Annotated in this window: 51 protein-coding genes and 4 tRNA genes (2 of these 55 only partly in view); 36 read left to right on the plus strand and 19 right to left on the minus strand. The window is 43.6% G+C overall.

Annotated elements, in window-relative coordinates; all coding sequences use genetic code 11:
• The 10 genes from ONT08_RS06470 to ONT08_RS06515 all read left to right on the plus strand — a co-directional run.
• On the plus strand, positions 1–730 hold the 3' portion of the coding sequence (locus ONT08_RS06470) for a DUF6242 domain-containing protein (protein ID WP_264959521.1). The gene continues 638 nt to the left of window position 1, outside the view; 730 of the gene's 1,368 nt are visible here — the last part of the coding sequence; the start codon falls outside the window, past its left edge; the stop codon is at positions 728–730.
• Positions 685–1,401: a porin family protein gene (locus ONT08_RS06475; RefSeq protein ID WP_264959522.1), complete on the plus strand. Its 717-nt coding sequence runs from the start codon at positions 685–687 to the stop codon at positions 1,399–1,401. The genes ONT08_RS06470 and ONT08_RS06475 overlap by 46 nt, the downstream gene beginning before the upstream one ends.
• Positions 1,398–2,150 carry an isoprenyl transferase gene (locus ONT08_RS06480; RefSeq protein WP_264959523.1) on the plus strand — a complete coding sequence of 251 codons (753 nt, stop codon included), beginning with the start codon at positions 1,398–1,400 and terminating at the stop codon, positions 2,148–2,150. Before ONT08_RS06475 ends, ONT08_RS06480 begins: the two co-directional genes overlap by 4 nt.
• 51 nt (positions 2,151–2,201) lie before the next feature.
• The gene (locus tag ONT08_RS06485; protein WP_117587224.1) at positions 2,202–4,838 is read left to right on the plus strand and encodes a BamA/OMP85 family outer membrane protein; all 2,637 of its coding nucleotides are present in this window, start codon (positions 2,202–2,204) and stop codon (positions 4,836–4,838) included.
• A gap of 11 nt (positions 4,839–4,849) precedes the next feature.
• Positions 4,850–5,362 carry an OmpH family outer membrane protein gene (locus ONT08_RS06490; RefSeq protein WP_022121518.1) on the plus strand — a complete coding sequence of 171 codons (513 nt, stop codon included), beginning with the start codon at positions 4,850–4,852 and terminating at the stop codon, positions 5,360–5,362.
• Between the two features lie 92 nt (positions 5,363–5,454).
• Positions 5,455–5,940, plus strand: coding sequence for an OmpH family outer membrane protein (locus tag ONT08_RS06495; RefSeq protein ID WP_006848100.1), 486 nt, complete (start codon positions 5,455–5,457; stop codon positions 5,938–5,940).
• A 114-nt stretch (positions 5,941–6,054) separates the two neighbouring features.
• Positions 6,055–6,609: an OmpH family outer membrane protein gene (locus tag ONT08_RS06500; RefSeq protein ID WP_006848099.1), complete on the plus strand. Its 555-nt coding sequence runs from the start codon at positions 6,055–6,057 to the stop codon at positions 6,607–6,609.
• Positions 6,606–7,442 (plus strand): glutamate racemase, encoded by an 837-nt coding sequence (gene murI / locus ONT08_RS06505; protein ID WP_006848098.1) that lies wholly within the window; start codon positions 6,606–6,608, stop codon positions 7,440–7,442. The genes ONT08_RS06500 and murI overlap by 4 nt, the downstream gene beginning before the upstream one ends.
• A gap of 29 nt (positions 7,443–7,471) precedes the next feature.
• On the plus strand, positions 7,472–7,807 hold the full coding sequence (gene rbfA, locus ONT08_RS06510) for a 30S ribosome-binding factor RbfA (RefSeq protein WP_006848097.1): 336 nt from the start codon (positions 7,472–7,474) through the stop codon (positions 7,805–7,807).
• A gap of 86 nt (positions 7,808–7,893) precedes the next feature.
• On the plus strand, positions 7,894–9,123 hold the full coding sequence (locus tag ONT08_RS06515; RefSeq protein WP_006848096.1) for an FtsX-like permease family protein: 1,230 nt from the start codon (positions 7,894–7,896) through the stop codon (positions 9,121–9,123).
• 97 nt (positions 9,124–9,220) lie between these two features.
• Here ONT08_RS06515 and ONT08_RS06520 read toward each other — a convergent pair whose 3' ends face one another.
• Together ONT08_RS06520 and aroQ are read right to left on the minus strand one after the other, a co-directional pair.
• The gene (locus ONT08_RS06520; protein ID WP_117587225.1) at positions 9,221–9,859 is read right to left on the minus strand and encodes an O-methyltransferase; all 639 of its coding nucleotides are present in this window, start codon (positions 9,857–9,859) and stop codon (positions 9,221–9,223) included.
• A 29-nt stretch (positions 9,860–9,888) separates the two neighbouring features.
• Positions 9,889–10,323: a type II 3-dehydroquinate dehydratase gene (gene aroQ, locus ONT08_RS06525; protein ID WP_006848094.1), complete on the minus strand. Its 435-nt coding sequence runs from the start codon at positions 10,321–10,323 to the stop codon at positions 9,889–9,891.
• 124 nt (positions 10,324–10,447) lie between these two features.
• Here aroQ and xerA point away from each other — a divergent pair, with 124 nt between their 5' ends.
• From xerA to ONT08_RS06570, 9 genes are all read left to right on the plus strand, one after another.
• On the plus strand, positions 10,448–11,404 hold the full coding sequence (xerA, locus tag ONT08_RS06530) for a site-specific tyrosine recombinase/integron integrase (RefSeq protein WP_022121521.1): 957 nt from the start codon (positions 10,448–10,450) through the stop codon (positions 11,402–11,404).
• Between the two features lie 117 nt (positions 11,405–11,521).
• A complete protein-coding gene (metK, locus tag ONT08_RS06535) occupies positions 11,522–12,796 on the plus strand; it encodes a methionine adenosyltransferase (protein WP_117587226.1) in 1,275 nt (424 codons plus the stop codon).
• A gap of 3 nt (positions 12,797–12,799) precedes the next feature.
• Positions 12,800–13,825: a DUF4271 domain-containing protein gene (locus ONT08_RS06540; RefSeq protein WP_119227354.1), complete on the plus strand. Its 1,026-nt coding sequence runs from the start codon at positions 12,800–12,802 to the stop codon at positions 13,823–13,825.
• 6 nt (positions 13,826–13,831) lie between these two features.
• Entirely contained in the window at positions 13,832–14,581 is a 750-nt protein-coding gene (locus ONT08_RS06545; protein ID WP_117587228.1) for a uroporphyrinogen-III synthase, read from the plus strand.
• Between the two features lie 21 nt (positions 14,582–14,602).
• Complete coding sequence (gene rnpA / locus ONT08_RS06550; RefSeq protein WP_264959524.1) at positions 14,603–15,046, plus strand: ribonuclease P protein component; 444 nt, start codon at positions 14,603–14,605, stop codon at positions 15,044–15,046.
• On the plus strand, positions 15,046–15,297 hold the full coding sequence (gene yidD / locus ONT08_RS06555) for a membrane protein insertion efficiency factor YidD (protein ID WP_040553354.1): 252 nt from the start codon (positions 15,046–15,048) through the stop codon (positions 15,295–15,297). The genes rnpA and yidD overlap by 1 nt, the downstream gene beginning before the upstream one ends.
• Before the next feature lie 63 nt (positions 15,298–15,360).
• On the plus strand, positions 15,361–16,662 hold the full coding sequence (tyrS, locus tag ONT08_RS06560; protein WP_089545324.1) for a tyrosine--tRNA ligase: 1,302 nt from the start codon (positions 15,361–15,363) through the stop codon (positions 16,660–16,662).
• Between the two features lie 66 nt (positions 16,663–16,728).
• Positions 16,729–16,799 (plus strand) — tRNA-Gln (locus tag ONT08_RS06565).
• A 238-nt stretch (positions 16,800–17,037) separates the two neighbouring features.
• Complete coding sequence (locus ONT08_RS06570; protein WP_117587230.1) at positions 17,038–17,841, plus strand: gluconate 5-dehydrogenase; 804 nt, start codon at positions 17,038–17,040, stop codon at positions 17,839–17,841.
• 107 nt (positions 17,842–17,948) lie between these two features.
• Here ONT08_RS06570 and ONT08_RS06575 read toward each other — a convergent pair whose 3' ends face one another.
• On the minus strand, positions 17,949–18,224 hold the full coding sequence (locus tag ONT08_RS06575; protein WP_006848085.1) for an HU family DNA-binding protein: 276 nt from the start codon (positions 18,222–18,224) through the stop codon (positions 17,949–17,951).
• Positions 18,225–18,452: 228 nt separating this feature from the next.
• On the opposite strand from ONT08_RS06575, the gene ONT08_RS06580 reads away from it, so the two are divergent.
• The 3 genes from ONT08_RS06580 (at position 18,453) to secDF (ending at position 23,632) form a co-directional block, all read left to right on the plus strand.
• Positions 18,453–19,391 carry a rhomboid family intramembrane serine protease gene (locus ONT08_RS06580; protein WP_022121528.1) on the plus strand — a complete coding sequence of 313 codons (939 nt, stop codon included), beginning with the start codon at positions 18,453–18,455 and terminating at the stop codon, positions 19,389–19,391.
• Positions 19,392–19,397: 6 nt separating this feature from the next.
• A complete protein-coding gene (locus tag ONT08_RS06585; RefSeq protein WP_117727392.1) occupies positions 19,398–20,495 on the plus strand; it encodes an endonuclease/exonuclease/phosphatase family protein in 1,098 nt (365 codons plus the stop codon).
• Between the two features lie 119 nt (positions 20,496–20,614).
• A complete protein-coding gene (gene secDF / locus ONT08_RS06590) occupies positions 20,615–23,632 on the plus strand; it encodes a protein translocase subunit SecDF (RefSeq protein WP_264959525.1) in 3,018 nt (1,005 codons plus the stop codon).
• 146 nt (positions 23,633–23,778) lie between these two features.
• On the opposite strand, the gene ONT08_RS06595 is transcribed toward secDF, so the two are convergent.
• Positions 23,779–23,850, minus strand: a tRNA-Arg gene (locus ONT08_RS06595).
• Between the two features lie 56 nt (positions 23,851–23,906).
• Between ONT08_RS06595 and ONT08_RS06600 the strand changes: the two genes are divergently transcribed.
• Complete coding sequence (locus tag ONT08_RS06600; RefSeq protein ID WP_264959526.1) at positions 23,907–24,998, plus strand: endonuclease/exonuclease/phosphatase family protein; 1,092 nt, start codon at positions 23,907–23,909, stop codon at positions 24,996–24,998.
• Here ONT08_RS06600 and ONT08_RS06605 read toward each other — a convergent pair.
• Positions 24,989–25,846, minus strand: coding sequence for an enoyl-ACP reductase FabI (locus tag ONT08_RS06605; protein ID WP_153114376.1), 858 nt, complete (start codon positions 25,844–25,846; stop codon positions 24,989–24,991). The two genes, ONT08_RS06600 and ONT08_RS06605, sit on opposite strands and share 10 nt — an antisense overlap.
• A gap of 783 nt (positions 25,847–26,629) precedes the next feature.
• Here ONT08_RS06605 and ONT08_RS06610 point away from each other — a divergent pair.
• The 4 genes from ONT08_RS06610 (at position 26,630) to ONT08_RS06625 (ending at position 33,835) form a co-directional block, all read left to right on the plus strand.
• Positions 26,630–29,698 carry a SusC/RagA family TonB-linked outer membrane protein gene (locus tag ONT08_RS06610; RefSeq protein WP_264959527.1) on the plus strand — a complete coding sequence of 1,023 codons (3,069 nt, stop codon included), beginning with the start codon at positions 26,630–26,632 and terminating at the stop codon, positions 29,696–29,698.
• Positions 29,699–29,719: 21 nt separating this feature from the next.
• Entirely contained in the window at positions 29,720–31,243 is a 1,524-nt protein-coding gene (locus ONT08_RS06615; RefSeq protein ID WP_264959528.1) for a RagB/SusD family nutrient uptake outer membrane protein, read from the plus strand.
• 185 nt (positions 31,244–31,428) lie between these two features.
• Complete coding sequence (locus ONT08_RS06620) at positions 31,429–32,991, plus strand: ATP-binding protein (RefSeq protein ID WP_264959529.1); 1,563 nt, start codon at positions 31,429–31,431, stop codon at positions 32,989–32,991.
• 139 nt (positions 32,992–33,130) lie between these two features.
• Complete coding sequence (locus ONT08_RS06625) at positions 33,131–33,835, plus strand: porin family protein (protein WP_264959530.1); 705 nt, start codon at positions 33,131–33,133, stop codon at positions 33,833–33,835.
• 92 nt (positions 33,836–33,927) lie between these two features.
• Here the strand turns inward: ONT08_RS06625 and metG are convergent, their stop codons facing one another.
• From metG to prmC, 12 genes are all read right to left on the minus strand, one after another.
• Positions 33,928–35,994, minus strand: a complete 2,067-nt coding sequence (gene metG, locus ONT08_RS06630; protein WP_117727386.1) for a methionine--tRNA ligase — start codon at positions 35,992–35,994, stop codon at positions 33,928–33,930.
• An 882-nt stretch (positions 35,995–36,876) separates the two neighbouring features.
• Entirely contained in the window at positions 36,877–38,427 is a 1,551-nt protein-coding gene (locus tag ONT08_RS06635; RefSeq protein WP_117727385.1) for a YifB family Mg chelatase-like AAA ATPase, read from the minus strand.
• Positions 38,428–38,469: 42 nt separating this feature from the next.
• Positions 38,470–39,477, minus strand: a complete 1,008-nt coding sequence (locus ONT08_RS06640) for a DUF4369 domain-containing protein (protein ID WP_117587248.1) — start codon at positions 39,475–39,477, stop codon at positions 38,470–38,472.
• 17 nt (positions 39,478–39,494) lie between these two features.
• A tRNA-Leu gene (locus ONT08_RS06645) sits at positions 39,495–39,580 on the minus strand.
• 20 nt (positions 39,581–39,600) lie between these two features.
• Positions 39,601–39,673, minus strand: a tRNA-Gly gene (locus tag ONT08_RS06650).
• Between the two features lie 103 nt (positions 39,674–39,776).
• Complete coding sequence (locus ONT08_RS06655) at positions 39,777–40,403, minus strand: hypothetical protein (protein ID WP_118140989.1); 627 nt, start codon at positions 40,401–40,403, stop codon at positions 39,777–39,779.
• An 18-nt stretch (positions 40,404–40,421) separates the two neighbouring features.
• Positions 40,422–41,759 (minus strand): argininosuccinate lyase, encoded by a 1,338-nt coding sequence (gene argH / locus ONT08_RS06660; protein ID WP_264959531.1) that lies wholly within the window; start codon positions 41,757–41,759, stop codon positions 40,422–40,424.
• 14 nt (positions 41,760–41,773) lie between these two features.
• Positions 41,774–42,235: an SRPBCC family protein gene (locus tag ONT08_RS06665; RefSeq protein ID WP_117587246.1), complete on the minus strand. Its 462-nt coding sequence runs from the start codon at positions 42,233–42,235 to the stop codon at positions 41,774–41,776.
• A 19-nt stretch (positions 42,236–42,254) separates the two neighbouring features.
• Positions 42,255–42,887 (minus strand): orotate phosphoribosyltransferase, encoded by a 633-nt coding sequence (pyrE, locus tag ONT08_RS06670; protein ID WP_006848066.1) that lies wholly within the window; start codon positions 42,885–42,887, stop codon positions 42,255–42,257.
• 111 nt (positions 42,888–42,998) lie between these two features.
• The gene (locus ONT08_RS06675) at positions 42,999–43,640 is read right to left on the minus strand and encodes a ComF family protein (RefSeq protein ID WP_264959532.1); all 642 of its coding nucleotides are present in this window, start codon (positions 43,638–43,640) and stop codon (positions 42,999–43,001) included.
• Between the two features lie 139 nt (positions 43,641–43,779).
• On the minus strand, positions 43,780–44,307 hold the full coding sequence (locus ONT08_RS06680; RefSeq protein WP_181975270.1) for a regulatory protein RecX: 528 nt from the start codon (positions 44,305–44,307) through the stop codon (positions 43,780–43,782).
• A 40-nt stretch (positions 44,308–44,347) separates the two neighbouring features.
• Positions 44,348–45,226, minus strand: a complete 879-nt coding sequence (gene prmC, locus ONT08_RS06685) for a peptide chain release factor N(5)-glutamine methyltransferase (protein ID WP_264959533.1) — start codon at positions 45,224–45,226, stop codon at positions 44,348–44,350.
• Positions 45,227–45,309: 83 nt separating this feature from the next.
• Between prmC and ribD the strand changes: the two genes are divergently transcribed.
• From ribD to ONT08_RS06715, 6 genes are all read left to right on the plus strand, one after another.
• On the plus strand, positions 45,310–46,347 hold the full coding sequence (ribD, locus tag ONT08_RS06690) for a bifunctional diaminohydroxyphosphoribosylaminopyrimidine deaminase/5-amino-6-(5-phosphoribosylamino)uracil reductase RibD (protein ID WP_264959534.1): 1,038 nt from the start codon (positions 45,310–45,312) through the stop codon (positions 46,345–46,347).
• 116 nt (positions 46,348–46,463) lie between these two features.
• Positions 46,464–46,622 (plus strand): hypothetical protein, encoded by a 159-nt coding sequence (locus ONT08_RS06695; protein WP_022121547.1) that lies wholly within the window; start codon positions 46,464–46,466, stop codon positions 46,620–46,622.
• Between the two features lie 209 nt (positions 46,623–46,831).
• The gene (locus tag ONT08_RS06700; RefSeq protein WP_264959535.1) at positions 46,832–48,175 is read left to right on the plus strand and encodes a TolC family protein; all 1,344 of its coding nucleotides are present in this window, start codon (positions 46,832–46,834) and stop codon (positions 48,173–48,175) included.
• Between the two features lie 56 nt (positions 48,176–48,231).
• The gene (locus ONT08_RS06705) at positions 48,232–49,485 is read left to right on the plus strand and encodes an efflux RND transporter periplasmic adaptor subunit (protein ID WP_118311190.1); all 1,254 of its coding nucleotides are present in this window, start codon (positions 48,232–48,234) and stop codon (positions 49,483–49,485) included.
• A 64-nt stretch (positions 49,486–49,549) separates the two neighbouring features.
• Positions 49,550–51,931, plus strand: a complete 2,382-nt coding sequence (locus ONT08_RS06710; protein ID WP_264959536.1) for an ABC transporter permease — start codon at positions 49,550–49,552, stop codon at positions 51,929–51,931.
• Positions 51,932–51,963: 32 nt separating this feature from the next.
• Complete coding sequence (locus tag ONT08_RS06715; protein WP_264959537.1) at positions 51,964–52,644, plus strand: ABC transporter ATP-binding protein; 681 nt, start codon at positions 51,964–51,966, stop codon at positions 52,642–52,644.
• A gap of 35 nt (positions 52,645–52,679) precedes the next feature.
• On the opposite strand, the gene ONT08_RS06720 is transcribed toward ONT08_RS06715, so the two are convergent.
• Positions 52,680–53,471 (minus strand): Fic family protein, encoded by a 792-nt coding sequence (locus ONT08_RS06720; protein ID WP_264959538.1) that lies wholly within the window; start codon positions 53,469–53,471, stop codon positions 52,680–52,682.
• A 464-nt stretch (positions 53,472–53,935) separates the two neighbouring features.
• Between ONT08_RS06720 and ONT08_RS06725 the strand changes: the two genes are divergently transcribed.
• Genes ONT08_RS06725 through ONT08_RS06735 form a run of 3 tightly spaced genes read left to right on the plus strand, consistent with a single transcriptional unit; the run spans position 53,936 to position 57,486 of the window.
• Complete coding sequence (locus ONT08_RS06725; protein ID WP_118214373.1) at positions 53,936–54,124, plus strand: hypothetical protein; 189 nt, start codon at positions 53,936–53,938, stop codon at positions 54,122–54,124.
• A gap of 35 nt (positions 54,125–54,159) precedes the next feature.
• Positions 54,160–54,855 carry a GLPGLI family protein gene (locus tag ONT08_RS06730; protein WP_118214372.1) on the plus strand — a complete coding sequence of 232 codons (696 nt, stop codon included), beginning with the start codon at positions 54,160–54,162 and terminating at the stop codon, positions 54,853–54,855.
• Positions 54,856–54,873: 18 nt separating this feature from the next.
• On the plus strand, positions 54,874–57,486 hold the full coding sequence (locus tag ONT08_RS06735) for a TonB-dependent receptor (RefSeq protein WP_264959539.1): 2,613 nt from the start codon (positions 54,874–54,876) through the stop codon (positions 57,484–57,486).
• Between the two features lie 68 nt (positions 57,487–57,554).
• Here ONT08_RS06735 and mobV read toward each other — a convergent pair whose 3' ends face one another.
• Positions 57,555–57,671: the 3' end of a MobV family relaxase gene (gene mobV / locus ONT08_RS06740; protein ID WP_118214398.1), read on the minus strand. The gene runs 1,230 nt beyond the window's last position; 117 of the gene's 1,347 nt are visible here — the last part of the coding sequence; its start codon lies beyond the right edge, outside the window; it ends in the stop codon at positions 57,555–57,557.

The raw sequence follows: 57,671 nt of genomic DNA on the forward strand, positions 1-57,671 counted from the left end.
ATCTATTATGATGAACGTAAGCTTAAGTAGTGACGCTTACCAGAGTGCAGTAGCGCTGGAAGGCAAACTCTATATCTCAGATGGCGGCAAGGTTTATGCTTCTGCCGATGCAGCAACATGGGCATTGGTTTCTTCTGAAAATGCAGATGTCAAGCAGCTCATTGGTGCAAGCAGCAAGAATCTCTATGCTTATAATACTGCTGCAGGTATCTCTGTTTCAAAAGACAAGGGTGTCAGCTGGGAGCAGGAGAAACTTGATACAGATAAAGCCTATTTGCCAACACAGAATATCTCAATGAATGTGGCTGGCGTACTCTCTGCTAAGGATGTAGAGAACGTAATGCTGCTGGGTACTCGCGACAAGGCTTTGAATGATACGGTTGCTACCACATGGTTGCGCACGGTTGACTATGATGCAAATGAAGACGGACAGTGGAACTATCTGGAAATCGAAAAAAATAAAAGTGGAAAGATGCCTTGGCTGGATCAGGTAATTACCTGTGCTGCCGATACAGGCTTCGTTGCTTTAGGCTGCAACGGCAAATGGTATAAGAGCCAGGATGCCGGATTGACTTGGAAGCAGGATGCGATGGTTGTTCTGCCTGCTAAGTTTGCTACTGAAGGTCGTTTCGCTTTCTGCCGTGACAAGCAACATTATTATTGGATTATCAGAAACGGATACGTATGGAGAGGACGTTTCAATATAGATGGCTGGAGCAAGGAAGATTAATCATCCTGCTTGCCTTCTTAACTCTGGGCTGTATGGCGGTTCGTGCACAGGACGATCCGCAATATCGCATGGAGATAGGCGCCGGTGTTGGAGTAATGACCTATGAAGGCGACTTTAACGGAAATGTGCTTGGCGACATGCAACCTGCCGGTTTCCTGGTGGGAAGATACAATTTCGACCCCTACAAGGACTTGAAACTGAGCGTGGGCTTTGGAAAAATAAAAGGTTCTTCGGCAAATGTGGATACTTTCTATCCTGATTATGCGGAGAATCCCTATAGTTTCAATCATACGCTGGTGGATATGAATCTGGTGTTTGAGTACAACTTCTGGCCTTACGGAACAGGCAGAGACTATCGCGGAGCCCAGCGCCTGGTTCCTTATATACTGGGAGGCCTGGGAGCAACCTATATAAAAGGTAACGAAAAAAATGTATTTACAGCCAACGTGCCTTTAGGCATCGGCGCAAAATATAAAGTAAATGAAAGGTTGAACTTGGGACTGGCCTGGACTTTCCATTTCTCGCTCAGCGATGAACTGGATGGTGTGAAAGACCCTTACTGGGTAAAGAGCAGTGGCATTTTCAAGAATACCGACTGCTATTCTACCATAGCCGTTTCGGTGACCTATAGTTTCAGTGCAAAATGTAAAACTTGTAATAAAGAAGAATGATGGACAACTTAGATATGAGCAGGATTCCTGAGCACATCGCTATCATTATGGATGGCAATGGTCGCTGGGCAACAGAACGGGGCAAGGAGCGTAGCTACGGCCATCAGGCTGGAGTAGATACCGTGCGCCGAATTACATCGGAGTGTACCAGGTTGGGGGTAAAATATCTCACCCTCTATACTTTCTCTACAGAGAATTGGAACCGTCCGGCCGATGAGGTTGCTGCCTTGATGGGACTGGTACTGACTTCGCTCGAAGATGAAATCTTCATGAAGAATAATGTCCGCTTCCGTGTGATAGGCGATTTGAAACGCCTGCCACAACAGGTGCAGGACAAGCTTCAGGAGACCATGGACCATACTGCGAAGAACGATTCGATGACTATGGTAGTGGCATTGAGCTATTCTTCACGTTGGGAAATCCTGAATGCTACAAAGAAAATGATAAAAGAAGCGCTCGATTCTGGTTCAACCTATGAGCAGGTAGAGGACAAACTGACAGAGGAGAACTTCGAGAAGCATCTTGAGACCAGTTTCATGCCAGATCCTGAACTCCTGATACGTACAGGAGGTGAACTCCGTATCAGCAACTATCTTCTTTGGCAGATAGCTTATTCAGAGTTGTATTTCTGTGATACCTTCTGGCCAGACTTCAATGAAGAAGATCTGCACAAGGCAATAGCAAGTTATCAGAACCGCCAACGTCGATTTGGAAAAACCGAGGCACAGGTGGAAGAGGAGGAGAAATAGGCAAACCTCATACAAGCATAGAAAAATCATATTATATATAATAAGGTATAAATGAATAGATTTAAAAAGATTTTCATCCTGCTGTTCGGCGTAATGGCATGCATGCAGATTCAGGCACAAGATAAAATCGTAAACCCTGACATCTCGTATGCTGGTACACCTCGTACCCTTAAGATTGGTGGTATCAATGTTTCGGGTGTTGAGGGCTATGAAGACTATGTACTCACAGGTATCTCAGGCCTCAGTGTGGGCGATGAGATTACTGTGCCTGGCGACGAGATTACCAATGCCGTAAAGCGCTACTGGAAACATGGACTCTTCTCGAAGGTGGCTATCGCTGCCGACTCTATCGTAGGTGAGAAACTTTATCTCCATATCTATCTTGCGGTTCGTCCACGTATCTCTAATATCAACTATGTTGGTTTGAAAAAGAGCGAGCGTGAAGATATGGAGCAGAAGTTGGGTATGGTAAAGGGCACTCAGGTAACTCCGAATATGCTCGACCGTGCCAAGATTCTTGCCAAGAAGTATTTCGATGATAAGGGCTTCAAGAACGCTGATATCCAGATAAACCAGCGCGATGATATTGCCAACAAGGGACAGGTAATCCTGGATGTTGTTGTTGACAAGAAAGAAAAAATCAAGGTACATCAGATAACAATCGATGGAAACGAACAGCTTTCTGACCGCAAGATTAAGGGTGGACTCTTCTCGAAGGGTGCTTTTGCCAAGACGCATGAGGCTGGTAAGTTCGCCTCTTTCTTCAAGTCGAAGAAGTTTACCCCTGAGAGATGGAAGGAAGATAAGCAGAAACTCATCGACAAATATAATGAGTATGGTTTCCGTGATGCTCAGATTCTGGAAGATAGCGTGAGCAACTTCGATGAGAAGCACGTTAATATCTACATCAAGGTAGATGAAGGTAAGAAATACTATATCCGCAACATCTCTTGGGCAGGTAATACCGTTTACTCTTCAGCTTATCTCGAAGCATTGCTCGGCATGAAGAAGGGCGATGTATATAACCAGAAGATATTGGGTAAGCGCCTGAATGAAGATGATGACGCAGTTTCTAACCTCTACTATAATAATGGTTATGTGTTCTCTCGTATCGAACCGACTGAAATCAATATTGATGGCGATTCTATCGATTTGGAGATGCGCGTAACAGAGGGACCTCAGGCTTATCTGAGCCATGTACGTATCAATGGTAATACCCGTCTTTACGAAAACGTAGTGCGTCGTGAACTTCGTACCAAGCCAGGCGACCTTTTCTCTAAGGATGCTCTGATGCGTTCGGCTCGTGAACTTGCTTCTATGGGACACTTTGATCCAGAGAAGGTTAGCCCGGATGTAAAGCCTAATCCTGAAGATGGTACGGTTGATGTAAACTGGAACCTGGAGCAGAAGAGTAACGACCAGATTGAGTTCTCGCTCGGTTGGGGTCAGACGGGTGTCATCGGACGTGTGGGCTTGAAGCTCAACAACTTCTCTATGGCAAACCTCTTCAACAAAAACAAGGAGCATCGTGGTATCATGCCTATCGGTGATGGTGAGGTGCTGAGTATCGGTGCACAGACCAATGGTACCTACTACCAGAGCTATAACGTAAGCTACTCTACCAACTGGTTTGGCGGCAAGCGCCCTATCCAGTTCAGCGTAGGTGCATACTACAGTAAGAGTACCGACGTGTCAAGCAACTATTACAATAGTGCTTACATGAACAACTATTACAGTTATATGTATGGTTATGGTTCTAGTTACTATAACAACTACGAGAATTATTACGATCCAGACAAGTATATCCAGATGGTGGGTGTAAGCCTCGGTTGGGGTAAGCGCCTCCGTTGGCCGGATGATTACTTCACCTTGTCTGTACAGTTGGCTTACCAGCGCTACATGATGAAGAACTGGAGCTATATGTTGATGACCAACGGTAATGCGAACAACTTGAACTTGACCATCGCATTGAACCGAACATCAACCGATAACCAACTCTTCCCACGTCGTGGTTCTGAGGTTGAGGCAAGTGTCAACCTTACTCCACCATGGAGTGCGTTCGACAACAAGGACTACAAGAATCTTGCCAACGATTCTAAGTCGCCAACCTATTCTGCTGAGCAGCAGGAGAAGTACAGATGGATTGAATACCATAAGTGGAAGTTCAAGGCAAAGACTTATACTGCACTCACAGAGGGTCAGAAGTGCTTCGTATTGATGACCCGTGTAGAACTCGGTTTGCTCGGTTCTTATAGCAAGTATAAGAAGAGTCCGTTCGAGACCTACTATGTGGGTGGTGACGGTATGAGTGGATACTCATCATATTATGGTGAGGAAACAATCGGACTCCGCGGTTATGAGAATGGTTCTGTATCTTACAGTCCTACAACCGGTTACTATGCTTATGCATACGACCGCTTCTCATTGGAGCTTCGCTATCCATTCCTCTTAGGTAACACAACCATTTACGGTTTGACCTTCGTAGAGGCTGGTAACGCCTGGTATGAAACCAAGAAGTTCAACCCATTCAGCATGAAACGTAGTGCCGGTGTCGGTGTACGTATCTTCTTGCCTATGGTTGGTCTGATGGGTATTGACTGGGCCTACGGTTTCGATACAGTATGGAATGGTAGCTCATATAAGAAGGGTGGAAGCCAGTTCCACTTCATCTTAGGTCAGGAATTCTAAAAATGGGTTTTATGAAGAAAATAGTATTGATGCTGATGATGGCTGTAGCAGCCATCTCAGCACATGCACAGAAATATGCATTGATAGATATGGAGTACATCTTGAAGAATGTACCCGCTTATGAGCGTGCCAACGAGCAGCTGAATCAGGTAAGCCGCAAATGGCAGGCTGAGGTAGAAGCTCTTAACACAGAGGCAAGCACCATGTATAAGAACTATCAGAACGAGGTAGTGTTCCTTTCCCAGGAGCAGAAGAAGGCTAAGCAGGATGCCATCATGCAGAAAGAGAAGGAGGCTAGTGATTTGAAGAAAAAATATTTTGGTGCAGAAGGCGACCTCTATAAGATGCGTGAGGCGTTGATGGGACCTATTCAGGAAGAGATTTATACAGCCGTAAAAGAGATTTCAGACCTGCGCGGATATTCGCTTGTTCTCGATAGAGCTAGCAACAGCGGCATCATCTTTGGCTCTCCTAAGATAGATATTAGCAACGAAGTGCTCCAAAAATTAGGTTATTCCAAATAATAATTGTATATTTGCAGCCGGTAAGTACATGTGCCAATGGTTGGCGGCATGAAAACTTCATTTAGAAATTAATAATTAAAAAGAATAGAACAATGAAAAAGCTTATTTTAATGTTGATGCTCTGTGCACCAATGACTATGATGGCTCAGAAGTTTGGTAAAGTAAATACTCAGCAGATTATGCAGTCTTTGCCAGATGTAGCTAAGGCTAATGGCGAGATGGAAGCTCTCCAGAAGCAGAAGGAGAATGACTTGAAGTCTATGCAGGATGAGTTCCAGCGTAAGGCTGACGAGTATCAGAAGGGGTCCAGCACAATGAACGCTACAGCAAAGCAGCAGAAGGAAACTGAGTTGCAGACTCTCCAGCAGAAAATTCAGCAGGCTTACCAGGATGGTCAGCAGGAGTTGCAGAAGAAGAGCAGCGAACTCATGCAGCCTATCGTAGCAAAGGTACGTACAGCTATCGAGGCTGTAGGCAAGGCTGGCAACTACACCTTCATCTTCGAGGATGGTGCAGCTGTATATACAGGTACTAACGTAGTAGACGTTACTAAGGAAGTACAGGCTAAGATTAAGTAATCAAGGCAAATAAAAAGAATATAGATTGAGGGCAGGCAGAAGTGCTTGCCCTTATTTCTCATTTTCAATAACGAGGTATTTATAAGGTATTCATCATAAACGGTATCACTCATCATGAAAAAGAATCTCTTATTTCTGGCTTTTGCTCTCATCTCTTTGACTGTTTCAGCCCAGCATACAACGCCTGCAGCAAAGGTTCAGCAACAACAGATTGCTGTATCTGCTCCTTTGCATTTTGGCTACTTTAGTTTTGATAAGGTTTTTCATACTATGCCTGGTTACGCTATAGCCAAGCATAATATGGATGAACTCCGTGAGAAATACGATGCAGAAACGAAACGTGTAGAAACTGAGTTTAATGCTAAGTATGAGGAATTTCTTGATGGACAGCGCACTTATGCCAAGACAATTCTGGAGAAACGTCAGGCTGAATTGCGTGAATTGATGGAGAAAAATATTGCCTTCAAGGCTGAGGCTACCCGCCTGTTGCAGCAAGCAGAGAATGATGCTTATGCTCCGCTCAAAGCAAAAATAAACGAGGAAGCTAAAAAGATTGGCAAGCAGAAGGGGTTTGCCTTTATCATCAATACAGACAATAATGCAGCTCCTTATCTCAACGAAGAGATGGGGGAGGATATTACAGCTTTGCTGGAGGAGACTTTGAAATGATGCTGCCTTCTAATCCCGGACCAATCGGTGTCTTTGATTCTGGTTATGGCGGACTGACCATCCTGCATGGGTTGCGCCAGACGATGCCTCAGTATGATTATATGTACTTGGGTGATAACGCTCGTGCTCCTTATGGCTCGCGTTCGTTTGAGGTGGTTTATAAGTTCACACGCCAGGCTGTGCTTAAACTTTTCTCTATGGGGTGTCATCTCGTTATCCTGGGATGTAATACTGCTTCGGCTAAGGCACTACGTTCTTTGCAGCAGCGCGATATTCCTGAGTTGGATCCCAGCAGAAGAGTTCTGGGTATTATCCGCCCTACTGCCGAAGTAATTGGTACTATTACCAAGAGTAATCACGTGGGACTTTTGGCTACAGAAGGTACTATTAAAAGCCAAAGTTATAATATGGAAATTTCGAAACTTTGGCCAGAGATTCAGGTGAGTGGCGTGGCTTGTCCGCTTTGGGCTGCCATCGTGGAAGCCAATGAAGCAGATAGTCCGGGAGCTGATTATTTCGTAAAGAAACGCATCGACCAGCTGATGCTGAAGGACGCTGATATTGATACCATTATTTTGGGTTGCACGCATTATCCGCTTCTTATGAGCAGCATTGTGAAGAATCTTCCTGATGGCGTAAGAGTGGTTCCGCAAGGACAATATGTAGCAAACAGTCTGAAAGATTATCTGAACCGCCATCCGCAGATGGAACAGATGATAACCAAAACAGGCTCTTGCCGATATCTCACAACAGAGAGTGAGGATAAATTCAAGGAATCTGCACAGATTTTCCTTCATGAACAGGTGGAGGTTACACATGTAGACCTTGAATAGTTTATAGTTAATAATTATAGTTAATAGTTATGCAAGAAACAAGACAAAACCGTATATCAAGACTTCTCCAGAAGGAGTTGAGTCTTATCTTCCAGTCACAAACCCGCATGATGCATGGTGTGATGGTAAGTGTTACTAAGGTTAGAGTAAGTCCAGATCTCAGTATCTGTACTGCTTACTTGAGTGTGTTCCCTTCTGAAAAAGGAGAGGAGATTTTGAAGAACATCAATGCAAATGAGAAGACGATTCGTTTCGATTTGGGTAAAAAAGTGAGAAACCAGTTACGTATTATTCCAGAACTCCGTTTCTTCCTTGATGATAGTCTCGATTATTTGGAGCACATTGATGAACTCTTGAAAAAGTAAAAGAGTAAAGAAGTAAAAAGACAAGGGAGTTAAGACGGCAATTCTTGACTCCCTATACTGTTATATAAATAAGGTAAGATAGAATTATGAATTTCCCATTCTTTATAGCTCGCAGGTATCTTTTCTCAAAGAAGAGTACGCACGTCATCAACGTCATCAGTTCTATTTCTGTAATAGGAGTGGCGGTAGCTACGATGGCTCTGGTCATCGTTCTGAGTGTTTTTAATGGCTTCCATGACCTGGTAGCTTCACTCTTTACGAGTTTTGACCCACAACTCAAGGTTGTGCCTGTTGAGGGAAAGACTGCACCTGCAGATGATCCTATTCTTACTAAGATTCGTCTTTTGCCGCAGGTGGATGTTGCAACAGAAACCGTAGAAGATCAAGCTCTTGCAATCTATAATGATCATCAGGCTATGGTGAAAATCAAGGGTGTAGATGATAATTTTGCAGAACTTTCTCATATTACAGATATTTTATATGGTGATGGTTCCTTCTCCTTGCATGCTGCCAATCTGGAATATGGAACAGTAGGTATCCGTCTTGCCCAGAATTTAGGCATAGGAGCACAATGGGATGGTTTCCTGAAAATCTATGCTCCTAAAAAGGAAGGACAGCTGGATATGACTAACCCTGGTGATGGCTTTGTTGTTGACTCGCTCAACTCTCCTGGCGTACTTTTTGCCGTTAAACAGGCTAAGTATGATAAAAACTACATCATCACTTCTATTTCATTTGCCCGTAATCTCTTTGGTCAGCAAGGTATGCTCTCTGATTTGGAATTACGCTTGAAACCGGGTAGCAATCTGGATGCTGTAAAGGCTGAGATGCAGCAGATAGCTGGTAATAAATATAAAGTGCTTGACAGATTTGAACAACAGGAAGATACCTTTAAAATTATGTCGATAGAGAAGATGATTGCTTATATCTTCCTGACCTTTATCTTAGTTGTTGCATGTTTCAATATCATCGGGTCGCTTTCTATGCTTATTATTGATAAGAAAAATGATGTAGTGACTCTTCGTAATCTTGGAGCTAACGATAAGCAGATTACCAGAGTATTTCTTTTTGAAGGTAGAATGATAGCTGTGATAGGTGCTGTTATCGGTATTGGATTGGGCTTGCTCCTCTGCTTTTTGCAGCAGCAATATGGATTTGTACGTCTGGGAGATTCTGAAGGCTCCTTTATTGTTGATGCTTATCCGGTAAGTGTCCATTACTCAGATGTTGCCATTATCTTCGTTACTGTAATTGCTGTAGGTTGGCTTGCTGTATGGTATCCTGTAAGAGCGCTGAGTAAAAGGCTGTTGAGTTAAAACCTACAGAATTTCTTATACTTGGGTGCATATACTAAAAGAAATGGCATGAATCTTTTATGGGGGATTCATGCCATTTCTTGTTCTAATTGATTTTTTATTTTTTCCTGATGAGTGTAAGACCATCGCGTAGTGGTAAGATAACAACCTCTACCCTAGGATCTTTTGCTATTAAATCATTGAAAGCCCGAATGCCTTGAGTCTGGTGGTCTCGGTCGTAGGCAGGATCGATGACGTGACCATCCCAAAGAGTATTGTCTGCAAGGATGTAGCCTCCAGGGTTCAGGATGCTCATAACCATTTCATACGTTTCTATATAGGTACGCTTATCGCCATCAACAAAAGCCATATCGAATTTTACGCCTAGTTGGGGCGCTTCTATGTTGGCATCACCGATGTGGAAGTCAATCTTGTCGGCAACATTCGAACCTTCTATCCAGGGACGGGTAAAATCTTCCATCTCATCATTGATTTCGAAAGTGTAGAGTTTTCCACCTTCCTGCAATCCCTGGGCCAGGCAGATAGCACTATAGCCACTAAATGTGCCTACTTCCAGAATATTCTTCGGGCGAATCATCTCTACAAGCATCTTGAGAAGTCTGCCCTGAATATGGCCGCTAGCCATACGTCCATGGATAGTATGTATATTGGTGGCGCGGTAAAGACGATACAGATAATCGCCTTCAGGCTCTATATGCTGGCAGATATATTTGTCTATGAGTTCAGTCTCTGTCATAATCTGATGGATTTAGAGTAACGGAAATCTTACTCTTCTGTTTCTTTCTGTGCTAAGATTCCTGAAATGGCAAGTTCGTAAGAAGCCAGACCGAAACCGCAGATTACGCCCAGGCAAGCACAGGAAATATATGAATGATGGCGGAACTCTTCACGTTTATGCACATTAGAGATGTGTACTTCAACGCAAGGGCATTTCAAACTGCGAATACAATCCTGCAAGGCGATGCTGGTATGAGTATAGGCGCCAGCATTGAGTACTACACCATCATAGGAAAAACCTACTTCCTGCAGCTTGTTGATTAACTCGCCTTCAATGTTGCTCTGAAAGTACTCTATCTCAATATCAGGGAATTTCGCTTTCAGCTTAGGCAGATAACTCTCGAAAGAATTGCTACCATAAATACCCGGTTCTCTTACACCAAGAAGGTTCAAGTTTGGACCATTAATAATTTGTATCTTCATATTTACTTGATTTTTAATCGTAATCCATATTTTTTTCGTATCTTTGCGGCTGAGATCTTTTGTACTCTCCTGTCTTATGCAAAGACGATGCAAAGATACAATAAATTAAGGAAACTGACAAAAAATGAGGAATGAAATTATAAAGAACTATATGAGATACCTCAAGTTGGGGCGTAATTTCTCCAAAAATACGTTGGATGCCTATTACCATGACTTGAATTTTCTCTTGGAGTATGCTGATAAGAACAATTTGGTGCTGACGGAAATGAAATTGGAAGACTTGGAGAATTTTTCTGCAAGTTTGCATGATCGTGGTGTTTCTGCTCGTTCGCAAGCTCGGATTTTGAGCGGAATCCGTTCATTTTACCGTTATCTGGTGCTTGATGATTATATAAAAGACGATCCGACCGAATTACTGGTTTCTCCCCAAATAGGAAAGCATTTGCCGGAGTATTTATCTGTAGAAGAGGTTGACATGCTTGAAGCGGCTATCGATTTGGAAAAATGGGAGGGACAGCGTAATAAGGCGATTATAGAAACCCTGTTCTCCTGTGGCCTTCGCGTTTCGGAACTTGTGAATCTAAAGAAAAGCGATGTGTTTGAAGAAGAAAAGTTTATTAGGGTCATAGGTAAAGGTAACAAGGAACGCATCGTTCCTATTTCTGGTAAGGCTCTGAAAGAAATCAATCTTTGGTATATAGACCGGAATCTGATGACAATCAAGCCAGGCGAGGAAGACTATGTCTTCTTGAATCGTAGAGGTGCTCATCTCACACGCAATATGATACTTATCATGATAAAAAATGCGGCTTATGATGCAGGAATCAAGAAAACCATTTCTCCTCATACTTTACGCCATAGTTTTGCTACAGCCTTGTTGAAAGGTGGAGCCGATCTGAGGGTAATTCAGGCCTTGCTGGGGCATGAAGATATTGGAACCACAGAGATTTATACTCATCTTGAAACTTCAGATTTGCGCAGAGCTATCTTGGAACATCATCCTCGAAATATCAAATATAGTGAAGAAAACCAAGTGCTTGATTCTGATAAAACAGACAAAAGATGCCCGAATAACAGATAAAGCACAAGGAATTGACGTTTTTTATATAGGAATATGACAAAATCTGAAAAAATATGAGTAACTTTGCAGCCGCAAAATAATGAATATCAATAATTAATAGAAATAAAGTAAGAAAATATGGCATATTTGTTTTCATCAGAATCAGTTTCTGAAGGACATCCAGATAAAGTGGCTGATCAGATTTCAGATGCATTGCTTGACCAGTTTTTGGCTTACGATGACCACGCTCATTGCGCCATCGAAACCTTTTGTACTACTGGTCAGGTAGTAATCATGGGTGAGGTTCGCTCTAACGTTTATGTTGATTTGCAGACCATTGCCCGCAAGACTATCAAGAAAATCGGTTATACCAAGAGCGAATATCAGTTTGACGGCGACTCTTGTGGTGTGCTTACTGCTATCCATGAGCAGAGCGATGATATTAACCGCGGTGTAAGTCGTGAGGAGGATGAGAATCAGGGTGCAGGCGACCAGGGTATGATGTTCGGTTATGCTACAACGGAAACCGAAAATTATATGCCGGTATCACTCGACTTGGCTCAGCTCATCATGCGTGTCCTTGCAGATATCCGCAAGGAGGGCAAGGTGATGACTTATCTCCGTCCGGACTCTAAGAGCCAGGTAACTATCGAATACTCAGACGATAATATCCCACAGCGCATCGATACCATCGTAGTTTCTACCCAGCATGATGATTTTATCAAGAAGGCAAATGGTGAGGACGATGATGATGCTATGCTGGCAAAGATTCGTGAGGATGTAATCAATATCCTGATTCCAAGAGTAAAGACTCACCTGAGTGATAAGGTGTTGGCTCTCTTCAATGATGACATCAAGTACTTCGTAAACCCTACAGGTAAGTTCGTGATTGGTGGTCCTCATGGAGATACAGGTCTTACCGGTCGTAAGATCATTGTAGATACTTATGGAGGTAAGGGTGCTCATGGTGGTGGTGCCTTCTCAGGTAAGGATAGCAGTAAGGTTGACCGTTCTGCAGCTTATGCTGCCCGTTATATTGCAAAGAATATGGTTGCTGCCGGCGTTGCAGATGAAATGTTGGTTCAGGTAAGTTATGCTATCGGCGTGGCAGAACCGGTTAGTATCTATGTAAATACTTACGGCAGAAGCCATGTGAATATGACTGACGGCGAGATTGCAAAGAAAATTGCAGAAATGTTTGATCTTCGTCCTAAAGCAATCGAGCGCCAGTTGAAGTTGCGCCAGCCAATGTTCCAGGAAACTGCGGCATATGGACACATGGGACGTAAGAATGAGATAGTAGAGAAAACCTTCACCAGCCGATATCATGAGGCTAAAACTGTGAAGGTAGAACTCTTTACATGGGAAAAATTAGATAAGGTAGACGAAATCAAGAAAGTTTTCGGACTTTAAGGAATGGTGCAACAGGCAGATTCGATACAGACAGATGCCGCACTTGAGGCTGAATCGCAACAGCAAGTGCTCAGGCAACATAGCAGCCAGCTCACACCCAAAGAGGTGTTGAGCTGGCTGCCTAAGAATGCAACGCCAGCTCAGCAGGACTCCATGATTAGGGCACATATCAAGCCCAGTGAGATTCATTGGAGCAAGATGCCGGATACATTACACTTGCCGGGACATAAGGCAGGTAAGAGTTTTAGGGATGTAAGTTTGCCACAATATTATCGTGAGTCATTCTTTTCAAAAGATTCTCTGTTTCATCCGGAATTAAAGGGTGGACGCTTAGGGGTGGCAGGTGATCCTGTTCCCTATACGGTAGCTGGTGATAACTTTATTACTTCATTGCTGTTGGTCTGTTTTCTCTTGGCTTGTATAGCATTCTCTAAATCTAAGCATTTTGTTATACGCCAGGCAAAAACCTTCTTCCGTACTCCACGCATCGGTACAACAGAGGTGACGGAGACCAGTTCTGAAGTAAGATACCAGTTCTTCTTCGTGTTGCAGACCTGTCTTTTGCTGGCAATCGGGTATTTCATTTATTCGAAAGCATCTATCAGCGATACGTTTATCGTAGACCAATATCAGGTAATCAGTATATATGCTGGTTGTATGGGGGGCTATTTCTTGTTGAAGGCGTTCCTCTATGTGATTTCTGGTTGGGTATTCTTTGAAAAGAAAAAAAATGTACAATGGCTCAAGGCATATTTGTTCCTTATATCATGTCAAGGAGTGGCCTTGTTCCCAATGGTGATGCTTTTGTCGTATTTCGATTTCCCATTGCAAATTGCAGTGATATACACGTTGACTATCCTTGGATTAGTTAAATTGTTGGCTTTTTTGAAGGCTTACATTATCTTTTTTAGAAGAAATGGCGTGTTTCTGCAAATATTTTTGTACTTTTGTGCCCTTGAAGTGATACCCTTGTTCGCTCTTTGGGGTGGACTTGTGTTAATCAGTCATTATTTGAAAATAAACTTTTAAGACAAAATGATAAAGAAAATTTTAGTTTCTCAGCCAAAACCTGCAAGTGAGAAGTCTCCTTACTTCGATATCCAGGCTCAATATGGAGTAGAATGCGTGTTCCGTCCATTCTTTAAGGTAGAGGGGCTCTCTTCTAAAGAATTCCGTCAGCAGAAAATAAATTTGCTTGACTATACTGCAGTCGTATTTACATCTCGTCATGCAGTAGACAACTACTTTAAATTAGCTAAGGAGATGCGTATCACAATTCCTGAAGATATGAAATATTTCTGTGTGATAGAGACTATCGCTCTCTACATCCAAAAGTATGTTCAGTATCGCAAGCGTAAGGTGTTCTTTGGTGATACAGGTAAAATTGATGGGTTGATGGGACAGATGGCTCGCCATAAAACCGAGAAATATCTGGTACCATTAAGCAGTGTTCATAATGATGATATTGCCAACTTGCTTGATGAGAAAAAACTCAATCATACAGAATGTGTAATGTATCGTACTGTAAGCAATGATTTCTCAGAAGAGGAAATCAAGAACTTCGATTATGATATGATGCTTTTCTTTAGCCCAACAGGTGTAAAGGCTCTGAAGAAGAATTTCCCTAATTTTGAACAAGGGAATATCGCTGTTGGCGCTTTTGGTCCTGCTACAGCAAAAACGGTTGAAGATGAGGGCTTACGCCTTGATCTGGAGGCTCCTAATAAAGCTTTTCCATCTATGACAGGTGCCTTGGCTGATTATCTGAAACGTCATAATAAATAGGAAATATTTAATAGAATAGATATGTCAACAGACAGAAATAAAACATTCGGAAAGAAAGAGCATCTATGTAAACTGACACTTATAGAACAGCTCTTTGGAGGTGGTGCTAAAGCAATGACGGCATGGCCTATGAGAATGGTGTTTCTTCTTGTTGACAAGAAAGATGAGCAAGCCCCTTCTGTTCAAGTTCTTATCAGTGTATCAAAGCGTTATTTTAAGCACGCAGTAAAGCGCAATCGGGTAAAGCGACAGATACGTGAAGCTTTTCGTTATCAAAAACAAGAGCTGGAGACTTGTATGCAGAATTATGTTGGAGAACAATTGCTTGTGGCTTTTGTTTGGCAAACAGAACAATTGCAGCCTTCAAAGCTGGTTTCAACCAAAATGACTAAACTTTTGGATAGATTGGTTGTTAATATCAAGGAGATGCAATCTGAAACAGTCATGAAAGAGAGCAGTTTATGATGAAGATTCTCTTTATGATAGCACATGGCATGAGAAAGGTGTTGGTATGGATTCTTATACTGCCGATATTGTTTTATCAGAAGTGTATTACTCCTTATACGCCACCTTCTTGTCGCTTTCAGCCCACTTGCTCAGAGTATGCGAGACAAGCCATCCTGAAGCATGGTCCCTTTAAGGGACTGGCTTTGGCTGTTTGGCGCATCTTAAGATGCAATCCTTGGGGTGGTTCGGGTTATGATCCCGTACCGTAAGTTTCCGACTGTGTTGTTGGGCCCCTTATACATATTATATAATATAATAAAAAATCATATTCTATGGCAAAAAATTTTGTTGAAGAATTGAAATGGCGTGGTATGCTGGCGCAGATAATGCCAGGTACTGAGGAATATCTCAACACCCACATGGTGTCTGCCTATCTCGGAACCGACCCTACTGCAGACTCTCTGCACATCGGTCACCTTTGTGGTATCATGATGTTGCGCCACTTGCAGCGTTGTGGCCATAAGCCTTATCTCCTCGTCGGCGGTGCCACGGGTATGATTGGCGACCCTTCTGGCAAGAGCCAGGAGCGCAATCTTCTCGATTCAGAGACTCTCTATCATAACCAGGAAGCTATCAAGAAGCAGGTATCTAAGTTCCTCGACTTCGATGGCAATGAGCCTAACAAGGCGGAGTTGGTGAACAACTACGACTGGATGAAGGACTTCACCTTCCTCGATTTCGCTCGTGTGGTTGGTAAGCATATCACTGTAAACTACATGATGGCGAAGGATAGCGTGCAGAAGCGCTTGAATGGTGAGGCTCGCGACGGCTTGTCTTTCACTGAGTTCACCTATCAGTTGCTCCAGGGCTACGACTTCCTCTATCAGTATGAGAAGTATGGTGTTCGTCTCCAGTTGGGTGGTAATGACCAGTGGGGTAACATGACTACCGGTACTGAGCTGATTCACCGTACATTGGGTAACGATGCAGAGTGCTTCTGCCTCACTTGCCCATTGATTACCAAGGCAGACGGTAAGAAGTTCGGTAAGACAGAGAGTGGTAACATCTGGTTGGACCGTAATCGCACTACTCCTTACGCTTTCTACCAGTTCTGGTTGAACGTAAGCGATGATGATGCCGAGAAGTACATCAAGATCTTCACTGACCTTGACAAGGAGACTATCGATGCTCTCGTAGAGGAGCACAAGCAGGATCCAGGTCGCCGTGTACTCCAGAAGCGTCTGGCTGAGGAGGTTACCGTAATGGTTCACTCTCAGGAGGATTTGGATATGGCTATCGCAGCCAGCAACATCCTCTTCGGTAAGGCAACCAAGGAGAATCTGGCACAGCTCGATGAGGCTACATTGAACGATGTATTCGCCAATGTTCCTCACTACGACCTCGACAAGAACCTGCTCGGTGGTACAGCCGTAGATCTCTTCAATCAGGAGGGTATGCAGATCTTCCCAAGTAAGAGCGAGATGCGTAAGCTCGTTAAGGGTGGTGGCGTTTCACTCAACAAGGAGAAACTCGCTGCTTTCGATCAGGTTGTAACTGCTGATGACCTGATTGACGGTAAGTATCTTTTGGTTCAGAAAGGTAAGAAGAACTACTTCTTGATTACCGTTAAGTAATCGTTAAAAGTATTGAAAATATTTGGTAGTGGAGAAAAAATCCACTATCTTTGTAGCCGATTTGCTTGTCCTATGGTGTAATGGTAGCACTACAGTTTTTGGTTCTGTCAGTGGTGGTTCGAATCCGCCTGGGACAACAGGTCATAAATAACCCTTCAAGTCTTTGCGGATTTGGAGGGTTATTTTGTTTATAATAAAGTTCGGATACAACAAGCTCTTTGCATCTATTATAGGTCAATTTTGATGAAAAGTAGTCAATAAAATGAGAAAATAAGTAAAAAGGGTGCATCTTTCGTATTGATTTAGGGTGATATTCAAAATTATTTTGTATCTTTGCCCTCGTAACAAATCAAACAATTTATAAAAAATAAAATTATGGACTTTAATAAACTATTCTCATTAGAGGGTAAAGTAGCCCTCGTTACAGGTGCCGCTTATGGTATCGGTTTTGCTATGGCTGAGGCTTATGCCAAAGCTGGTGCTAAGATTGCTTTCAATTGCCGTAGCCAGCACCACATGGATCAGGCTCTTGCAGATTACAAAGCAAAGGGTATTGAGGCAAAGGGTTATATCTGTGATGTAACAGACGAGGAACAGGTGAAAAACATGGTAGCTGACATCGAGAAGGAACTTGGTGTTATTGATATTTTGGTAAACAACGCAGGTATTATCAAGCGTATTCCTATGACAGAGATGTCTGTAGATGACTTCAAGCAGGTTATTGACATTGACCTCACAGCACCTTTCATCGTATCTAAGGCAGTTATCCCAGGTATGATCAAGAAGGGTCATGGTAAGATTATCAACATCTGTTCTATGATGAGCGAGTTGGGCCGTGAGACAGTTTCTGCATATGCAGCTGCCAAGGGTGGCTTGAAGATGTTGACACGTAACATCTGCTCAGAGTATGGTGAGTACAACATCCAGTGCAATGGCTTGGGCCCTGGTTACATTGCAACTCCTCAGACTGCACCTCTCCGTGAGCGTCAGGCAGATGGTAGCCGTCATCCATTCGACAGCTTCATTTGTGCAAAGACTCCTGCAGGTCGCTGGTTGGAACCAGAAGAGTTGGCAGGTCCTGCTGTTTTCTTGGCTTCAGATGCTTCTAATGCAGTGAATGGTCACATTCTCTACGTAGATGGTGGTATCTTGGCATATATCGGAAAGCAGCCAAAATAAAGGATCAAACATGAAGATTTAAATTTGAATAAACTTGAATAGAATAAAAAAATATAGGGCAGCCATAAAGGACTGCCCTATATTTGTAATTAAAATAATCTTTACAATTATTTATTGATTGCATCTGCAAGCTCAGCGCCAGCCTTGAACTTAGCAACCTTTTTAGCTGCAATCTGGATCTTCTCCTTAGTAGCTGGATTGATACCCTCACGAGCAGGACGCTCGTTAATGCTGAATGTACCGAAACCTACCAACTGGATCTTGTCACCTGCAATGAGGGCTTCCTTCAATGCGTTTGTTGTAGCTTCAAGAGCGGCCTTAGCCTGTGCCTTTGTAATCTCAGCACCTGCTGCAATCTTGTCAATCAATTCTGTCTTGTTCATAATTTTTCTTTATTAAATGAATAATATTGTTGTTTCTTAGTTGAATTCGTTTACAAATATAGCTTTTTCTTGTGAAAGTTCAAATAAAAAAAGCAGAAAAGTGATGAAATTATTGAAATTTAAGTGTAATAAGTCTATTTTTTGGTGTTTTCACGGATATTTTTCGTAATTTTGTCGCCAAAATACAAATATTATTCAGATTATTAAACTGTTTATAGAAATAAAGTTATGCGCAATATTCCAATTGTAACAAAGAATTTGCTGATAGTGAATGTAGTAGCATTCCTGGCATGCATGCTGATGGACAAGAGTATGGGTGGCGGTTCTGGCCTGACAGATATGTTTGGGCTTCATTTCTTCCTGGCATCCGATTTCCATATTTATCAGTTAGTTACCTACATGTTTATGCATGGTGGTTTCCAGCATATTCTCTTTAATATGTTTGCCTTATGGATGTTTGGCTGTGTGGTTGAAAGAGTTTGGGGACCAAAGAAATTCCTTTTTTATTACATAGTGTGTGGAGTGGGAGCAGGTTTGTTCCAGGAAGCTGCACAGTATATTACCTATGTGGCAAAGGATATGGCAGCTTATGATTATGTTAGTGTTAATGGAGCCAGAATAACAATGGAGCAATATCTGAACCTATGGACTACCGTGGGTGCTTCAGGAGCTATTTATGCCATATTGCTTGCCTTTGGTATGATTTATCCAAACGAGCGTCTCTTCATTTTCCCGTTGCCAGTTCCTATTAAAGCTAAATTCTTCGTGATAGGCTATGCTGTCATAGAATTGGTTTCAACATTCTCTCTCTCTGATGACGGTGTGGCTCATATTGCCCATTTGGGAGGTATGGTCTTTGGATTCTTCCTGATCCGTTATTGGCGTAAGCAGATTGGTAATGGTTACTATCAGTCTAATTCTGCAGACGCTTTTGATAAGTTGAAAGGTATGTTCGGCGGAAAGCGTCGGGCAGGTAGAACGCATTTTACTTATACCAAGAATGAATCTTATAATCCGACTTATGAACAGGATGCAGAATGTAAGACCAATGAAAAGGTCGTATCTCAGGAAGAGATAGATAGGATCTTGGATAAGATAAGGAAAAGCGGTTATGATAGCTTGACTCAGAGTGAAAAGCAGATGCTCTTTGATCAGAGTAATAAGTAGGAAACTATGTTTAAAGGATTTAAGGAATTTACATATAAGATGGTAGCTGGTGCTAATGTGGCAACTATCATCATCATGTTGCTGGTGGGCTTTTCTGACTTCTTTCAGCCGGAAAAGTTCGCCGCATTGGCTAATCTTGGCTTACTTTTCCCGGTTTTTCTTATAGTTAACTTAGGCTTTTTGCTTTTCTGGTTGCTCTTCCGGTCTAAGTATGCCATTATTCCATTCTTAGGCTTCTTGATCTGTTTTGTGCCTGTCCGCAAGTATATGCCAATCAACTTTTCTGGCGAAACTCCAAAAGGTTGTATCAAAGTTCTATCATATAATACCTGGAATTTTGGTGCACAGACAGAGGATGCCGAAGGTACTAATGTCTGTATTGCTTATCTGCAAGAGCAGGATGCTGACATAGTTTGTCTGCAGGAAGCATGTCCTACAGCCCGGAATATTGAGCAGATAGATAGTATGCTCAAGCCGATGTATGCTTATCAGGATACAACGATGCACATAAATGGCGGAAATTGTCTTATGTTGCTCAGTAAATACCCCATTCTTTCAAAAGAGCGAATTCCTTATGAATCGAAAGGAAATATGAGTGTAGCGTATCGTCTGAAAGTGAAAGATAGAGAGGTCCTTCTCATCAATAATCATTTGGAAACTACCGGCTTAAGTTTAGAGGACAGACGCCAGTTCAAGAATCTGGTTATCGGAAAATTGCAGGTTGATACTGCAGAAGAAACGTCCAAACTGCTCGTTGTAAAACTTGCCGAGGCAACAAAGAAACGGGCTCCTGAGGCTGAAGCTGTAGCAAAATACATTCAGCAGCATAAAGAACAGAGTATTATTTTGTGCGGTGACTTTAATGATGGTCCTATCTCTTATGCTCATCGTACGATAGCTAAAGATTTGACGGATTGCTACATTGCAAGTGGTAACGGACCGGGTATCAGCTATCATCATGGAGGCTTTTTTGTTCGCATTGACAATATCATGTGTTCAGACGATTGGGAGCCTTATGAATGTAAAGTTGATGATAAAATCGCCGTTTCAGACCACTATCCTATCATTTGTAAGCTAAAAATGCGCCCTAAAAAGCAAAAATAGAGCAAATTATTCTTATATAAGAAAAAAAATGCTTATTTTTGCACAACTTTATGGAGGTTTTTGAAAGAATCCCTAAAAGCAATTGAAAAGAAACAAATAATTAATAACAATAAATAGAAATGCAAAACAAAGGAATTGTAATTTGTGTAGCCGTCTTACTGACACTCGCAAGTATCTTCTATTTGTCATTCTCGTTTGCCACACGTTACTATGACAGCGAGGCTGCAAAGATTAAAGATCCTATTGCTCAGCAGGATTATAAGGATTCTGTTAAGTACTTAGGTGTTTATTCTTACCAGAACTGCTTGGAGACTCAGATTGGTCTTGGACTTGACCTTAAGGGCGGTATGAATGTAATTCTTGAGATTTCTGTACCTGATGTACTTGAAAACCTTGCCGATCATAAGACCGACGCTGGTTTTACCAATGCCATGAAGGAAGCTAGAGCTCAGGAAGAAGCTAACGGTGGTGACTTCGTGTCACTTTTCATTAACGCTTATCATAAGAGCGCACCAGGTCATAAACTCGCAGAAGTATTCGCTACCCAGCAGTTGCAGGGCAAGGTTTCTCCTCAGAGCAGCGACGCAGAGGTAGAGAAGGCTATCCGCGCTTCTGTACAGGATGCTATTGACAACTCTTTCAATGTTGTCCGCACCCGTATCGATAAGTTTGGTGTTGTACAGCCTAACATCCAGAAGTTGGAAGGTCAGCAGGGCCGTATCATGGTAGAAATGCCAGGTATCAGCCAGCCAGAGCGTATGCGTAAGATGCTCCAGGGTAGTGCAAACCTTGAGTTCTGGGAGACATACAACTCAGAGGAAATCGCTCCTTATCTCCAGCAGCTTGATACCCGTATCGCAAATGGTGATAATGGTGAGGAGAAGAACGATACGGTTGCAGCAGATTCTGCAGCAGCTAAGAAAGAAGTTGCTAAGGCTGAACCTAAGAAGGCTGAGGCTAAGTTCTCTATCAAGAAGAAGGACGATGCTGCAAGCAAGGTAGGCGAGGATGCTCAGAATGCTGCTGCTATCAAGGCTCACCCATTGTTGGCTCGTTTGCAGCTCGGTGGTGGTTTGAGCACTGTTGGTTATGCTAGCGTTCGCGATACTGCTGCTATCAACAAGATTATCTACTCTGCTGTGGCTAAGCGCGTTTTGCCATCAGACTTGCGTCTGCTTTGGAGTGCTAAGCCAGCTGATAACCTGAAGGCTAAGAATATCTTCGAGCTTCACGCCTTGAAGGTGACTACCACTACAGGTCGTGCTCCTTTGGAGGGTGATGTAATTACCGATGCTAAGGACGAGTTCGACCAGATGGGTTCACCTGTTGTTAGCATGAAGATGAATACTGAGGGCGCACGTAAGTGGGCTCAGATGACCAAGGCTAACGTAGGTAAGGCTATTGCTATCGTTCTGGATGGCGTAGTTTACTCTGCTCCTCGTGTAAACGGCGAGATTGATGGTGGTAGCTCTCAGATTTCCGGTAACTTCACTATCGAGGATACCAAGGACTTGGCTAACACATTGAAGTCTGGTCGTATGCCAGCTCCTGCACGTATCGTTCAGGAGGAGGTTGTAGGTCCTACACTCGGTGCACAGTCTATCCAGATGGGTATTGTATCATTCGTTGTAGCTTTCGTACTCCTGATGGTCTACATGGTGATGATGTACAACATCATTCCTGGTATGATGGCTAACCTGGCTTTGCTCGTCAACGTATTCTTCACGCTGGGTATTCTGACGTCCTTCCAGGCGGCTCTGACGTTACCAGGTCTTGCCGGTATGGTCTTGTCTCTGGGTACTGCCGTGGATGCCAACGTGCTTATCTTTGAGCGTATCAAGGAGGAGCTCCGCTCCGGTAAGGGTATGAAGCAGGCTGTAGCTGCCGGTTATGGCAACGCTTTCTCTGCTATCTTCGACTCTAACTTGACATCTTTGATTACTGGTGTTATCCTGTTGACTACCGGTACAGGTCCTATCCGTGGTTTCGCTACTACATGGATCATCGGTATCGTAGTTTCATTCTTCACTGCTGTGTTCCTGACTCGTCTGGTTTACGATTATAAGTTGAACCACGATAAGTGGATGCACTGCAAGTTTGATACTCCAGTTTCTCACAACCTGATGCAGGGCAAGAAGTATAAGTTCATGTCTATGTACAAGACTACCTTCACCGTTGCCATCGTAGCAGCTGTCGTATTCATCGGTAGTTTCTTTGTTCGTGGCTTGAGTAAGAGTATCGACTTCACAGGTGGTCGTAACTATGTAGTACAGTTCGAGAACCCTGTAGAGCCAGAGCAGATCCGTACGGTTCTTGGCGATGCATTCGTCAATGCAGACGGTACTAAGGCAACTACTGGCGCTATTGCTATCGGTACAGACGGTAAGACTATCCGTGTATCTACCAATTATATGATTGAGAGCAACAGTCCAACTGTTGACGATGAGGCTGAGACTATCCTTTACAATGCCTTGAAGAAGGCTAACCTGGTTTCTCAGAAGAGTGTTGAGGCATTCAAGAATCCAGATGTTCGTCAGGGTGGTTCTATCATCAGTAGTACAAAGGTAGGTCCTTCTGTGGCTAAGGATATCACTATGGGTGCTATCTATAGTGTGCTCTTCGCATTGATTGCTATCTTCCTCTACATCCTGATACGTTTCCGCAACGTGGCCTTCTCTGTAGGTTCTACTGTAGCGTTGGCATTCGATGCCTTGACCGTTATCGGTTTCTACTCACTCCTATGGGGTCTCGTTCCATTCTCATTGGAGATCGACCAGACCTTCATCGGTGCTATCCTGACCGTGGTAGGTTACTCTATCAACGATAAGGTGGTTGTGTTCGACCGTATCCGTGAGAACTTGAAGTTGCATCCTAAGGGCGACCGTCAGCAGCTCTTCAATGCATCTATCAATGAGACATTGGCTCGTACCATCAATACATCTACATCTACATTGCTCGTGTTGCTCTGTATCTTCATCCTCGGTGGTGACAGCATCCGCAGCTTCTCATTCGCAATGATCCTGGGTGTTGTATTCGGTACATTGTCATCTATCTTCATTGCATCTCCAATGGCTTACATCGTTCTTGGTCGTAAGATTAAGGAAGAGACAGCTGAGGAGGTTGCAGAAGTTAAGTAATCAGAAACTCTTCATTCTTTCTCTGTCCGATGTATGTCGGATAGAGAAAGATACTGGAAAGAATATAAAAATAATAAAGGTCGCTTCCTGATTGTCAGGAGCGACCTTTATTGTTTTATCATCTCTGGAATGATAAGGAAAGTACGTGGTCCCACCGAGAATCGAACTCGGATCAAAGGTTTAGGAAACCTCCGTTCTATCCGTTAAACTATAGGACCATTGTAAACCGACTGCAAAGATACATCAAATCGTTGACAATACAAAATAAAATGTTATGTTTTTCACTCTCATCTTATCAAGTTTCCTCACTTTTGTGGAGTTGAACTGCGAAAACCTCTTCAATACGAGGCATGATTCGCTGAAGAATGACTATGAATTCCTGCCACAGAGCAGTTACAAGTGGACACCTTATCGCTATTGGCGCAAGCTGGCAAATCTTTCCAAGACTATAGTAGCTTTGGGTTATGAAGATTTGTCGCTTGTTGGTACCGCCTCCCCAGATAATCTTTCAAGACCCTCGGAGAAGTCCTGGCATGTTCCCGATTTTGTGGCGCTTTGCGAAGTGGAGAACGATAGTGTGCTGTTTGATTTAACCCGGCGTTCAGCTCTTCGCGGTGTGAATTATGATTATGTGATGACCGATTCGCCTGATGAACGAGGCATAGATGTGGCTTTGCTTTATCAGCCATCTTCTTTTGCGCTTATACAGTTCCGGTCCATCCGCATCAAGCCGCTGCCTGATACTCGTCCTACGAGAGATATTCTCTACGCTTCGGGGCGGATTATGAATGATGATACGCTCCATGTCTTTGTATTGCATGCGCCTAGCCGGCGTGGCGGCGAACAGGTTTCGCGTCCCTACCGGCTGCAGGTAGCCAGCCAGCTGGTTTCTGCCGTAGATTCTATCTATGCGCTCAATGATAGTGCAAGGATTATCGTAGCCGGCGATTTCAACGATTATTCCGATTCTCCGGCTCTTCGTTATCTTTATCAGCATCACCTTATTAATATATCTGTTGGCGCCAAAGGCTCTCATGGTGCCAAGGCTACTTATCGCTGGCATGGAGATTGGCGAAGTCTTGACCAGATTCTCTTCAGTCCTTCGCTTTCCCGGCTTAAGATGAGTTGTCAGATAGGAGATTTGCCATTCCTCTTAGAAGATGATGAGAAATATGGCGGAAAGAAACCTTTCCGCACCTATCTCGGTCCCCGATATTTGGGTGGATACAGCGATCATCTTCCGCTTGTTGCCAAGTTTAAGATAGAGGGTGGATATGAAAAAAAAAACAGGTATGCTCAGATTTTTACTGAACATACCTGTTTGTATATTAGTGAGATTTTTTCTCTTCTGCCTGATTATCCGTAGATAACCTTACCATTCTCATCCTCATAAGGAGTCATATCCTTAGCATACTGGTTCATGGCACGGAGGCTCATACCCATTGATGAGAAACCACCATCGTGGAAGAGGTTCTGCATGGTCACCTTGCGGGTGAAGTCAGAGAACATCATCACGCAGTAGTTAGCGCAATCCTCAGCTACGGCGTTTCCGAGTGGAGACATCTTGTCGGCGAAGTCCATCATGTTCTCGATGTCCTTGATACCCTTACCTGCTGTTGTAGCTGTAGGGCTCTGAGAGATGGTGTTGATGCGCACGTGCTTCTCACGACCATAGATGTAACCGAAGCTGCGGGCGATACTTTCGAGCATGCTCTTGGCATCAGCCATATCGTTGTAACCGAAGAATGTACGCTGAGAAGCTACGTATGTGAGAGCTACTACAGAACCCCACTCGTTGATAGCATCCAACTTCTTGGCTACCTGCAACATCTTGTGGAAAGAGATAGCAGAGATATCCAATGTCTTGTTCAGGAAGTTGTAGTCGAGGTCATCGTATGTACGATGCTTGCGAACGTTAGGGCTCATAGCTACAGAGTGGAGCACGAAGTCGATTTTGCCACCGAGTTTCTCCTGAGCCTCTGTGAATACCTTTTCCAAGTCTTCTACGCTAGTCGCATCAGCTGCGATGATAGGAGCGTTAATCTGTTCAGCGAGCTTATCCAGCGTACCCATACGCAAAGCCATAGCTGTATTACTAAGTGCGATAGTAGCACCCTCTTCAGCAGCCTTTACAGCTACTTTCCAAGCGATTGATTCCTCATTGAGTGCACCGAAGATGATGCCACGCTTGCCTTTTAACAAATTGTGAGTCATTGTTATCTTAATACTTTTGTTTATACTAACGACAATCCCCTACATATATCATTCTCTATATATATAATAAGGTGTAAAACCACTTTGTTTTGTTCTAGTCGTTGAAATCGTGCGCAAAATTACGAAAAATGTGCAATATACCCAAATTTTTTAACTAAAAAGTGCCGTAAACGTTTTCTTTTTTGTGGTATGTCAAGTATTTCGCTCCCTGCAGTCAGTATGATATTCTATTTATTCTTTGCAGATAATAAGCCTGAAACAAATATATCTTATGCTTATAGATAACGTATCTGTTGGTCAGCGGAATTAGATTTGTAGGGTTGCTGCCATATGCCAGCAGAGTTGTCGACATATGCCAACAAGGTTCCTGACATATGCCAACAAGGTTCCTGACATATGCCAACAGAGTTATCGACATATGTCAGCAACCTTGTTGGCAACTGCCGGCAACCGTACGGAACTAATTGTTAGAACCGATGAATCGTAGAACTGTGACTATTTAATCTATTTGTTCTACGTATTTAAACAATACTCCTTACCCAGCAGATGCCGGTATAGATAACTTAAGAAACTTCTTATTTCTGTTCTTACAAATTATAGCCTTATTGCAGCAAAAATATCCTTTTTGTTGCAATATGACAAGGTAGAAGTGTTAAAAATAGACTTTTTTATGTACGTTATTAAATTTTTCTTTCAAAATATTTGCAAATATCCGAAAAAAAATCTAATTTTGCAGCCGATTATTATAAATTTATAAATTATTATCTAATAAAGAGAGAGATTATGTTTAAAAGAATCGCTTTATTTGTGGGGGGGGCAATTCTCAGTTGTGGAGTAGCCTTTGCCCAAACATCTGTTACCGGTAAGGTAGTAGCTTCAGAGGATGGTGAGCCTGTTATTGGCGCATCAATCAAAGTAGCTGGTACTAATACGGGTACTGTTACGGACGTCGATGGAAACTTCAGTTTGAATGTTCCAGCCGGCTCCAAGTTGGAGATTACCTATATAGGTATGAATCCACAAACTGTCAAAGCAAGTTCTAATATGAAGATTGTTTTGACTTCTGATAACAAATCCTTGGATGAGGTGATTGTTACAGGTTATGGTAACTTCAAGAAATCCTCATTTACAGGTGCTGCTGCTTCCATGTCAACAGCTAAGTTGAGTGATGTTCCTTCACTTTCTGTTGAAGATAAGCTTTCTGGTAATATCCCAGGAGTTTCTATTTCTTCTTTCTCTGGCCAGCCAGGTGCAATGAACTATATCCGTATTCGTGGTATGGGTTCTATCAATGCAGGTAACGATCCATTGATTGTGATTGATGGTACTCCTGTGAACTCTGGTAACTTGAGTGGTTTCAATGATGGTTCCACACAAGCTGGTTACAATGGTTCTGGTACCAATGCACTTTCTACATTGAACAGCAACGATATCGAATCTATCACTGTTATCAAGGATGCTGCCGCAGCCTCTTTGTATGGTTCTCGTGCAGCCAATGGTGTGCTTGTCATTACAACCAAGAGTGGTAGTGCAGGTAAGACCCAGGTTGATTTCCGTAGCGACTGGGGATTCTCTAACATGGCTATCAACTATCGTCCAACGTTGGATGGTGATTCTCGTCGTGCCTTGATTTATCAAGGCTTGAAGAACTATGCTTTTGATAATATTGATGGTACTACTGATGCCTCTGCTGCAGCTTTTGCCGATCAAAATATTGATGATTATGCAGCAAAACCAGAGAATGGTTGGGCAAACTGGCGTGATGCGCTTTTCAAAAATGGTTCAAATCAGAACTATCAGGCAAGTGTAACTGGCGGTAATGATAAGACCAAGTTCTATGCATCTTTGTCATATGCAAATCAGAATGGTATTGTTGACCGTTCAGGCTTGGAACGTATGACAGGTAATGTAAACGTTTCCCATCGTTTTGGTAAGTTCAAGTTGGATGCTAGCACAATGATTTCATCTATGCATCAGAACTCTGCCATGGATGGTGGCGCTTCTTTTGCTGGTGCCATCTCAAGTGCAGTATGGTTCCTCGGCCCTTCTAATGCTATCTATGACAAGAATGGTAATTTGCTGACAGAGACAGATGGTGCTTATAACAATGGTTATAACCCTATTTATGAGAACCAGCACATGTCTGATAGAACTAACACGACACGTTCTTACAGCACCTTGGCTCTCGAATGGAACATTTGGGACAACTTGAAGTTGCGTGAGAAGGTAGCTTACGACTACATCAACTCTACAGAGGATGTGCTTTGGGATAAGTACTGTGGCAATGGCTCTGGCTCAAATGGTGTGATGCAGCGTACTTACAATGAGTGGACAACCATGAACACTCAGACACAGTTGACATACAATAAGTCTTTTGGTGCCCACAATGTGGATGCTTTGCTTGGTTTCGAGACAGAGGCATGGCATAACAACAACTCATACGCTTCTGGTACAGACTACCCTGGCAACTTGTATGAGTTCGCTAACTCTGGCGATACCTCTATGCAGAGTTACAAGTATGACTCAAAGATGACTTCTTTCTTGGGTCGTGTCAACTACAACTATAACGATTTGTATTATGCTGGTGTAAGCTATCGTCGTGATGGTAGTTCTCGTATGGCACGTGAGAATCGTTGGGGTTCGTTCTGGTCTGTATCTGGTGCTTGGCGCTTTGGTGCAGAAAAGTTCATGGATTCTATCAAGGATATATTGAGCGATGGTAAGATTCGTGTATCTTATGGTGTGAACGGAACTCTTCCATCTGGCTTGTATAGTTACATGAACCTTTATAGGTATGGTGAGTACTACAATGGTAGCAATGGTATGGGTATCATTGGTGTAGCCAACAAGGACTTGAAGTGGGAGCAGAACAAGGCTTGGAACTTTGGTCTTGACTTGACATTCCTCAACCGTATCTCTGTAACATTGGATTACTACGTTCGTAATACATCCAATTTGATTATGAACCGTCCTATCTCAATGATTCCAGGTTACTATGATGATTCTTCTCTGTTGGCTACCATGGCTCAGAATGTAGGTTCTATGCGTAACCAAGGTATTGAGGTGACCATTTCTTCTACCAACATTCAGAAGAAGGACTTCCTTTGGACTACTTCTCTGAACTTTGGTCATAACTCCAACAAGGTAACAGAGTTGACAGGTGATGATGACAAGATTATCAGCGGTGCCATGATTCATCAGGTAGGTAAGCCTTACTATTCTTACTATATGTATGAGTATGCAGGTGTTGACCCTGAGACAGGTTTGGAGAGCTATTACATCAATGATGGAACCGAGAATGCTCGCAAGACCACTACTAATGTAGCTGAGGCAAACAAGACTATTGTTGGTCATCATGAGCCAGCACTTGAGGGCGGTTTGTCTAACTTCATCAAGTGGAAGTTTATCGACTTCAACTTTACTTTGACCTATAAGTTGGGCGGTGACTCTTACGATTATGCTACTTGGTTGCACGATAATGGTGGTAGTTACGCCCTCCGTGGAGCAATCCCTTCTTACTATAAGTTGGAGGATATGTGGCAGAAGCCAGGCGATAATGCTAAGTTGCCTAAGTTCCAGGCTGGTTATGGTAAGGGTGTGTTGTCTTCTCGCTGGTTGATGCCTAACGATTATCTTCGTTTGAAGAACCTTACCTTAGGTTTCTCAGCACCAAAGGAGTGGATCAGCAACCTTGGCTTGAGCAAGGCTCGTGTATATTTCTCTGCCAACAACTTGTTGACCTGGAAGTCTAAGGATCTTTTTGTTGATCCAGAGACACCAGTGGATGGCTTGTGTACATTCGAAATGCCAGCTTTGAGAACTTATACATTTGGTATCGAACTTAGTTTCTAATTTATAAAAGAACGAAATACAATGAAAGTATTAAAATCAATATATAAGGTAATGGGCTGCGCTATTTTGGCAGCCAGCCTGTCATCTTGCGTCAATGATTGGTTGGACGTAGCTCCTTCTGATGGTACAGATACAGATGCAGCCTTGACCAGCAGTTCAGACTTGGATGCTGCGAGAACGGGTATGTACAAGGCTTTGAAGGGAAACAGCAGCTTGGTAGATTACTATGGTATGCAGTTCTTCGTTTATGGTGATGTTCATGCAGGTGATGATTATCAGTATAATAATATTGGTGGTTCTAACCGTGCAAGTTTCTACTATGATATGAACTATCAGACAGCATCTGAGTTTACATCAAGTACCGTAACTTGGAAATCACCATATATTGTTATTGGCCGTGCTAATCGTATCATAGCTGCTGCAGAAGGTGGTGCTTTGAGCGATGCAGCAGAGGCTAAGGCTACTATCGACCAGTATGCGGCAGAGGCAAAGGTACTCCGTGCCCTTGCTCATTTTGACCTTGTTCGTATCTATGGTAAGCCATATACAGAGGATCAGGGTGCATCTCTTGGTGTACCATTGGTAACAGGAGTGCTGGAGTCTAATGCAAAACCTGCTCGTAGCACTGTTGCTGAGGTTTACACCCAAGTAGTGAAGGATTTGACTGAGGCTATCAGCTCTAATGCTCTTGCTACAGAGACAGAACCAGGTTATGTAAGCGTTTGGGGAGCAAAGGCAATCCTTTCTCGTGTTTATTTGAATATGGGTGATTATGCTAACGCCTTGTCTGTTGCTGAGGATATTATCAAGAATTCTGGCGCAGCGTTGTGGACTCGTGACCAATACTTCAAAGCATGGGATGCTTCAACTCCTAATGAGAGTGAGTTCTTGTTCCGTCTCAATGTGGCAGGTTCTACAGACAACAATGACTTGAATGGTATCGGTAACCTTCAGCAGCGTGATGGCTACAAGGAAATGGTTGCTACTAAGAAGTTTGTTGACATGCTTACTTCAGACCCAGAAGATGTTCGTAACGATATGTTCTTGCCTGCAACTGCAGCCAAAGAGGTGGAAACTTATGGTACCAACAAGGTATTTCTGAACAAGTTGCGTGGTCAAGGTGGTAATCTTCGTAATGTTACTATCGTTCCAATTATCCGTCTTTCTGAGGTTTACTTGACAGCTGCAGAGTGTGCATTTAGAAATAATGACAAGACTAAGGCTGTAGAGTATCTGAATGATTTGGTAAAGAACCGTACCACAACAGAGGCTTCTTTGGCAACTGTTGATAACATCACTCTCGACCGCATCTTGATTGAGCGTCGTAAGGAGTTGATTGGCGAGGGACAGCGTTACTTTGATGCTTTGCGTAATAACGAGACTATCACCCGTTATACAAGTGAAGCTGATAAGGGTTGGCACAAGACATTGAGCAAGGAAGCTCAGTCTTTCAACCGTGATTTCTATAAGGCTATCGCAGCCATTCCTCAGGCAGAAATCAATGCAAACCCTAACATCAAGCAGAATGATGGTTACGGCGAGTAATCGCTGTGATGGAATATTTTAATAAGATAATATTTTTAATCAAGATATAGGAATGCCATGAGTGGCATTTTCTATAAATCTCTCGGGAGAGGCTGGCAGTGAAGCTCGCCTCTCTTTTTTTTGTCTTTTTATTTGCGTATCTGATATTTTATTCGTAACTTCGCACCGTCTAAAGTAATATGGCTATGGAAGAGATAAGAAAATACCCAGTAGGAATGCAAACTTTCTCTGATATACGAGAGGGTAATTATGTGTACGTAGATAAGACAAGGTATATTGTCGATTTCTTGCGTAATGGTTCTAAATATGTGTTTCTGAGTCGTCCTAGACGATTCGGCAAGTCGCTTTTTGTCTCTACACTCCAGGCATATTATGAGGGCAGGAAGGAACTGTTTGATGGTTTGGCACTTGGCGAATATGAGAAAGAATGGGTGAAACGTCCTGTTCTTCACTTCGACATGAGTACTGCCAAAAATCAGACACCCGAAGGGTTAGAAGAGATGCTGGGCTACATGCTTTCAGAATACGAGCAGGTCTATGGACGTGACGAATTGGCGGTGCAGCCGAGCCAGCGTTTGCAGTCTTTGGTAAAGCGTGCCTATAAGAAGATGGGGCAAAAGGTGGTCGTTTTGATAGACGAATATGATGCTCCTCTCTTGGATGTCGTGCATGAGAAGGAAAGTTTGATGCCATTGCGCTTGGTTATGAGGAAGTTCTATAGCCCATTGAAATATCTCGACCCTTGGCTGGAATTTACCTTTATCACGGGTATCACCAAGTTCTCTCAGTTGAGTATCTTTAGCGAGATCAATAATTTGGATAATATCAGCATGTTCGATCAGTATTCTGCTATCTGTGGTATCAGCAAGACAGAACTACTGACGGCGATGAAGCCTGATGTTGAGTTGCTAGCCAAGTCTTTGGGAAAAACTTTTGATGAAACGGTTGCCGAGTTGGGTTCATATTATGATGGTTATCATTTCAGTAAAAAATCAGAAGATGTGTTTAACCCGTTTAGTCTGGTTAAAGCGTTGAGAAGTAAGGAAATAGCAGCTTATTGGTTTAGTTCAGGTACTCCTGCATACATTATCAACACTTTACGCAAACATCATGTGGGGGTGATGGATATAGAACAGAAATCCGTAGGGGTGGATGATTTCGATGTCTCTCCTGAGCAGATGACTTCTGCTTTACCATTGCTTTATCAGAGTGGGTATCTCACCATCAAGAAGTATAACCCTATCTTGCAGAGCTATCAGCTGGATTATCCAAACAAGGAAGTGCGTGTAGGGATGGTTCGTTCCTTGGCTCCTAACTATCTCTCTCCAATATCGTTGAACAATAATAGTTTCATCTTCGACTTTTTGGAGCAACTATATAACAATAATATGGATGGTGCTTTGCAGAAAATGCAGGCTTATCTCGCCAGTATCTCCAATCGACTTGCCAACAAGAACGAGAAGGACTTCCAAACGGTCTTTTATCTCATTTTTAATTTGATGGGTGCTTACATCTTGGTGGAGGAGGATAGTGCAATAGGCAGAGCAGATGCCGTTCTTCACATGCCGGATACAATCTATGTGATGGAATTGAAGTTTGATAAGACGGCTGAGGAAGCTTTGAAACAGATTGATGACAAAGGCTATCTCATTCCTTATTCAGCTGACGGCAAACGAATGGTAAAAGTTGGAATCAACTACGACAGCCAGAAGCGAACCATTGGTCAATGGAAGATAGCAGAAGGATAAATATTGCTTTTTGTTACTGTTTAAACGAGTGACATTGTATAACACTTTGCGAGAACAGGTCTTTCATGGAGAAAAATGGCTGTAGGATGCAATATTATCCCTTGTTTCTTGTTATTATGATATACAAACTGTTGTGGAAATGAAAAAGAAAATAGTTATAATGCTGGTGCTGCTGCTTGCTGTTGTGGGAGCAAAGGCACAAGAAGTGGAGAATCCGGTAGGCAGATTCTCGGTAATTCCCCGTATTGGTGTATCTCTGGCTAACTGGAGCGGATTGGTTCTCGAACCTGAGAAGGGAATCTCGCTAAAGCCTAAGTATCAGGCTGGATTCATGGGCGGCGCAGATGTGGAATATCGCATAAATAAGAGCCTGGGTATTACGCTGGGTGCTTATTATGCCCGACAGGGTATGCGTTTCCCTGACTGCGAGTTGACTGAGAATGCTGAAAAAGGGGAATATACAGGTATTAAGAATCATCATGTGAACCTCGATTATATCCAGGTACCGCTCATGCTGAAGGTCTATCTTGTTGAAGGCTTGTCGTTGAACACAGGCGTTCAGCTGGGATTCCTTTGTGGCGACGGCAAGGTTAAAAGAGAGGAAACCGACCTTCAGAAGGATAAAAACGGGTCTATTACATACAAGGATATGCAGGAAACCGAAGCTCTTTGGCCTGCCAAGAAGGTGGATGTAGCCATTCCTCTGGGCTTGAGCTATGAATATATGAACGTGATTCTGGATGCCCGATACAACGTGAGCCTGACGAAGGCTGGCAAGGGCGATTGGGATAACTGCAAGAACAAGGCTCTGACCTTTACCGTGGGTTATCGTTTTACATTATAAAAGAATATTTGGATAGAAATAAGAAAAGCCTCAAATCCGCAAAGGATTTGAGGCTTTTACCTTATCTGATAATCAGATGATTCTATGATTCTTTATCCTACCTGGCTTCCTGGCTTAACCTTGCCAAGGAGAGAAGTTACGTTCAATGAGCCGTCGAAGTTGACAGCACTCAGAATCATACCCTGACTCTCGATGCCCATCATCTTGCGAGGAGCAAAGTTGGCTACGAACAATACGTCCTTGCCGATCAGCTGTTCTGGTTCGTAGTAGGCTGCGATACCTGAGCAGATGGTGCGCTCTACGCCAGAACCATCGTCGATGGTGAACTTCAGGAGTTTCTTAGACTTCTTTACCTTCTCGCAGTTCAGAATGTGACCTACGCGGATATCGAGTTTCTCGAAATCATCGAAGCTAACCTCTGGCTTGATAGGAGCAGCCTGATAAGAAGCCTCCTCGTTAGCCTTCTTGGTGTCAGCGAGCTTCTGGAGCTGTCTTTCGATAACCTCATCCTCAATTTTCTCGAAGAGCAATTCAGGCTCACCGAGCTGGGTACCAGCCTTGAGCAAATCTGTGCTGCCGAGCTGAGTCCACTCGAAGTTAGGCATATTGATCATCTTGCGGAGTTTCTCAGAAGAGAATGGCAAGAATGGCTCGAAGGCGATGGCGAGGTTGGCAACCAACTGCAGGGAGATGTTCAGGATGGTCTCCACACGCTTAGGATCGGTCTTCCAAACCTTCCAAGGCTCACACTCTGTGATGTATCGGTTACCGATACGTGCCAGGTTCATTGCCTCTTTCTGAGCCTCGCGGAACTTGAATACGTTGAGATACTGCTCTACCTTCTCCTTCACGTCCTTGAACTCAGCGATAGCCTTCTCATCTACCTCCTGCAATTCACCACAGGCAGGAACTACGCCGCCCCAATACTTCTTGGTGAGTTGGAGGGCACGGTTTACGAAGTTACCGTAAACGGCAACCAACTCAGAGTTGTTGCGCTCCTGGAAATCCTTCCAGGTAAAGTTGTTGTCCTTGGTCTCAGGCGCATTGGCTGTCAATACATAGCGCAATACATCCTGCTTGCCTGGCAAATCTACGAGATACTCGTGCAACCATACAGCCCAGTTGCGGGATGTTGAAATCTTATCATCCTCCAGGTTCAGGAACTCGTTGGCTGGTACGTTGTCTGGCAAGATATAGTCGCCGTGAGCCTTCAGCATAGTAGGGAAGATGATGCAGTGGAACACGATATTGTCCTTACCGATGAAGTGAACGAGACGAGTCTCAGGATCCTGCCACCACTTCTGCCATGTTCCCCACTTTTCTGGATGAGCATCGCAAAGCTCCTTGGTGTTTGAGATGTAGCCGATAGGTGCATCGAACCAAACGTAGAGCACCTTTCCATCTGCACCCTCTACTGGAACAGGAATACCCCAATCCAAGTCGCGTGTCATCGCACGTGGCTGAAGATCCATATCCAACCAGCTCTTGCATTGGCCGTAAACATTGGTACGCCACTCTTTGTGGCCTTCCAGAATCCACTTCTTCAACCAATCCTGATACTTGTTCAATGGAAGATACCAGTTCTTGGTAGGCTTCTTTACGAGACCATGACCAGGGTTGTTCTTGTTGGTAGGGTTAATGAGCTCCTCAGGAGAGAGGGTAGCACCACATTTCTCGCATTGGTCGCCATAAGCACCCTCTGCACCACAGCGAGGACAAGTACCTACGATATTACGGTCGGTAAGGAATTCGCCTGTTACCTCGTCGCAGAACTGCTCCTCTACCTTTTCTTCCAATACGCCCTTGTCATAGAGTGTGCGGAAGAAGTCTGAAGCAAACTTATTGTGAGTTGGCGAAGTGGTACGGCTGTAAATATCAAAAGAGATACCGAAGTCCTCGAAGCTCTTCTTGATGAGATTGTGATAGCGATCAACCACCTCCTGAACGGTAATTCCCTCTTTCTTGGCACGGATAGTAACAGGTACACCATGCTCATCGCTACCGCCGATGAAGGCAACATCCTGCTTCTTGAGGCGGAGGTAGCGAACATAGATATCGGCTGGCACGTAAACACCTGCCAGGTGACCGATGTGCACACCACCGTTGGCATAAGGCAAAGCCGCAGTCACGGTAGTACGTTTAAAGTTCTTTTGTTCCATATTAGCTAATATATTTTTGTTATTTGGCTGCAAAATTACAAAAAATGTTGGAGATAAGAAAGAATTATCGTCGCTTTTTCTTACTTATATATATAATAAGGTGTAAAAAGCTGGGTTCTTTAGTGTTTTTATAGTAAGGATAGCGTAGGGCAGGATACAAAAAAAGGCCCTTCGCATCTCTGCAAGAGCCTCCCATCTTGTACATTTCCATCAGACTCCTCCCTGATAGGACTGTACCTAATTATTATCATTTACTTTTTCTAAGAACTTATTCGTTCTGACAACTTATGTTGTTGACCTTTTACAATCTAATTACCTTAGTATGTAGAAAACTTCCTCCTTATATATTTTTATCTATAGAGAGATTTCTTACATTACGTTCATATAGGCGATAACGGCCAACTCTGCAAGAAGAATTACGAAACCAATCTTCTTTACTGCGTCTGTAATTTTAAAAATGCAATCCATAATCTTAATAGTTTTGTTGTTAATAATCAAACTAGCGTTGTGCTAGCGTTCTTTTTACGGTTGCAAAGGTAATGCATTTTTTTATCCTATATGGGGTAATTTTTATTAGAATTAGTGATTTTCGTAAATTTAAAAGGTAATTAAAATCAATTATTACACCTTATAGAGTAAAAATTACCCCATCTTAGACGATTTTGCTATTCGTTTTTGTCTGTTTTTTGTGGTACTTTTGTCTTTATGGGGTAATATTTTCGTAATAACAAAAGAAAATAGCCATTCAAAAACAGGTTTATAACTATTTTAAAATGGCTATTCTTCTATTTTTTTCTCCCTTTTTCTTTATAGATCCAACTTTTTAGAGCGAATGATAGGAAAAAACGGATTTTTATCCTTTTACATATATCTTCTTTATGATTATAAATGTCCTCTTTCTGCCCAATCGCCTCTGTCGAGGGTTCTGTATCCCACGGCTTCTGCTATATGGTCAGGCTTAATCTGTTCACTTCCTGCCAAATCAGCAATGGTTCGTGCCACTTTCAGTATTCTGTTATAGGCTCTGGCTGACAAAGAAAGCTTCTCCATTGCCATTCGGAGCAGTTCGATACCTTGTTCGTCGGGTTCGGCAAACTGATGAATCATTCTTTCGGTCATCTGGGCGTTGCAATGGATGCCTTTATAATCTTTGAATCTTTCGGCTTGAACTTCTCTTGCCTTGATGACTCTTTCTCTGATCTTGGCACTTGGCTCACCTGGTGCTGCCTTCGATATGTCCTGGAAAGGAACAGGACTGATTTCGCATTGGATGTCGATGCGGTCGAGTAACGGACCCGAAATCTTGTTCATGTATCTTTGAATCTGGCCTGGCGTGCAGACACAGCGATGTGTCGGATCACCATAATATCCGCATGGACAAGGGTTCATACTTGCCACAAACATGAATGAACATGGGTAATCTGTAGAATATTTCGCTCTGCTGATGTTGATGTGGCGGTCTTCCAATGGCTGGCGGAGTACTTCCAGAGTGGTTTTATTGAACTCCGGAAGTTCATCGCAGAACAGAACGCCATTATGGGCGAGCGATATTTCTCCCGGTTGTGGCGATGTTCCACCGCCTACCAGAGCCACTTGAGAGATGGTATGGTGAGGAGACCGGAACGGGCGTTGGGAAATGAGTGATACATTCTTGCCCAGTTTGCCTGCAATGGAGTGAATCTGTGTTGTTTCCAGACTCTCAGATAGCGTGAGGGGAGGAAGAATGGACGGCAAACGTTTTGCCATCATTGACTTTCCGGAACCTGGAGGACCTACCATAATCAGGTTGTGTCCGCCAGCCGCAGCCACTTCGAGCGCTCTTTTCACGTTCTCCTGACCGCGGACGTCGGCATAATCGTATTCACAATGAACCTGGTTTTCGTAGAATTCCTTGCGGGTGTCAACGATGGTAGGAGAAGGATTGCTTCTGTCGCTCATGAATTGTATGACTTCGAAAAGTGTTTTCATGCCGTAAACCTCAAGATTGTTTACGACAGCCGCTTCCCGAGCGTTCTGTTCCGGCACAATCAGTCCCTTAAAGTGCTCTGCTCTGGCTCTGATAGCTATCGGCAGGGCACCTTTGATAGGCTGGAGCGTACCGTCAAGGCTCAGCTCGCCTACCATCATGTACTCTTTCAGATGATCTTCGGGAATGTTGTTGTTGGCGCCTAGAAGTCCGATTGCAAGCGGCAAGTCGAAACTGCTGCCCTCTTTCCGGAGGTCAGCTGGAGCCAGATTGATGGTGATGTCGGCTATCGGAAATTTGAAGCCGCTATACTGGAGAGCTGCTGAAATTCGGTTACGGCTCTCTTTGACCGCCTCGTCGCCTAAGCCTGTGAGGTGGTACATGACGCCTCTGTTGAGGCTTACTTCTACGGTTACAGTAGTTACTTCTAGTCCGTTAACTGCTGCACAATATGTCTTTACTAACATATAGGCGTGCTTTTTATGGGTTCTTGACTAGCTCGAAAGTATTTATTTTAGCAGTTGGTCGAGCTTATTGTAAAGCTCTTGCTTTTTCATGCCTCGGGCGATGATTTTACCATTTTGAAGTATGATGTTGTCAGGAAGGTTTCCCAATCCCAACTTCTTCAAGGTCTTGTCTTCCAGCATTTCGCCGTTGCAGATGATAGGGCATGTGATAGAGTCGCGCTTGATGTTGTTCTTGCATTCGCTCTTGCTGGCATCCAGACAGAAAGCCATCAGCTTAAGCTTGCCGTTCGATTTCTTCTGACGGCTCTTCAGTTCGCGCTGCATGTCCTGGCTGTCATAGTTATAGGTAGCCCAGGTGTAGATTACGGCAACCGGAGCGCTGCTCATTTCTGTACTAGAAACGAGTTTTCCGTTGATATCGTATGCTGTAAATGAAGGCAGGGTTGCACCGATGCCTACATTCTTCATGGTTTCTGCCAACTGCTTCATCTTAGCCAACTGTCCGTTTTTAGGCTGTTCCTTCTCTACGATATTGATGAGTGAGAGCGCCTTGCGGTAATCAGGTTGTGTAGAAGTGATGAAGTATTTTTTGATCAGATAGATGCTGCACACAGAATTCGGATGTTCTCTGATGAAGTCTTCAGCATGCTTTTTAGCCTCAGGTGGCGTATCTTTCAGGATGTTCTGGCGGAATTTTGTCATCAGTTCGTTATCCTCGGTTCCGCTTACCTCCATTTCCTTAAGGTGCGAAGCATCTGCCTCGATTTCTACTGATTTGCCCGATTTTGCGAAGATAGGCTGCTCAGAGAAATTAGGGAAAACAAGCATAATGGTAAAATCTTCCTTACATTCGGTTTCGAAAGTGAAACGGCCGCCTTCTACCTTAATGGTGTCAACGCCTTCGAAGCCCCCGTCAGGACTGTATACATAAAACTCGCCTTGATTCATATTGAGAAATTTGCCTTCAAACTTGAAATGCCCACTGCTAACACCACATGATGTTAAGACCAGCGTAATGAATAAAATGAGGATGTAAGCAAATTTTTTCATAAGGAAAAACTTTAAAGTGCCGCGAGCGGGACTCGAACCCGCACAGCCATTACTGGCCAAGGGATTTTAAGTCCCTCGTGTCTACCAATTCCACCATTGCGGCATGGTAAACGTTAAGAGTTGAGCGGAAAACGGGACTCGGACCCGCGACCCCAACCTTGGCAAGGTTGTGCTCTACCAACTGAGCTATTTCCGCGTTATGTGGGTGCAAAGGTAATGCTATTTCTTTAAATCTCCAAACGATTTACATTTTTTAAGACAAGAAAGCGCCATTTTTTTCGTTTGCCCTCCGTTTCTGCTTAGTTTCCCACGTATATATCGGTTCCTTTGCCGCCGTAGGTTACCCGATATTGCATCAGCGGCTTGTCGCTTTTGCTCTTTCCGCCGCTTGTGATGGTTCCGTTTTCCAGGCTGTAGATGCGTTTACATTTGTCGCAAATTACCGATTGGCGGTTGCCGGTCCATTCCAGCGGATAGTTGGTTCCACCATATTGTTCCAGGCAGTTTGGACATTGGCGGTCCCAGGCTACAGGTCCGCTGAAGTTGGATAATCCCATGATGAAGCCGTTCTTTTTGGCATCTTTAGGGTCGTTGCCCGCTCCCAGATAAGTATAGTTGGCATAATTCTCCTTCGCTGTAGAGAGGATGATGGTTTCAGTCTGGTTTTTCCCATCGTTTAATGTAGAATAGATATTCCAGGCTCCATTTACCTTTTTGGCACTAACCATCGTGTAGACGCCCGTTCCGTTGAGGGCTGTTTCCAGACTTGTGCCCGGATGGTATTGCGACTTGAAGTAGAACTGGCAGGGATATTTGGTGCTGATGCTGTTTTCTGCATCGCACGAACAAAGTAAGAGCATAGCTATTCCAGCCATGCTCTTCACCTTATTATATATATATACCTTATTATATATGCTATTCTTCATGCAGAAACCTTTCAGTCTTTATTTCAGAAGATTCTTCTCGGCATTCTCCATGCGCTCGAAGTGGAACTCAGAGAGGGTCTGCTCCATCAGCGCCTGAATCTTGTCGTTGCAGAGATTGCCGATGCTGCCTTCGTGAGTATGATGAATATCCTTGTTTGGCTTGAATTCGCCAGCCTCGATTTCCAGTCCTACCTTCTTGTAAGCATCGCGGAATGGCATTCCGTTGGCTGCAAGCTGGTTCACTTCTTCTACTGAGAACATAGGGTCGTAGCGAGGATCGTCTAGAATATGCTCGTTCACCTCCATCTTGTTGATGATGTAGGCAGCCATCTGCAGACAGTCCTTCAACTCGTCGAAGGCAGGGAGGAACACTTCCTTGATAATCTGGAGATCGCGGAAATAGCCTACTGGCAGGTTGTTCATGATGAGCATTACCTGCTGTGGAAGGCTCTGGAGCTTGTTGCTCTTGGCGCGAATCAACTCGAATACGTCTGGATTCTTCTTGTGTGGCATGATGCTCGAACCGGTGGTGCACTCCTTAGGCAATTTCACGAAACCGAAGTTCTGACAGTTGAACATACAGGCGTCGAAAGCCATCTTTGCCAAAGTTCCTGCCACGGTAGCCATGGCGAAAGCCACGTTGCGCTCCATCTTTCCTCTGCCCATTTGTGCATAAACCACATTATAGTCCAAGCTGTCGAAACCGAGAAGTTCGGTGGTCATGGTGCGGTTCAAAGGGAATGAACTTCCATAGCCGGCTGCGCTACCCAATGGGTTGCGGTTGGTCATGCGGTAAGCAGCCTGAAGGAAGAGCATGTCATCGGCAAGTCCTTCAGCATAAGCGCCAAACCAGAGACCGAATGATGAAGGCATAGCCACCTGCAGATGGGTGTAGCCCGGCATCAGCACGTCCTTATACTGGTTGCTCTTCTGAATCAGCTCGTCGAAGAGAATCTTCACGGCGTCCACAATCTCCTTCAACTCATGACGGGTGAAGAGTTTGAGGTCTACGAGAACCTGGTCGTTGCGTGATCTACCCGAATGAATCTTCTTGCCCATGTCGCCCAGTTTCTGGGTGAGCATCAGTTCTACCTGGGAATGAACGTCTTCCACGCCGTCTTCTATTACGAATTCGCCCTTGTCGGCGATGGCGTAGATGTTTTTCAGTTCGGCAAGGAGCTGGGTGAGTTCATCTTTCTCCAGGAGTCCGATGCTTTCGAGCATGGTGATGTGTGCCATACTGCCCAGCACGTCATACTTGGCGAGATAGAGGTCGAGTTCGCGGTCTCTTCCTACGGTGAATCTTTCAATTTCCTTGTTTACTTCGAAGTTCTTTTCCCAAAGTTTATGTGCCATAATTTCTTTATTTATTAATCCTGGTAAGGAATCATCGCAAGCGCATCAGCAATTTTTTCGATGCCTTCCTGCAATGGCTTCTTCACCATACCCTTGATAAACATGTTAAGTTCTGCCTTGATGGTGAGTTTCATTTTGCATGAGAACTCGCCTGTAGGGAGCAGCTGAATCCAGAAGTTGAAAGGAACAGGGCTGTTTTCTGTTTCAAACTTGATGGTCTTAGGCTCCTCGCGGTCGATGATGCGCATCTTGATTTCACCCACCATAGGTGCTGTGATAGAGATGCTGTCGCTATCAAACTTGAGGTCCTTCAGCTTTTCCATTTCCTTTCTCTTGTCCTCAGGAATCTGGTCTTTCACCTGCTCGAAGCGGTCTTTGAGCATCTGCAGGTTGTTCAGATCGCTCAATGTACGGTAAACAGATTCCTGCTTGTGAGGAATCTGTTTGATATTACTTTCGAATGTACTTGTACTCATTATTGATGGGTCAGCTTGATTACTTCTTCCAGTTAGCTGGGTCCTTGCGCCACTCGTGGAGCAGCTCTACGTCTTCCTGCTTGATATAGCCAGTCTCCAGAGCCTCTGCCACTACGTGCTCATAGTCGGTCAAAGTAACCAGCTTTACGTTAGCATCAGCAAAAGCCTTCTCGGCGATAGGGAAACCATAGGTGTAGCTAGCTACCATGCCCACAATCTCGTTGCCGTTCTTGCGGAGAGCCTCTACTGCCTTGAGAGAGCTGCCGCCGGTAGAAATCAAGTCTTCTACTACCACAACCTTAGCCTTAGGGTCGAGCTGACCTTCGATGAGGTTCTGCATACCGTGATCCTTTGGTTTAGAACGAACGTATACGAAAGGCATGTTCAGTTCGTCAGCAACCAAAGCACCCTGCGCGATGGCACCAGTAGCTACTCCGGCTACAGCATCAGCCTCTGGGAACTGCTCCAGGATAGCGTGAACGAGCTCAAGCTTTACATAATTGCGGAGTTCTGGGAATGAGAGAGTCTTGCGGTTATCGCAATAGAATGGTGACTTCCAGCCTGAAGCCCATGTGAATGGATCATTAGGCTGCAACTTGATTGCCTTTACTTTCAATAACTTAGATGCGAATTCTTTCTTCAGTTTGTCCATAATCTTTAAAGGATTAAATTATTATTAATTATTTTGCAAAGGTACAATGATTTTTGCACACGGCGGCTATATTTAGGGTTAAAATGTTTTAACTCTCGGCAAAAAGGGCCTTTAGTCATGTGCGAAACCTACAGTCAGCACGCTTATCTTCATCTTTCCGGCTGCTTTTATCAGGGTTTCCGCACAGGAGATGATGGTGGCTCCGGTGGTGCATACGTCGTCGATGATGAGGATATGTTTGCCCTCAAGTTGCGTGATGGGGTGCTCCCCCTGCCCGTCATGATAGGTTGCTGCGGCTTCAAAAACCTGGCTCACGTTTTCCAGTCTTTCCTGCCGGTTCTTGTGGGTTTGGCTTTCGCTAAACTTTTTCCTTCTTACGGCATCCTTGATGATGGTCAGATGGGTGAGTTGCTGGATGCCTTTGGCGATGAGAAGGCTCTGGTTATAGCCGCGTTCTTTTTCTCGTTTTCGGGTGAGCGGGATGGGGATGATGGCGTCTATTCCGTCGAAGAACTGAATGCCTAACCCCTTCTTTGCCAGCATTCTGCCCAGATAGATTCCCATTTCAGGATGATGCATGTATTTCAGCTGGTAGACGGCTCTAGCCGATGTGGCATGGCTGATGTGATGGAAGAGAGCGCAGCAGCGTTCGATGGGAATCTGATGCCAGAAGAGTTTTGCCATCTCGTTGTCGTAGGGCTGTTTCCAAGTATCGGTTCCCGGCATGCGGAACAGACATTTTATGCATATCATCTCCTCCCCGCCAGCGAGCACATTTCCGCAGATGGCGCAGGTTCGGGGGAAGAATAAATCTAATATGTCTCTTAACAGGCTGGTACGCATGGCTTTACTCTTAATTTTGAGGCTTGGATATTGAACTTGATGCTTTGCTTTAGAATTCCTCTTCGAAATCGATGTCTCCCAAATCTTCTTCCTTCATCCGGTCGATGCATTTGTGGATAACCTCCATGCTGTATCCTCTTCCCAGGGCAAAGCGGATGAGTTTCATCGAGCGTTCATAGTCGTTCTTTGCCTTGATGGTTTTATATTTGTTTTTCATCAGGGGCAGGAGGGTTTCCATATACAGGTCGTCTTCTATCTCTTCGAAGATTGGGTCGGAGATATCCTTCGGAATATGTTTCATCCACAGCGCCTGTTCCACCTTCCGGCGTCCCCACTTGTTGTATTTTATTTTGTCGTTGATAAAGAAGCGTGCGAAACGTTCGTCGTCGATGAATTTCTTCTCGGTCAGGAATTCCATGTTTCTGGCGATGGCATCTTCGGGCAGTTCCCACTTCTTCATCTTGTCGATCATCTCTTGCGAGCAATGTTCGGCTTGAGTGCAGAGGGTGGTGAGCTTCAGGAGCGCCTGCTGCTCGGTCATCGGCTTTTTATACTTTGAACTTTGAGATTTGAACATGATGATTTTACTTTGAACTTTGAGATTTGAACATTGAACTTTATGATTTGCCGGCTCGCATCATTCTCTGCTTTCCGAAGGCATCTTCCTTTGTATCAATAGCTTTAAACCCCAATCCTTCCAGCATTTCCCTTGTTTCTTTTTCGTAGATAGGATTGATTTCGAAGTATAATGCACCTCCGGATTTGAGGGCAGAAGAGGCATATTCGGCGATGGCTCTGTAGAACTTCAGAGGCTCTTCATCGGGCACGAAGAGGGCGATTCCAGGTTCGTGTTCCAACACATTCTTCTCCATATCCGCTTTCTCCTTTTCGCAGATATACGGGGGATTGCTCACGATGATGTTCCATCTTCCGGCATCCGATGTTTCCGCCAATTTCAGGGCATCCTGATATTCTATTTTTACGTTACCGGCATCCAGAAGTGCAACATTTCCCTGTGCTATCCTCAAGGCATCTTCTGAAATATCCCAACCCGTAACCTCCGAGCCGCCGATGTCCAGTCCCAGCGTAATGGCGATGCAGCCCGAACCCGTACAGATGTCCAGGATGCGGATGGTGTTTTCTTCCTTCTCTCCTTCCGTAATCCCTTTGTTTTCAGTCGCATCTTTTTCTATCCACTCGCAGAGTTCCGCCGTTTCGGGTCTCGGAATCAGCACGCCCGGCTCTACATGGAAGGTTCTTCCTGCAAAGTCAGCTTCGCCCAGAACATACTGTACAGGTTCGCCTTTTTGCAATCTTCTGATAATTTCTTCCAGTTTTCTTTCTTCATCTGCAGATAATTCATTAACTTTGCCGCAGATTATGTCGGTCAGCGTCATTCCGTACTTCACATCGAGCACGGTGCGGACGATAGCCTGTGCTTCGCCCGCCTCATATAGAGTGATAATGGATTGCCAGAGTTGTTGATACGTTTTCATCTCTAAATCGTATATTATGATTTGAGAGCAAAGGTACGACATTTTATCGAAAAGTAAGTAAAAAACGAAGAAAAGTTTTAGATATGGAACAAAATAATGTTTCTTTTCAGAATGTGAAGACGGGCGAACCGTTGTCGCAAAAGGAAATAGACGAAATGTTTATGCGCCGCTGTCTGCAGCTGGCGAAAAACGGAAGAGAGAATGCCAAACCCAATCCGATGGTGGGAGCCGTTATCGTGAGTGGGGATGGCAGAATCATCGGCGAAGGCTATCATGTAAGATGCGGAGAAGGGCATGCTGAAGTCAACGCCTTTGCATCTGTTAAGCCCGAGGATGAGCATCTATTAAGCCAAGCTACCATCTATGTGAGTCTCGAACCCTGCTCTCATTACGGCAAGACGCCGCCTTGTGCCGATTTGATAGTAAGAAAAGGAGTAAAGCGATGCGTTTGTGGCTGCGTAGATCCCTTTGCCAAGGTTCAGGGCCGCGGTATCCGCAAGATTCGCGAGGCAGGCATCGAAGTAACAGTAGGCGTTCTGGAGGCGGAATGTCTCGAACTCAACAAGCGCTTCATCACCTTCAACACCCATCAGCGCCCTTACATCATCCTGAAATGGGCGCAGACCGCGAATGGCTTTCTTGACAACGGGGGTAGGGGTATGGCTATTTCCTCGCCTTTCACCAAGATGCTCTCTCACAAGTTGCGTGCTGAGAACGATGCTATCCTCATAGGCCGCGTAACCGATGAGCGCGACCACAGTCAGCTCAACGTTAGAGATTGGAGCGGCAAGGACCCGATGCGCCTGGTCATCGACCGCCATCATCCTTGTTTAGAAGGTCTGGATTTCTCACGGGGCAAGACGGAAGTGTTGCAGCAAATCATGCAGTACTTATATAATAATAAGGTACAGTCGCTGATAGTAGAGGGAGGCGCCATCACCCATCAGGCATTCCTCGATGCTGGACTTTGGGATGAAATCAGGGTAGAAACGTTGTTGTCCACATCTGTGGAAAACTCCGTAACTTCAGGAACGCCAGCGCCTATGCTTCCTCATAACGTCCGGTTAATCAGCCATGAGGCGTATGATGGAAATGTTATCAACACCTACGAGCGGATGTAATCTTCTCATAGATTTGCTTTTCCCTTCGGCCAGCGATTTTCAATTCACAGATGACACAGATTTAGTGGCGTATGCCCAATTCAACATTTAACATTCAACACTTAACATTCAAAAAAATGAGTAACAGATTTACATCGCGTCTGAGCGATGACGACGATTTCAAGCGAGACGAACTGATACGTAAGATAGAGCATTCGGTAGAGCAGATGACGCTCTCAGAACTGGAAGCCCTGTCCTACGATATGTTTACCAAGGGTTATATGGAGGATTATTAGATTCCTGTTTTAACTCAAATAGCTTCGAAGACTGATGCAAGTACTTACGAAAGCCGATAAATAATGAGGTTTCTGTCCAACAATTAGACGCCGGTGTCTAATTGTTGGACAGTTTGTTTAATGAGGCTTTTTATCTAAGGAATTGATTATCAGGAGAAATGCTGTTTTGGCACGGCTCTTGTCCTTATCATGCCAAAATGAAGAAGATTATGAAAAGAATAGGAATATTGATAGGATGGTTGGTCTGGGCGGCTGGAGTCTCGGCACAGAGCTGGAGCCTTGACGACTGCATGAAATACGCCGTGGAGCACGCCACGGAGGTGAAGCGGGAGGTGGTAAACGCCCGCCAGCGCAAGCAGGATTACCAGCATGCTGTGGCAGGATTCCTGCCTACCGTTACGGGTGGCGTGCAGGGACAGTATGCCTGGGGACGAAACATCGACCCGGAAACCAATACTTATAATAATGTAACGACATTCAACAACTACTATCAGCTTTATGCCGAACTGAATGTATTCGACGGTTTCGCCACCATCAACGCCTTGAAGCAGGCTAAGTTGAGCCGGGATTATTCAGCCACGGCGATGCAGAAGATTCAGGACGACCGAGCCATCGACGTGATGCAGAAATATGTGGATGCTGCCTATGCTGAGGCAAGTATTCGGATAGCAAGCGAGAAACTGAACGAAAGTAAGCGGATGTTAGTTAAGATGAAGCGCCTGTATGAACTGGGCGAGAAAGGTCGCCCGGATGTGGTGCAGATGGAATCGCAGGTGGCGGAAGATGAATACAATCTTACGCATCAGGAGAATGTGGCAAAACAGAGTCTGCTCGCCTTGAAATCGGCGATGAATTTTCCTGTGGATGAAGAGCTGAAAATTCTGATTAATGAGGAGCAGAATTTGAAGTTAACGTCTGATAATAAAGAGGTTCCTGAATCTGGAGTAAACTACGAAACCGTTTACCAGGGCTTTCAGAATATTTCTCCCGATTTGAAGTCGGCAGAATACGAAGTGGAGCGGGCACGGTATGATTATAAAATAGCAAAAGGCAGATTGCTGCCATCACTCTCTCTCGGTGGCGGCATTTCTACCAACTATTATAAGAATCTCTCTCAGAAAGGGCAATACGATGGGTTTGCCTCGCAGTTTCACAACAACCAGGGCGAATACCTCGCATTGACCCTTTCTATACCTATTTATAATAGCGACCGATGGCACAGCGTGAAGAAGGCACGCAACGACTGGCAACTGGCGCAGGTGAACCTGGAGGAAACCCGTCGCAAGCTTCACGACCAGATAGCCCAGGCGGTAATGGATGCAGAGGGTTACGCCAAGGAGTTGCATCAGATGCAGAAGAAGGTGGCCTCCGATTCGCTCGCCTATCACATGTCGAGCCGCAAGTTTGAGGAAGGAATGCTTTCCACCTTCGACCTTCATACCGCAGCCCAAACGCTTCTGGAAAGCAGAATCAAGGAACTCCAGATGCAGATGCTGCTCATTATCAAACAGAGGCTGGTTGCTTATTACCAAGGAGAAAATTTAATTAAATAAACCTGGAGAATGCAAGTGAATTCTTCACTTTTCGTTCTTCACTCTTCACTTAAATTATGGATATAAAAATAGAAAAGAAAAAATATCTCGTGCCTCGCAAGTATTGGGCATGGATTGGCGGAGGAGCGGTTTTGATCGCAGTCCTCATTTGGTTGGGATTGAGCAATTTCTCTTCCACCCTGAAGGTGGACAGGAAGGGATTAAGCATCGGAACCGTGGAGAAGGCGCAGTTCAACGATTATGTTTCGGTGGATGGTCAGGTGGTTCCAATCTCCGTGGTGCAGATCAGTTCCGAAGAAGGTGGTATTGTTCTGGAGAAAGTGGTGGATGAAGGCGCCCACGTAAACAAGGGTGATGTGATCGTGAAACTGAGCAATTCGAATCTCGATCTGGAGATTCTGAATGCCGAGAGCGAACTTGCCGAAAAGCAGGATATGCTTCGCAACACCCAGATTTCGATGGAGCAGGACCGCCTGAACAATAGCAACGAGGAACTGTCGCTTTCGCAGGATGTCATTACCAAGCGCCGTTCCTATCAGCATCAGGAGGCGTTGCACAAGGAAGAACTCAATTCGCGCGAGGAGTATCTCAAGGCAAAGGAAGATTACGACCTTGCCGTCAAGAAGCATGCGCTCATCAGCAAGCGATTGAAGAAGGATGCCCAGCTCCGCCGTTCGCAGATGGATCAGATGGGCGATAATCTGGAAGCCATGCAGAAGAATGTGCAACTGGTTCGCCAGCGCAAGGAGAAGCTGAACATCCGCAGCACCATTTCGGGTGAGATAGGCTTGCTCGATGTGGAACTGGGACAGAGCATCCAGGCTGGACAGAAGATTGGAGTCATCAACGACCTCAGCGATTTCAAGGTGCAGGCGCAGGTGGATGAGCATTACATCGACCGGGTAAAACCGGGACTTACTGCCACTTTCGACCAGAACGGCAAGCATTATCTCCTGCAGGTCCGCAAGGTTTATCCCGAGGTAAGAGACGGCAGGTTCCGCATCGACTTCATCTTCAAAGGTGTTCGTCCTGGCAACATCCGAACCGGTCAGACCTATTACGTGGATTTGCAGCTCGGTCAGTCTAAGCAGGCAATAATTATCCCTAAAGGCACGTTTTATAGTGTAACGGGTGGTCAATGGATTTTTGTATTAGACAAGAGTGGCAAGAAGGCTTATCGCCGAAAGATAACCATCGGTCGCCAGAATCCTCAGTATTATGAGGTAATTGAGGGCTTGGAGCCGGGCGAGCAGGTCATCGTTAGTGGCTATGAGGCCTATAAGGATAATGATGTATTAGTTTTTAATTAGTAGTGATTAGTTAGTAATGATTAGTGATAAATTGGGCTAACGCCCTTGAAACAGGATATTTGATATGAATCATATTATTAACGCATTCAAGAATCTGCCTCGAAGAGGCCAGCACAATTTCGTGAAGATCTTGTGTCTGGCGCTCGGATTGGCAATCAGTTCGGTAATTATTGCCGAGATTTATTTCGAGCAGACTTACGATACGTACTTTCCAGGATGGGAAAGGACGTATCAGATTATGGAAGTGGGGCATAATAAAGGAGAAAAACTTTATTTTGATCAAACTTCGGGAGCTACGGCTCATGGTATAGCCCAGTATGCGCCTATCGTTGAGGCTGCAACCCGAGTAAACTGGTTGAAAAGCAACGCACAATGTAAGTTGGAAAACCAACAGGTATTCTCTGCTGATATGGTATTGGCAGATAGTTGCTTCTTCGATGTCTTTCCCCAAAGAATATTCATGGGTAATGCCAAGGAAACTTTGTCTCGTCCTAACTATTGTCTGGTTAGTTCACGGGTTGCTGAAAAGATAGGTGGTAATGTTGTAGGTAAGCATTTTTCTGTGCCGAATTATCCTGGTATCATATTTACGATAGGTGGTGTATTCGATGCTTTTCCATGGAATTCTACTTTTACATCCTATGGAGTGGTTGTGTCCATGTCAACGATGCCGCAGGTTCGTACTTTTGATGCGAGAAATGACTGGATTGGTTCTGATATATTCAATTCTTATATTCGTATAGCAAAAGGACATGGTGTAGGCGAATTGAAACCCTATGTTGACAAGATGCGCCAGGATCATTTTCCTATGAAAGAGTTGAAACAGGCAGGAATGGAATTGAATTATGATTTTGTGGTACTTAGTGAGGTCTATACTCAGAATTCTTACATCAAGATGATGGGGTGGATTCTAGGAATCATAGCCTTTGTGCTTCTTTTTACATCGGTAATGAATTATCTGCTGATTATTGTCGGTAATTTGATGACACGTTCTCGGGAGATGGCCGTCAGAAAGTGTTATGGTGCAGCACCGAAGAATATTCATTCTATCATATTTTCAGAGGCATTGGTACAGGTTGGATTAGCGGTATTGTTTGCGGCTTTATTCATCTTCCTTTGTAAAGGAACAATTAGAAACTTCCTTTCTGCGCCAATTGAAGCCTTGATGTTCTGTAGGGGAAGTTGGATATTGGTAGCCATTTGTCTTTTCGTGTTATTGGTGGGAGGATTGGTTCCTGGTTGGTTATACAGTAGAATTCCTGTTGCCGTAGCCTTTCGTGGTTATCAGGAAAATCGGAATCGCTGGAAGCTTGCTTTGCTTGGTTTTCAGTTTGTTATATCAGGCCTCCTGTTCAGTTTGCTTTATGTTGTGAGTGCTCAGTATCACTTGATGGTGAATCAGGATCCTGGCTATAGTTATGAAAATGTTGCCATATTGAAAGTTGATGCCTTGGATAGGGAACGTCGTGTTCAATGCCTGGAAGAAATCAGGCGAATGCCCGATGTAAGCATGGTCTCATCTACTTATACCATCCCTTTGGATGATTGGGGAATAGATGGTAATACGATAGCTTTGCCTGGTGACGAAACTGCTCAATTCAATGCTCAGGATATTGGAGGCGTGGATGATAATTTCTTCAAGATGTTGGAGATTCCAATCATACAAGGCTCTTTCTTCACCGAACGTAATGATAGCTGCAGCCAAATCATGATAGAAGAAAAAATGGTTGGAAAATTACAGAAGGTTTTTCATTGGAAAGATGGTGTTATCGGTAAGCGTATAGAATATTCGGGTGATGGAAAGGTTTACTCTATTTGTGGTGTATTCCGGAATATACAGATAGGTAGTCTTACCGGTCAAGATTCGGACCTCAAGTCTTTGCCTGCTTTTATTTTCTATGAAGATAAGGTTGCGCCGTATATGTTGGTTAAGTTTAAGGAAATGGCGGATGATACATTAGAAAAGCTCCAAAAGAAGGTGCAAGCTATGTATCCGAATAATTTGGTGAATGTATATTCTTATCAGTCGGAAATGGAATTACAGTACGTTTCCCAGCTCCATTTCCGCAACGGAATCCTGGTTGCCGGCATCATCACGATGATCATCGCCCTCTTCGGATTGGTGGGCTATACGAGTGATGAGGTAAACCGCCGCCGTAAGGAGATAGCGATAAGGAAGGTGAACGGGGCGAAGGTGAAGGATATTCTTCGCATCTTCCTGAAGGACATCATGAAGATTGCCTTGCCTTGCATCATCGTGGGCGACTTGGGGGCTTGGCTGATAGCCAGACAATGGCTGATGTCGTTCAGCGAGAAGATTACGATGACGCCTTTGCTGTTTATCGGCGTTACCATCATCTTGCTCGTCATCATCGGGCTTTCCGTCGTCATCAACTGCTACAAGGTGGCTAACAGTAATCCGGTGAAGTATCTCAAGGATGAATAAAATTAAAAGTAAAAAAGTAAAAAGATAAGAAAATGCTTAAAATAGAGAATCTTTGCAAGTCATTCCGCACAGAAGATGTGGAGACGATTGCTTTAAATAACGTATCTTTCACAGTAGAAGACGGCGAGTTTGTCGCCATTATGGGACCATCAGGTTGTGGCAAATCCACCTTGCTCAACATCCTCGGTTTGCTCGACAACCCAACTTCGGGAAAATATTTCCTGGGTAATCACGAGGTGGCAAACCTGAAGGAAAAGGAGCGCACGGATGTGAGAAAGGGAGAAATCGGTTTTGTGTTCCAGAGCTTCAACCTGATAGATGAATTGAATGTAGAGGAGAACATCGAGCTTCCTCTTACTTACCTCAACATTCCGAAGGCGGAGCGCAAGGCAAAGGTGCAGGCGATTATGAAGCGAATGGCCATCAGCCATCGTGCCAAGCACTTCCCTCACCAGCTATCAGGTGGTCAGCAACAGCGAGTAGCCATCGCCCGTGCCGTGGTTTTCGGTCCGAAGCTCATCCTTGCCGATGAGCCTACGGGTAACCTCGATTCCAAGAATGGAGCCGAGGTAATGCATCTGCTTACCGAGCTGAACCACGAGGGCACCACCATCGTCATGGTAACGCATAATGAGCATGATGCCAAGATAGCCCATCGCACCATCCAGTTGTTTGATGGACAGATTGTGGAGACGGAGGGCAATCAGCTTTAGGCTTCTGTCACTTCTGAGGGGCATCCGATGCTTTGTTAGAAGAGGAATGTCATAAATCGCTTGGTGTTAGCCTCTTTCTGCTTCAGCTCTTCTTCCATTCTCTGTATTGCCATCTTGAAGAAGAAGTGGATGAGGTGCTCGTCGGTTGCTTCTGTGCGAATCATGCGGAGGGCAGAAATGTATTCCTGTCGAGCTTCTGATGGGATGATGAGAAGAGGTTGATTCAATCTTAAGAGAATGTAGTTGCTGACGAGTCGGCCTGTTCTTCCATTCCCATCACGGAAAGGATGAAGATATTCGTAGAAGCCATGGAAGCGGGCGGCAAGAATCATGGGATGAACAGCTGCTGAAACAATGGCTTTTTCGGTTGATTCCAGCAGCTTGGGAACTCTGGCGATGAGTTCTTCGTGATTGCCAAATACCGTGTCGCCTGCAGCCATGTCTGTGGTGGTGTATTCGCCCGGAATGGCTTCTGGAGAACGGTAGGAAAGCGTATGGCTGGTAACCCGCCTGTTGATTTCTTTCAGAAAATTCTCATCGAGCGGATGCTGCGTGTTTTGCATCATGTACTCGAAGGCTTCGAAATGGTCGAGCATTTCGAAAGCCTCGAAGAGAGTCTTTCCGGCAGGAATCATCCCCAGACCTTTCTCCTTCAGTTCCCGGGTGTCATCTACGGAGAATGAATTGCCTTCAATGGCGCACGAAAAAGTAGAGAAGAGTACTTCATTATATTTGATGTACTCTTCTCTATCCATTTTATTGATGATAAGGGTTTGATATTTTCCTCTCAAATCCTCGTATTCCTTGATTTCCTTTTCGAATGCCATAATCTTCTGTATTTGTGGGGACAAAGATACGATTTTTATGGATAAGTACCAAACTTTTCAGAAAAAATTACGCTAAAAACTGCCGAATAGCTTAAAATGAGCTATTTATGAGTCTTTCACCTCAATAGAGGTAATGATTTGGCAACAGTCCTAAATTCTGCTATCTGCATACGTTTGCTGCCTAACAACTCTTTTCGGCTGCAAAAATACAAAAAAAATAATGAATCTAAGATTTTTAATTCCAAAAAAAACATCAAACCGAAAGACATGTTACAAAAGTACCAGTTTCCTTACAAAATAGCAGCATAATGTTTAATCAGATTTAATTTTACCGTCAATAAGTTTAATTCAGTTTAAAATAACCATCAAAAAGTTCTATCAATCATTTTTTTTGTACTTTTGCAATCGAAAACAAAGAGGTTTATACCTCCGCAACATGTATAACATTTAAAAAAGGAGAAAACATGAAAAAGTTTTTGTTTTCTATGGCTTTGGCATTAGGTGCTATATGCATGCCAAGTCAAGCAAATGCGGCTGAAGTATCTTCACCAGTAGTAAACAACATTAAGGCAACAACAACGTTCCAAGCAACTCCATCAAATGGTCCTGTCGTTATTATTACCAAAGATGGAACAGTCATTATTGTTCTCTAATGTCGTAGTCTATTGCTAATCAACTCTGTACAAATATGAAAAGGGTTATATTATTCACGCTTTCGTGCTTAGTCTCTTGTCTATTAGTCTCTGCACAAAAGATAGGATTATCCATACATTATAATATGGTGATGCAAATTCCGAAGGAGGTCTATAGTATGAGTGATTTAAGTAAAAGACAAATAATTATAAATCAATTGTCCAATCAGCATAAAACTTATACTTTATTTACTAATGGCAACGAATGTGCATTTTCAACCACAGGCATAGATAACAATGTTATCAAACTTGAAGGAAGTGGCTCATACTATACAAATACAACAGATAATAAGGAAATAAGTATAAAAAGCATTGTAGATAAGGCGTTTGTCGTTTTTTCTGATTCATTAAAAAATGAATGGGATTTGTATTTTGATGAGACTATAGAAGTTTTAGGAAAGAAATGTACAAAGGCCGTATATAAGAAAAATCGTTCTGTAGTAGCATGGTTCTGTCAAGAAATACCATCCCCCGTAGGACCTTGTGGATATATAGGGCTGCCAGGGGCAATACTCCGCTTGACGACATCAAGCGAAATTTATGAGGCAGAAAGTATTTTGCCTATAAAAGGGCAAGTCAAGATAGAGTTACCAAGAGGAAAAATAATGCAAAAACCTGCTTTTGAAAAGTTACAGAAGAAAAAGATTGAAGAGTTGAAGGAAAGCGGCAATGACAATGTCATAGTTTTATAGGATAAAACATAAGGATGTATGGGACGTTTAAGAAGTTTACTGTTATGTATGCTAATCTGCATATGTAGATTTTCTATAGCACAGAATATATCGGGTATGGTTGTTGATGCACAAAATACAGCCATACCCTTTTGTACTGTAACATGTTCACAAGATAGTGCGGCACATTCCATCGTTTCGTATGCAATATCAAAAGACGATGGTTCGTTCACTATTCAATCCAACAAGGCTTTGTCCTCATTTTGGTTGACAGCAAGATGTGTCGGATATACTACACTGAGAGTACATTATAAAGAAGTGCCGGCAACCCCATTACACTTAATGATGAAAGACGACAGCTACACATTGTCTGAGGTAACAATAAAAGGTAGAAACTTAGGGGCGAAAATAAAGAATGACACAATTGAATTTAGTCCAGATGTGTTTAAAAACGGAAGTGAACAGAACATGAGCGATGTCATTAAAAAGTTGCCTGGAATGACAGTCGATGAATCGGGAAATGTTTCCTACCAAGGAAAAAAAATAGATAAGTTCTTGGTCAATGGCGAAGATGTGCTTTCTACAGGAGGACATGCACTAAAAACTTTGTCCGCCGACTTTGCTTCTGGTGTGGAGTTGCTTAGTAACTATAATGATGGAAATGTCGGCAACTCTTTTAATTCAAAAGAGACGACAGCATTAAACCTTATAAATAAGGACTTCCATAACAAATGGGCAGGCAACTTTACAGAAGGTGGCGGTATGAAGAACAAGTTTGACAGCAAGAACTCAGCTTTAAAGATGGGCAATAAAGTATCTGCATCCATCATCGCAAATGCGAACAACACCAATGAGGCTGTATTCTCTATAATGGACTATCTCAATGCCAATGGCGGTCTTACAGGAGTAAAAACAACCAATGGATTTGCGCAATTGAGCCTTTCCAGTGCAGAAAGAAATGTCTTGATGCCAAGTAATGACGAATACAAAAGGACTTCAGGTATTGGCAATGTCAATTTAACATTGAAACCGTCTTCACACTACAAGGCCACAATAGGTGTAATCCACAATGAAATGGATGCAAAGTCTGCATTGTCAACGGAACAACATATAAAGATGGCGCAGGAAAACATACGTAAGTCAACAGAAGAGAATGGCAAGAAAAGAGGCAGCTTCAGTTCATTTAACCTCAGCCAAAAATGGGATGTCAATCAATACACAAGCTTGCGTTTCCAAACGAAGTTGGCATATAGCGATATGAGAAACAGTATGTCTATCATGGATTATTACAACAATAATTCCGATAGAAATGCAGACAATGACAAAAACAAAGGATTTAATGCTTTACAGCAGGTCAGCTTAAATTCGTTGATAGGCAAAGGCTTGCTTTATGGAAGTGTAGATTTCGCTTTTTCTAAGTCAGACAGAAACTTGGACATTCTTTCCTCTTACGAATTGCCTATCGAATATACACAGGATGATGGTTCTTACTATATAGATAGAGGTTTGAAGAAGCTGAATGTGGCAGGTGCTGTAGGATATGTATTTCCTATTTTCCATAAAATCAACTTGAAATGGGAGTTGTCCACTCAGAACTACGATTCATGGATAGACCAAAATGTAGATAGCGAACATTTGAACAGTCACAATTTCGGGATTTATGGGGGGCTCATGAAGAACAAAGGTCTCTTTAGGTTTGATGCAGGCGTTAGATTTTCTGATTATGGGAATAATACAAACATTAATGGACTAGCGACAAAGTCTGTAATCAAGTGGGAGCCATCCTTTGCAACAGAATTACGTTTCAGTCAGCAACACTCTGTTGCATTTGGACTGAGTTACAAATATGTGCCAACCGATATTGAAGCACTTTCGAGACTTTCTGTCATCAATAGCTACGATGAGGTCACAGATGCTTCCTCATATTCAAGGTTGGGCAACAACGCCCTGAACATGAATATTGCTTATAAGTTGTATAGTTTGTATAGCAGAACAATTATATTTATGTATTTGACTTATGAGAAGGCTGATAACACCGAAATGCTGAACTATCAGAATGACGGTTTATTACACAGCCAAAATTATATGGATGGAGGAAAAAAGGAAACCGTAAATGCAACTTTATATGCCAACAAAGGATTGGGCAACTTGCCTATTGATGCCAAACTGACCACAACATTTTTATGGAATCGAAACGAAATTGCATACAATTCCATTCCGTGTAAAATGTTGATAGGGAACTTAAAGACAGACTTAGGTTTCGTCTCACGCTTTAAGATTCCTTTCAATGTTGAGGTTGATGGCTTGTACAACAAGTTGACAAACAAAGTCACCGACTTAAACATTGATTCTAGTGACAAGGAATTTGGTGGAACTGCAAAGCTCATATTTGCGAAGAACAAGTTCGCCAGTTTTGTTACCGGCAAGTGGAACAAGATAGAGAATACAAGCGGAAGTAAGATATTGCGAGATATTGATTTTTCCATTTCCTATAAAATCAAGAAATTCACATGCAAACTTTCTGGCACGAATATCTTTCACCTTAACGGAATCAATTGGTTAAAACAAAATGTTACACCAACTTACACATCCTATGTTAGATACAAACAACATTCTGGAAATGTTATGCTATCTCTAACATATCAATTGTAAAAGCAACAACAAAGAGGCGGTTTACCCAAAAAAAGTAAGCTGCCTTCTTTGTTCTTGCAAAAAGTATATTAAAGTTTGAAACGACGCTGTGTTTTTAACCTTATATTATTCCACTGTTCCTTAAACCATTCAACCATAGTTTGTCTATTTATATACAAAAATAGTTGGTTCGGCTTGGTAGAATC

This window comes from Segatella copri (genome assembly GCF_026015465.1).
In the GTDB taxonomy this organism is placed as follows: domain Bacteria; phylum Bacteroidota; class Bacteroidia; order Bacteroidales; family Bacteroidaceae; genus Prevotella; species Prevotella copri_E.

What these genes read in the sequence shown, in the direction of transcription:
- ONT08_RS06585 (WP_117727392.1), top strand. Translation starts at nt 19,398, where the DNA reads ATGTTTAAAGGATTTAAGGAATTTACATATAAGATGGTAGCTGGTGCT.
- ONT08_RS06520 (WP_117587225.1), bottom strand. Translation starts at nt 9,859, where the DNA reads ATGACAGAGACTGAACTCATAGACAAATATATCTGCCAGCATATAGAG.
- ONT08_RS06720 (WP_264959538.1), bottom strand. Translation starts at nt 53,471, where the DNA reads ATGGCATTCGAAAAGGAAATCAAGGAATACGAGGATTTGAGAGGAAAA.
- yidD (WP_040553354.1), top strand. Translation starts at nt 15,046, where the DNA reads ATGAAGATTCTCTTTATGATAGCACATGGCATGAGAAAGGTGTTGGTA.
- metK (WP_117587226.1), top strand. Translation starts at nt 11,522, where the DNA reads ATGGCATATTTGTTTTCATCAGAATCAGTTTCTGAAGGACATCCAGAT.
- ONT08_RS06635 (WP_117727385.1), bottom strand. Translation starts at nt 38,427, where the DNA reads ATGTTAGTAAAGACATATTGTGCAGCAGTTAACGGACTAGAAGTAACT.
- ONT08_RS06485 (WP_117587224.1), top strand. Translation starts at nt 2,202, where the DNA reads ATGAATAGATTTAAAAAGATTTTCATCCTGCTGTTCGGCGTAATGGCA.
- ONT08_RS06490 (WP_022121518.1), top strand. Translation starts at nt 4,850, where the DNA reads ATGAAGAAAATAGTATTGATGCTGATGATGGCTGTAGCAGCCATCTCA.
- argH (WP_264959531.1), bottom strand. Translation starts at nt 41,759, where the DNA reads ATGGCACATAAACTTTGGGAAAAGAACTTCGAAGTAAACAAGGAAATT.
- ONT08_RS06700 (WP_264959535.1), top strand. Translation starts at nt 46,832, where the DNA reads ATGAAAAGAATAGGAATATTGATAGGATGGTTGGTCTGGGCGGCTGGA.
- ONT08_RS06725 (WP_118214373.1), top strand. Translation starts at nt 53,936, where the DNA reads ATGAAAAAGTTTTTGTTTTCTATGGCTTTGGCATTAGGTGCTATATGC.
- prmC (WP_264959533.1), bottom strand. Translation starts at nt 45,226, where the DNA reads ATGAAAACGTATCAACAACTCTGGCAATCCATTATCACTCTATATGAG.
- ONT08_RS06625 (WP_264959530.1), top strand. Translation starts at nt 33,131, where the DNA reads ATGAAAAAGAAAATAGTTATAATGCTGGTGCTGCTGCTTGCTGTTGTG.
- ONT08_RS06540 (WP_119227354.1), top strand. Translation starts at nt 12,800, where the DNA reads ATGGTGCAACAGGCAGATTCGATACAGACAGATGCCGCACTTGAGGCT.
- ONT08_RS06475 (WP_264959522.1), top strand. Translation starts at nt 685, where the DNA reads ATGGAGAGGACGTTTCAATATAGATGGCTGGAGCAAGGAAGATTAATC.
- ONT08_RS06730 (WP_118214372.1), top strand. Translation starts at nt 54,160, where the DNA reads ATGAAAAGGGTTATATTATTCACGCTTTCGTGCTTAGTCTCTTGTCTA.
- secDF (WP_264959525.1), top strand. Translation starts at nt 20,615, where the DNA reads ATGCAAAACAAAGGAATTGTAATTTGTGTAGCCGTCTTACTGACACTC.
- ONT08_RS06615 (WP_264959528.1), top strand. Translation starts at nt 29,720, where the DNA reads ATGAAAGTATTAAAATCAATATATAAGGTAATGGGCTGCGCTATTTTG.
- ONT08_RS06480 (WP_264959523.1), top strand. Translation starts at nt 1,398, where the DNA reads ATGATGGACAACTTAGATATGAGCAGGATTCCTGAGCACATCGCTATC.
- pyrE (WP_006848066.1), bottom strand. Translation starts at nt 42,887, where the DNA reads ATGGACAAACTGAAGAAAGAATTCGCATCTAAGTTATTGAAAGTAAAG.
- ONT08_RS06600 (WP_264959526.1), top strand. Translation starts at nt 23,907, where the DNA reads ATGTTTTTCACTCTCATCTTATCAAGTTTCCTCACTTTTGTGGAGTTG.
- ONT08_RS06680 (WP_181975270.1), bottom strand. Translation starts at nt 44,307, where the DNA reads ATGTTCAAATCTCAAAGTTCAAAGTATAAAAAGCCGATGACCGAGCAG.
- ONT08_RS06545 (WP_117587228.1), top strand. Translation starts at nt 13,832, where the DNA reads ATGATAAAGAAAATTTTAGTTTCTCAGCCAAAACCTGCAAGTGAGAAG.
- ONT08_RS06655 (WP_118140989.1), bottom strand. Translation starts at nt 40,403, where the DNA reads ATGAAGAATAGCATATATAATAAGGTATATATATATAATAAGGTGAAG.
- aroQ (WP_006848094.1), bottom strand. Translation starts at nt 10,323, where the DNA reads ATGAAGATACAAATTATTAATGGTCCAAACTTGAACCTTCTTGGTGTA.
- ONT08_RS06515 (WP_006848096.1), top strand. Translation starts at nt 7,894, where the DNA reads ATGAATTTCCCATTCTTTATAGCTCGCAGGTATCTTTTCTCAAAGAAG.
- ONT08_RS06705 (WP_118311190.1), top strand. Translation starts at nt 48,232, where the DNA reads ATGGATATAAAAATAGAAAAGAAAAAATATCTCGTGCCTCGCAAGTAT.
- ONT08_RS06710 (WP_264959536.1), top strand. Translation starts at nt 49,550, where the DNA reads ATGAATCATATTATTAACGCATTCAAGAATCTGCCTCGAAGAGGCCAG.
- ONT08_RS06620 (WP_264959529.1), top strand. Translation starts at nt 31,429, where the DNA reads ATGGAAGAGATAAGAAAATACCCAGTAGGAATGCAAACTTTCTCTGAT.
- tyrS (WP_089545324.1), top strand. Translation starts at nt 15,361, where the DNA reads ATGGCAAAAAATTTTGTTGAAGAATTGAAATGGCGTGGTATGCTGGCG.
- rnpA (WP_264959524.1), top strand. Translation starts at nt 14,603, where the DNA reads ATGTCAACAGACAGAAATAAAACATTCGGAAAGAAAGAGCATCTATGT.
- ONT08_RS06640 (WP_117587248.1), bottom strand. Translation starts at nt 39,477, where the DNA reads ATGAAAAAATTTGCTTACATCCTCATTTTATTCATTACGCTGGTCTTA.
- ONT08_RS06610 (WP_264959527.1), top strand. Translation starts at nt 26,630, where the DNA reads ATGTTTAAAAGAATCGCTTTATTTGTGGGGGGGGCAATTCTCAGTTGT.
- xerA (WP_022121521.1), top strand. Translation starts at nt 10,448, where the DNA reads ATGAGGAATGAAATTATAAAGAACTATATGAGATACCTCAAGTTGGGG.
- rbfA (WP_006848097.1), top strand. Translation starts at nt 7,472, where the DNA reads ATGCAAGAAACAAGACAAAACCGTATATCAAGACTTCTCCAGAAGGAG.
- ONT08_RS06575 (WP_006848085.1), bottom strand. Translation starts at nt 18,224, where the DNA reads ATGAACAAGACAGAATTGATTGACAAGATTGCAGCAGGTGCTGAGATT.
- ONT08_RS06665 (WP_117587246.1), bottom strand. Translation starts at nt 42,235, where the DNA reads ATGAGTACAAGTACATTCGAAAGTAATATCAAACAGATTCCTCACAAG.
- ONT08_RS06605 (WP_153114376.1), bottom strand. Translation starts at nt 25,846, where the DNA reads ATGACTCACAATTTGTTAAAAGGCAAGCGTGGCATCATCTTCGGTGCA.
- ONT08_RS06580 (WP_022121528.1), top strand. Translation starts at nt 18,453, where the DNA reads ATGCGCAATATTCCAATTGTAACAAAGAATTTGCTGATAGTGAATGTA.
- ribD (WP_264959534.1), top strand. Translation starts at nt 45,310, where the DNA reads ATGGAACAAAATAATGTTTCTTTTCAGAATGTGAAGACGGGCGAACCG.
- ONT08_RS06500 (WP_006848099.1), top strand. Translation starts at nt 6,055, where the DNA reads ATGAAAAAGAATCTCTTATTTCTGGCTTTTGCTCTCATCTCTTTGACT.
- metG (WP_117727386.1), bottom strand. Translation starts at nt 35,994, where the DNA reads ATGGAACAAAAGAACTTTAAACGTACTACCGTGACTGCGGCTTTGCCT.
- murI (WP_006848098.1), top strand. Translation starts at nt 6,606, where the DNA reads ATGATGCTGCCTTCTAATCCCGGACCAATCGGTGTCTTTGATTCTGGT.
- ONT08_RS06570 (WP_117587230.1), top strand. Translation starts at nt 17,038, where the DNA reads ATGGACTTTAATAAACTATTCTCATTAGAGGGTAAAGTAGCCCTCGTT.
- ONT08_RS06715 (WP_264959537.1), top strand. Translation starts at nt 51,964, where the DNA reads ATGCTTAAAATAGAGAATCTTTGCAAGTCATTCCGCACAGAAGATGTG.
- ONT08_RS06495 (WP_006848100.1), top strand. Translation starts at nt 5,455, where the DNA reads ATGAAAAAGCTTATTTTAATGTTGATGCTCTGTGCACCAATGACTATG.
- ONT08_RS06735 (WP_264959539.1), top strand. Translation starts at nt 54,874, where the DNA reads ATGGGACGTTTAAGAAGTTTACTGTTATGTATGCTAATCTGCATATGT.
- ONT08_RS06695 (WP_022121547.1), top strand. Translation starts at nt 46,464, where the DNA reads ATGAGTAACAGATTTACATCGCGTCTGAGCGATGACGACGATTTCAAG.
- ONT08_RS06675 (WP_264959532.1), bottom strand. Translation starts at nt 43,640, where the DNA reads ATGATATGCATAAAATGTCTGTTCCGCATGCCGGGAACCGATACTTGG.